The following is a 57,671-nucleotide window of genomic DNA, read 5'->3' on the forward strand; positions in this document are numbered from 1 at the left end:
TCGGGGACCTCACCGACGACGACCGCGCTACCATCTACGGCACGCTCATCTGGATCTAGACAAGCTCAAAAGCGAGCAAGGCGAACAGGCGCGCGAGCTCTGGGCCGAGAAGGGAAAGCATTTGTGGACCGACGCAAAGGAGCGAATCTCAGCGCCTCGGAAGACCGGTACGATAGGGTTTCCTGATCTGAACCCTTTTTGCAATATTCTGACCGTTATTCCGATAATTGGTGTTCAAAACTTATTATTAGAGCCCCACGGCTATACGTGCGCCGTTAGGGGTTTAAGTGGTGCTTTATTCGTCTTATGCTGTTCTCGGCCGTGCAATCCGCTTGATCTTTCTGGCCGCCGTCGTGCTCGCCTGCTCTCTGACGGTATCAAACACTGCCCAAGCGTCGCCCCAGATATATTCGGTTTCGCCGTCATCAGGTCCCGAGGCTGGCGACAACTGGATACACGTCAGGACGAACGTAGAGGCTTGGCACGATGTCGTAGCCGGCTGGCTGTTACACGTCTGTGAAACGTCTCAAGAGCTGACTATTCGTAGCTTGGTTAATAACAATGGTGTCGTAACCATGGGCGCGAAGATGGTGCCGGGGACTGGCAAAGTGCACCTTGCAATACACGATTCGCCGTGCACGTCGGATAACGAATACACCTATATCCCGCCGGCGCCAACGGCGACGTCGCTGTCGCCAACGTCCGGTCCGGAGGCCGGCGGCACGGTGGTGACGATCAGCGGCAGCAACCTGGCCAATGCCAGCGCGGTGACGTTCGGCACCAGCATGGCGCGGATCACGGCCAACTCGGCGACCTCGCTCACGGTGACCTCGCCGGCGGGGACCGGCACGGTCGATGTCACCGTGACGACGCCGGGCGGCACGGTGTCGCCGGGCCGCTTCAGCTATGTCGGGGCGCCGACGGCGGCGTCGCTGTCGCCAACGTCCGGTCCGGAGGCCGGCGGCACGGTGGTGACGATCAGCGGCAGCAACCTGGCCAATGCCAGCGCGGTGACGTTCGGCACCAGCATGGCGCGGATCACGGCCAACTCGGCGACCTCGCTCACGGTGACCTCGCCGGCGGGGACCGGCACGGTCGATGTCACCGTGACGACGCCGGGCGGCACGGTGTCGCCGGGCCGCTTCAGCTATGTCGGGGCGCCGACGGCGGCGTCGCTGTCGCCAACGTCCGGTCCGGAGGCCGGCGGCACGGTGGTGACGATCAGCGGCAGCAACCTGGCCAATGCCAGCGCGGTGACGTTCGGCACCAGCATGGCGCGGATCACGGCCAACTCGGCGACCTCGCTCACGGTGACCTCGCCGGCGGGGACCGGCACGGTCGATGTCACCGTGACGACGCCGGGCGGCACGGTGTCGCCGGGCCGCTTCAGCTATGTCGGGGCGCCGACGGCGGCGTCGCTGTCGCCAACGTCCGGTCCGGAGGCCGGCGGCACGGTGGTGACGATCAGCGGCAGCAACCTGGCCAATGCCAGCGCGGTGACGTTCGGCACCAGCATGGCGCGGATCACGGCCAACTCGGCGACCTCGCTCACGGTGACCTCGCCGGCGGGGACCGGCACGGTCGATGTCACCGTGACGACGCCGGGCGGCACGGTGTCGCCGGGCCGCTTCAGCTATGTCGGGGCGCCGACGGCGGCGTCGCTGTCGCCAACGTCCGGTCCGGAGGCCGGCGGCACGGTGGTGACGATCAGCGGCAGCAACCTGGCCAATGCCAGCGCGGTGACGTTCGGCACCAGCGCGGCGCGGATCACGGCCAACACCGCGACGTCGCTCACGGTGACCTCGCCGGCCGGCAAGGGCGCGGTGACGGTGACGATGACGACGCCGGGCGGCAACGTCTCGCCGGGCACCTTCACCTATATTCCACCGGCGCCTTCCGAGACGAAGACGACGATAATGTCGTCGCAAAATCCGAGCAGTTTTGGTCAAGCCGTCACGTTCACGGTCACCGTCACCGCAATCGGCGCCGGAACGCCCGCGGGCACGGTGACGTTCAGGGACGGTGATGTGCAGATAGGAGCCTCCTTCCTGTCTGCGGCGGGTGTCGCGACGCTGATGACAAAGACACTCTCTGTCGGTAATCACAGCATCACAGCGGCTTATGCTGGCGGCCCTGCGTTCAATGCCTCGATTTCGTCGCCCCTGACCCAGTCGGTGAACATTCCGGCCGATAGCACCAAGCTGCGTCAACTGCAGGTCGACGTTACCAAGGTCGTGGCGCAAAACTCCGGCCAGGCGATTTCGAGCGCAATAGATACCGCAATCTCCGAAGGGTTCAGTGATGGCGGACGATGCATAACACCTGGACCAACGGGTCTGCGGCTTAACCTGACCGTCCCCTGTGAGGACGAACTGCAATCCGCGCGCCCCAGCGCCAGTGCTTACGCGAGAGAGGGGGCTCCCGGCAGAGCCAGCCGCGATAATTCTAGCATCGACGACGTTTTTGCAGCGGTCGAGTCGGCGAAGGTGGCTTCGGCGAAGGTTCGGGCACAAAATAACTGGCTGTTCTGGATCGACACCCGCGGGACCAGCATCGACCGCTGGGCATCGCCGGGCAATTTCGGCGCCGGAGCGACCCAGGCAGCACTCTACGGTACCCAGTTCAATACGCTCGCCGGCCTGACCTACAAGATCGCTCCTGACTTTCTGGTGGGAGCGGTGGGCGGCTATGAGAGCTTCCAGTACACAATGGATAGCATCAGCGGAAGACTCAAAGGGGACGGCTGGACGGCCGGCTCCTATCTCGGTTGGAGGATTACGCCGGCATTGCGGTATGATGCGGCCGCTACCTTTTCCAACATCAGCTACAACGGCACCGCAGGTGCCGCGCAAGGAAGTTTCAGTGGTCAACGCTGGCTGCTGACGACCGGCCTCACCGGCTCCCATCAATGGGCCAACTTCCATCTGGAGCCGTCGACCAGGCTCTACATCCTCCGGGAGCGGGAGGGGGCCTATATCGATACGCTTGGAACCAAACAGGCCGCGTACAACTTTTTCGCAGGACGTGCCTCAGCCGGGACCAAGCTGACCTATCCGGTGTCCTGGAGCGATGGCCTGCTGCTGTCGCCCTACGTCGGGGGATATGCTGACTACTACTTCACGCGGGACAATGCTGCGGCCGTCATCATCGGCACGTCCGTGCCGCAAATTCCGATCCAGTTGCAGGGGTGGTCTGCGCGTTTCACCGGCGGCGTCGACCTCAGATCCGCCGGCGGCGCCACACTCGGCGTTGGCGCCGAGCTTGGCGGGATTGGTGGCAATACCCGGATCTGGACGTTTTCCGGACGCGCTCAAGTGCCATTTTGACGATGAGGCTAAATTCAATCTGGTAAGGCAGCGCCCGCCCAATCGGGAAGGAGATTCTGGTGGCTGAGCAAACGTTACAGTCCGAGAAGAAAACAACCCAAGGGAATGATTTTCCGAGTGTTTGGTGCGAGCGGAAATGGCTATGGCTGTCCGACGTCAGCCTGGCGACCCTGGCTTCTTTTGTTTCCCCCCTGCCACTGCGGAGACGGTCGTCCTGCGGACGGGCGCCCCCACGCGCGTCATGAGTGATGTAACGATCCACGGATCGCCTTATAAGAACGCTAATAGTGATTACGACCCTGACGGCAAAGGGGTCTATTTGGAAAAGGGTACTCGGTTCAAAGGTAGCAACCTCACCATCAACGCGGACCTGACGGGGATCCAGTTGCTCGGCGGGAATAACTCCGTCAGCCTCCAATCCTCCCTGCTGCTTCCAGCCGGAGAATTGGCCCAACGATCGGGCTTCACACCATCCGAAACTGCGCGCGATCAAATCGGAATACTGGAGGGTTCAAATAGGTCCCGCGTTAAAGATCTCGCCGCAAGTCGAGCGCGGGACCTATTTGAACCCGGATTGAACGAAGACGCGTCTTGTGGGCACGGAGCTATGGGCGCTCGATCCGAGCGTCGGCTGGCGCGGCGGAGCCGATGTTGGGCCCGCGGGCGAGCGAGGTGGCAGATTGCCGCTGATATTGGCAGCGAAGGCAGTCGCCGACAATAGCGGCAAGCCGCGCGTTGTGCGTGAGAGGCCGATTCCGGCTCGTTCGCCGGGCGTTGTGAGCGTGCTTGATTGCTCCGACGGAGAAGGTCGGCATGGCGCGATGCACCTAACGGGAGCGATTAAGTCGACGTGGTTGGTCATGATGTGTCGCAGCGAGGTGTTTGCGAGCGCGGCACAAGCCCAATCTCGGCCATGCGGCCTCCGCAGACGGGACACAAGTCGAGGCGGTGACCAGTGAGGACGGTATAGCGCTCACGATAGTCGACAGGTTCGGCACGCGGAGGCGGCTCCGGCGCCTCAAGCGCCGCTCGGATGCGCGCGAGTTTGGCCGCGCGGCAGGCGTTCGCCAGGAAGCTAAAATGACGGATGCGGCGGAACCCCTTCGGCAAAACGTGGAGCAGAAGGCGACGAATGAACTCCTCAGTGTCGAGCGTCATCACTTTGGCTTTGTTGCCGGCGCGATAATCCTTCCACCGGAAGCGGACGTGGCCCTGCTCACAGGTAAGGAGCCGGCCGTTGGCGATCGCAACGCGATGGGTGTAGCGCCCGAGATAGGCCAGAACCTGCTCTGGCCCGCCGAAGGGACGCTTGGCGTAGACGACCCATTCGACCTTGCGGAGAGCGTTCAGATAGCGGCCGAATGCGGCTGGCTCGACGAGGTGCGTGAGGTGGCCGAAGAACTGGAGCTTGGTATTATCGAACGCCGCCTGCAGGCGCTCCAGGAATAGCCGACGATACAATCGTGACAGGACGCGGACGGGAAGGAAGAAGCCAGGACGACAAGGAACCCAGCTTCCGTCAGGGGCAATCCCGCCGCCCGGCACGAGGCAACGGGCATGCGGATGATGCGTAAGGGTTTGGCCCCAGGTATGGAGAATGGCAATCATCCCGGTCTCGGCACCGAGATGCTTTGGGTCGGCACTGATGAGACGGATCGTCTCGGCTGCCGTCTTGAGCAAGATGTCGTAGACCACCGCCTTGTTCTGTAGCGCGATGGCGGCCACGGGCGCCGGCACGGTGAAGACGACGTGAAAATAGGGCACCGGCAGCAGGTCGGCCTGGCGATCGGCGAGCCATTGGGCGCGCGCGCGAGCGCTTGGCACTTTGGACAGTGCCGATCGCGACAGCTGTTATAGGCGACGCGAACCAGGCCGCAGTCGTCGCACCGCTCGACATGGCCGCCGAGCGTCGCTGTGCGGCACGCCTCGATGGCCGCCATCACACGGCGCTGGTCGGATGAAAGCCGAGAGCTCTGTGCGGCACGGAATGCGGCGCCGTGGCGGCGGAAGATGTCCGCCACCTCGAGCACGGGGCGCATCTGCGCAGCTCAGTCGGGTGGGATCACCGTGATGGAGAGCCGGTCGAATGGGCTGGTCGACCGAGGCCGTGCAACTGTTCAACTCGGCGTTGGAGCAGTGCCCGAAGTCGTCTATCGAATATGATGCGGCGGCGGCGGAACTAAATCGGATCGCGCATTAGCGAACTGCCTGACGTTTGCTTCGAATCCCTTTTGACCATGTCCGCGGCCCGTTTCCGCGATCATGATCAGCGGCGCGTTCGTGTTGCCGAAACGATAGTTGGCATGATCGAGGCCTCGATCATCTGCAACCCCTGGACTCCGTGGACACTAAATCTGTCATCGACCACGGCCATCGCGTTTGCCCCATCTTAGCCGTACCGACCGGTAATGGATCGTCCCGCCCTTGCCACGCGCAAAGTCTAGTAGCTCGTCGTCGGCCTGTTCCCGCCGGGATCAACCTCTTCCGCGATGGAGCGGGCGAGCGGCGGCGCCTCCTTTAGGGATTGCGCAACAAAAGATCGAGAATGACCTTCGCAGCCGTCTCGCTCGGCGGAGCGGGTACTTGCAGCCGCTGCCAGGTTAATCTGAAGCCTTCCATCATTGCGCGGCGCTGCAGAGTGTCTGCTGAGAGGCGTTCCGCCCAGCGGCAGAGGCTTCCCGCTCGCACAACTTCATTGATGTATTCCGGGACAATGGGATAGTCCGCGATCAGGTTCGGCAGTGCGGCCGACCAAATCTTTATCCTTTTGGACATTAACCTGATCAGCCAATCGCTTTTGTAGGCGGACACCGCCGGAATGTTTGAGAGGGCAAGCTCGAGAATGACGGTTCCAGAGGCTGCTATTGCTGCATCAGCTTCCGCAAAGGCCGTCCATTTGGCTTCCGTGTCTGAGGTGACCTCTACTGGAAACGGAAGCGTTAGTGCCTTCTCACGAACAAGGCTTTCTTGGTGCGGCACAGTAGGCAAAATGAAGCGCGTAGGACCATTGCGTGCGATGAATTCTCGAGCCGCCTCGCCAAAGACAGGCAAGAGTGTTCTTATCTCTGCGGCCCGTGAGCCAGGCAAGAGCAAAATTGTTCTCTCTTCGGGAGCCCCCAGGGGGCGGCAAGCGCGAATGTTCCGGACCTTCAAAAGTGCCGGATCGTGGGTAAGGCGATGGCCTACGTACGTTGTTTCGGGGCCACCGAGCCGGCGCATAGCCTCTTCCTCAAAAGGCAGCAAAGCAAGTACATGATCCACATAGCCACGCATTACAGTGGCGCGATGTTCCTTCCAGGCCCAAACGCTCGGGCAAACGTAGTGTACAATGAGCAGTTCGGGTAATGCTGCGCGAACCTTCTTCGCCACCCGGTGCGTGAAATCGGGGCTGTCGATTAGAATGAGCACATTCGGTTTTGCTGCGACGATCGCCGCCGCCGTCTGCCTTATGCGCCTAGCGAAATTCGGTAAACGCAAAAGAGCCTGCGTGAACCCCATAATGGACAGCTCGGTGAAATCGAAAAGCGAGCAAAGCCCGTGCGCTTGGAGCGCCTCACCTCCCACGCCCACTAGCGCTATTGGAGCATCATGGGCAGCTTTCAGAGCCGCGATCAGATCACCGCCTAGAAGATCACCGGACACTTCTCCAGCGACAACGGCTATCTTTAGACCTCTTTCATGAGCGAACATACACTGCACCACGCTTTCTTCTTTCTACTGCTTAAGCCTGGACCAAAAAGTGGCGCAGTAGTCGACAGGAGTCTCGACGCTTAGCCCCGATCTCAAAGCCGAATTGCGACGAATCGTCGATCTTGACCAGTTCCGACGTTATCCGGTTCCGCGTTTGTTGGCGACCTGCGGTCAGAACTACCGAACTCAGCCTATCCCGCGCTTTTTTGTTCGTTGTGCCGAAAGTCGGTGCTCCTCGGTCAAGCGCAGCCATTGCGCGCGGTTGTGTCGGCTCTCGGCTTGGTCTTGGCCGTGTCGGGCCTTCATCACCCGTAGCAGTCTGGCGTGCTCTTGTCGCAGTCTGCTCGGCTCGCTCCAATGCCCATGTAACTCGCGCCGAGATCTTTCACGGGCTTGTATCCGCGCGCGGTCGCCCGCAGCCGCTTGCAGCAATCCCTCTGCCGCGTGCAGAGCTTGTCCCACAACCTGACCCACCCGATATCGGCCTCCAGGTTCTGCTCGGAGTCGTCAGGTGCGCGAACCAATCGCTTTTGCTCGTTGCGCTTCGACTCAAGTCGATCGAGCCGGGTATCGATCTGTTCCAACTTGATTTGCGCAAGACGCTCTTCTTTGGCGGCGGTCGCTGCTGTTTCCTGGGCGTCAAGGCGACGACGCGTGGACCGGCCCGTCGGGCGAAATCAGCAAGTTCCCGTTCGATGACCTGCGGTGCCGCGGTAGCACGTTGGCCATCGGTCACCGTGCCGACTTCGGCCAGGATCTCTTCGAGGTTCGACGGGCACCTTGGCTGAGTGTATCAAGCACGGAGACTGGCCTTGCTCTACTCATAGCAACCCTAACGCTCCACGGCTATCCTCGTCGGCGGCGCGAGTGCCAGCGCGGGCGAACCCAAGAAGGGTTTGCAGGCGTTCTTCCGCCTCATCGCCAGTCGAGCGCCCATCGGGGCCTTCAGGATTTACCGAATCATATAGCAGGAAGCGCTTACGGAGCTTCCATACATTACCGCCAAACTCGAGGGACGGATCGATGGTGGGTGTTACATCATCGCCACGTGGTCGAAATGAGCGGACGCGATCACTTCGTGATCCATGCCGCTCGACTAGTACGGCCCACAACGCCTTCAGCACCAGTTCCTCCGCCGGTCAGAAATGCCCTTCTTCAGCAGCCTGGGAAACCGTCGATTATCGACGTCGACGCCGCACTCGATCTATTAAGAGGTAAATTACGGGAATCGTATAGAGGGTGAGTGCCTGGGATACGAAAAGACCGCCGATAACCGTGATACCAAGAGGTCGGCGCAGGTCGGTACCGACCCCCGTAGCAACGATGAGAGGAATGCTGGCAAATACAGTCGCCAAGGTCGTCATCAAGATCGGACGGAAGCGAGCTCTGCAGGCCTCTAGAATCGCATCGATCGACGACATCCCGGTCTGACGCTCTGCGTCCAGCGCAAAATCCACGATCATAATGCCGTTCTTCTTTGCGATGCCCATCACAAGAATAATCCCGACAAGCGCGATCACGCTCAACGGTGTATTGGTGAGTTGCAGGGCCAGAAGCGCACCAAGTCCGGCGGATGGCAGGGTTGAGATGATGGTCAGCGGATGAGCGAGGCTCTCGTAAAGGATTCCCAGCACGATGTACATGGCCGCTACAGCGGCCAAGAATAGGAGCGGCAGGCGGCTGCTCGCCTTACTGGAATCACCTGCGATGCCATCAAAGCTCCCGCGGATATCTTGGGGCATATGCAACTCCTCGACCGCACGCTGGATATTGGAGGCCGCGACCGGCAGCGACACACCTGGCAGAAGATTGAATGATACGGTGGTCGAGGGAAACGATTGCGAATGGTAGACCGCCAGCGGCGCCAGCCCTCGCTGCACGCGCGCCACCGCCGACAGCGGCACCTGCACGTCGTTGGTGCCCGCGACGTAGATGCGGTCGAGATTGGCGGGATCGACCTGGAATCTCGGATCGATCTCCAGCACCACCGTGTACTGGTTTCGCTGGGTATAGATGATCGAGATTTGCCGCTGCGAAAACGCGTTATTAAGCGCATTGTCGATGTCCTGCACCTGCACTCCGAGTCTTGAGGCTGCCTGACGATCAATCGAGAGCATCAACTGTAGTCCACCAGTAGCATCCTGATCGCTGGAAATGTCGGTAACGCCATCGACAGTCTCCATGCGTTTGGAGACGATCGGTGTCCATTGCTGCAGGAGATTGAGGTCCGTGCTATGAAGTGTGTATTGGTATTGGGAATCGCTCTGCCGTCCGCTGGTGGGAAGGTCCTGCACTGAAACCATGAACAGGCGGATGTTTGGTACCCTCGAGAGGTTGCGTCGTAAGCGATCAATCACGAGCTGTGTCTGAACATGCTCCCGCTCCTCGGGCGGCTTCAAGGTAATGAACATATTACCTCTGTTGACGCTCTGACCGCCGCCATTGATGATCGAGCCGATGGAGGCAACTGCTGGATCCGACAGCACTATGCCGGCGAGTTGTTGCTGCGATGATGCCATGGCTTGAAACGAAACATCGGAGGACGCCCGCGTTGCGCCGAAAATGAATCCGCTATCGTCGCTGGGAAAAAATGCCTTGGGGACTCTGACGTAGAGCACCGCCGTTGACGCAATGGTCGCCAGGAATACGATCATGATTAGAAGTGGATGCTCAAGCGTACACTTCAGAGTTCGCTGATAGAATTCCACCATGCGCACCAGCGTTTCCTCGATGAGATGGTCGAACCAAGTCACGCGATTGGGTGGGATTTCCTTGACAAAATGCGCGTAAATCATGGGTGTTGTCGTGAGCGAGACGAACAAGGAGATGAGAATGGCAAAGGTCAACGTCAGGGAGAACTCACGCAACAGCCGACCCACGAAACCATCCATGAAGATCAGCGGCGTGAAAACGGCAATGAGCGACAGGCTGATTGACAGCACGGTAAAACCGACCTGTTTAGCTCCTCGTAGCGCCGCATAATACGGTGGCATGCCAGATTCGAGATTGCGAGATATGTTTTCAATCATGACGATGGCATCGTCAACGACGAAGCCGATTGAGATCGTGAGCGCCATGAGAGAGAGGTTATTGATGGAATAACCGGTGGCCCACATGCCAACGCAGGTGCCGGCCAGTGTCAACGGCACGGTAACTCCAGCAGCAATAGTCGACGCCAATCGTCTCAGAAAGACCAGCACGAGCAGCATCATCAAGATCACTGCCGCCACTAATGTATGCTGCATATCTCGCATGCTCGCGCGTATGCTTTTGGTCAAGTCAACCAAGGTCGAGACTTCGATTGCCGTCGGAATCGACTGCTCTAGTTCGGAAATTGCAGCCTTAATGCGTTCGACTGTATCTATGATGTTGGCATCGCTTTGTTTAGCGATTTGGATTATGATGGCCGGTTGTTTATTGAACCAAGCTATAGATCGGACGTTCCGAACGGAATCTTCGATGTAGGCGACGTCAGACAACCGCACGAAATTGCCGTGCGAGCTTTTGACGAGGATGTCGCGGAACTCTTTCGCCGTGCGCATCTGCTTGTTCAGCGACAGCGTCTCGCTCTGGCGCTCGCCGTTGAAGATGCCGACCGGGCCGAGTGGATTGGCATTGACGATCGCGGTGCGCACGTCGTCGGTGGCGATGCCGGCGTTCGACAGGGCTACTGGGTTAAGCGCGATACGCACCGCCGGCTGGTCGCTGCCGGTCAGGGTCACGTTGCCAACGCCCGGCACTTGCGATAGCCGTTGCGTAAGCACGGTGTCAGCAAGGTCGTAGATCGCGCTGGTTGAAATCGTTTTGGATGTCAGCGCCAGCACATAGACCGGCATCGCCGCAGTGTTGGCCTTGCGGAAGCGCGGCAGCGCTGGCAGATCGCTCGGCAGATCGACGAGCGCGGCGTTGATCGCGGCCTGCACATCACGTGCGGCGTGATCAATGTCGCGACCCATCGAAAACTGTAACTGGATGGTGCTCGTGCCGAGTGTGCTGGTTGAGATGATCTGGTCGATGCCCGCGATCTTACCCAGTCGCCGCTCCAGCGGCGCCGCAACGGTCGCTGCCATCACCGACGGATCGGCGCCCGGCCGGCTTGCGGAGACGAAGATGGCGGGGAAATCCACGTTCGGAAGCGCGGCCACGGGCAGGAACTCGTAGGCCACGACGCCCAGCAGGAACAGCCCGATCGAGAGCAGCGTGGTGGCGACGGGCCTGCGGATGAAGAGCTCCGAGATCGATGCCATCACTGCATCCCCTCGGTCGCCCCGGCCGCGGGCGGCCCTTCAGGCTCGGGCGGCGGCACCGCTTGCTCGAGCCGGCGGTTGATGCGGTCGAGCGCGAGATAGATCACCGGCGTCGTGTAGAGCGTCAGCAACTGGCTGAGCAGCAGGCCGCCGATGATCGAGATGCCCAGCGGAAAGCGCAGCTCCGAGCCGGTGCCGCTCTCGACCGCAAGTGGCAAGGCGCCGAACAGCGCAGCCAGCGTCGTCATCATGATCGGGCGGAAGCGCAGCAGGCAGGCCTGCACGATCGCATCGGTGGCCGACATCCCCTGCCCGCGCTCGGCCTCGAGCGCGAAGTCGATCATCATGATCGCGTTCTTCTTGACGATGCCCATCAGGAGGATGATGCCGATCAGGCCGATCACCGAGAGGTCCTGACCGAACAGCATCAGGGCCAGGATCGCGCCGACGCCGGCCGACGGCAGCGTCGAGAGGATGGTGATCGGATGGATGTAGCTCTCATAGAGCACGCCGAGCACGATGTAGATGGTGATGATGGCGGCGAGCAGCAGCCAGGGCTGCCCGGCGAGCGCCTTGGCGAACTCGGCGGCATCACCGGCATAGACGCCGACGATGCTGCCGGGCATGCCGATGCGGGTCTCGATCGCTTTCACCGCCTCGACCGCGTCGCCGAGAGCGGCCCCCGGCGCGAGGTTGAAGCTGAGCGAGACCGCCGGGAATTGCGCCTGGTGCGAGATCGCCAGCGGTGCCGTCGTCCGTGTGAGCGTCGCCACGGCCGACAGCGGCACTTGGGCGTTGGGCGCGCCCACGGTGGCGCTCGCGGCACCCGGTAGATAGAGCTTCGACAGGATCGACGGATCGCGCTGATACATCGGCAGCGCCTCCAGCACCACGCGGTACTGGTTGGCCTGGCCGTAGATGGTGGAAATCTGCCGCTGCGCGAAGGCATCGTTCAGGGTGTCGGTGATGCCTTGCAGGTTGACGCCGAGCTGGCCGGCGCGGGTCCGGTCGACGTCGAGCTGGGCGCGCAAGCCGCCCTCCTGCGCCTCCGAGGACACGTCGCGGAATAGCGGATCCCGCCGCATCTCGGCGACCAGCTTGCGCGACCATTCCGAGACGGATGCCGCGTCGGTGCCGGTGAGCGTGTACTGATATTGCGAACGGCTCGACTGGGTCGAGATCTGCACGTCCTGGACTGGCTGGAAGTACACGGTCATGCCGGGGATCGCGGCAACCCTGTTCTTCAGCCTGTCGACGACCACGCTGACATCGTCGCGCCGCTCGCCACGCGGCTTGAGCGTCATGACGAGGCGCCCGACATTGGTGGTCGGATTGACGGAGCCTGCCCCGATCACCGAGACGACGCCGACCACGTCAGGATCGGCCTTGATGGCATCGGCGGCCTCGGCCTGCCGCTTCTGCATCCCGGCGAAGGAGACGTCGGGGCCGGCCTCCGTCACTGCCGTGATCGAGGCCGTGTCCTGGAGCGGCAGAAAGCCCTTGGGCGCGACGACGTAGAGAGCCAGGGTCGCGATCAGCGTGGCGAAGGTCACGACCAGGGTCGCGCGCTGGCGCTCCAGCACCCACAACAGGCTCCGGTGATAGAAGCCGACGGTCCAGTCGATAAAGCGGCTGACGGCGGCAAGTCCCGGCACCGCCAATTGCTCATGGGCGTGCTTGAGGAGGCGCGAGCACATCATCGGCGTCAGCGTCAGCGAGACCACCGCCGAGGTCACGACCGCGATCGTCAGCGTCAGCGCGAATTCGCGGAACATCCGGCCCACGAGGCCCGACATGAACAGAAGCGGGATGAAGACGGCGATCAGCGACACCGTCAGCGAGATCACGGTGAAGCCGATCTCGCTCGCGCCCCTGAGCGAGGCCTGCATCGCGCTCTCGCCATTCTCCATGTGGCGGACGATATTCTCGATCATCACGATGGCATCGTCGACCACGAAGCCTGTGCCGATGGTCAGCGCCATCAGCGACAGGTTGTCGAGGCTGAAGCCGGCGAAATACATGATGCCGAAGCTCGTGATCAGCGACAGCGGCAGCGCGACGCCGGCGATCAACGTGGCCCGCAGCGAGCGCAGGAAGAGCAGCACCACCAGCGTCACCAGCACCACGCTCAAGATCAGCGTGAACTGCACGTCGTGGACGGAGGCACGGATGGTGACGGTGCGGTCGGAGACCACGGTCAGCTTCACGCCGGCGGGAATTGCGCGCTGGACCTTCGGGATCTCCGCCCGGATCTGGCTGACCACGTCGATCACGTTGGCGCCGGGCTGACGCTGGATGTCGATGATGACGGCCGGCGTCCCCTGGTACCAGCCGCCGGTGCGGTCGTTCTCCAGGCCGTCGATGATCTGTGCGACGTCGCCGATCGTGACCGGCGAGCCGTTGCGGTAGGCCACGATGACTGGCCGGTAGGCATCGGCGGCGGCGATCTGGTCGTTGGCCGCAATCAGGTAGGACTGCTGCGCGCCGTCGAGCGAGCCCTTCGGCCCCGAGACGTTGGCGCCCGCGATCGCGCTACGCAGGTCCTCCATGGCGATACCGTAGGCAGCCAGGCGCGCCAGGTCGGCCTGGATGCGCACAGCGGGCTTCAGGCCCCCCAGCACCGTCACGCGGCCGACACCGGAAATCTGGCTCAGCCGCTGTGCCAGGATCGTATCGGCGATGTCGCTCATCGCGCGCAGCGAAATGGTCTCGGAGCGCAGCGCAAGCGTCATGACCGGCGCATCCGCCGGGTTCACCTTGGCATAGGTCGGCGGGTAAGGCAGCGTCCTCGGCAACACGCCGGCGGCCGCGTTGATCGCGGCCTGGACGTCCTGCGTCGCGCCGTCGATGTCGCGGTTGAGATCGAATTGCAGCGAGATCTGGCTGACGCCGAACGAGCTCGTCGAATTCATCGCCGACAGCGACGGGATCTGGCCAAGCTGCCGCTCCAGCGGCGCGGTAATGAGCGAGGCGATGACGTCGGGGCTCGCGCCGGGCAGTTGCGTCGTCACCTGCACGGTCGGGAAGTCGACCTGTGGCAGCGCGGAGACCGGAAGCGAGAAATAGCCGAGCGCGCCGCCGATCAGCAGCGCGATGCCGAGCAGCGAGGTCGCGATCGGCCGGCGAATGAAGGGTTCGGAGACGCCCATGACGCGATCAGTTGGTCGAAATCGGGATCATGGCTGCTTCGCTCCACTGCCCGATGAATCTGCCCCCTGCGCCGGTCCGGTCTGGCCCTTCTGGTCGCCCTCGCCGCTCTGCCGTTTGCCGCGACGCTCGCCGTCCTTGCCTTGTCTGTCCTTGCCTTGCCCGTCCTTGGCCTGACCGTCTTTCTGACCATCCTTCTGGCCGGGCTGGGGTGCGCGGGTGCGCTTGCGCGGCGCGAGATCGGCCGACGGCGTCTGGTCGTCGCGGCCGACGATCACCTTGGAGCCGTCGGAGAGATTGGCAAAGCCTGTGGTGACGACACGATCGCTCGGTGACAGGCCGCTCGCGATCACGGCGTCGTGCTCGTTCTGCTGCGTCACCGTCACGGGTTTTGCCGAAACGATATCGCCCTCGCCGATCACATAGCTGAAGGTTCCGACCGGGCCGCGCTGCACGGCTGATGTCGGCACCACCAGCGCTTTCGGTAGCGTCTCGACCTTGAGGCGGACATTGACGAATTGGCCCGGCCAGAGCTGGTAGTTGGCGTTGGGGAATTCCGCCTTGAGCTTGAGCGTGCCGGTGGTCGGATCGACCTGGTTGTCAAGCCCGGTCAGCTTGCCGGTGTCGATCACCGTGATGCCGTCATTGCCGAACACGTCGACCTGCAACGCGCTCTTCGCCGCCGCCGCGTTGACCCGCATGATCTGCTGCTGCGGCAGGCTGAACCACACCGCGATCGGCTGCAATTGCGTGATGACGACGAGGCCCGTGGTGTCGGCGGCATGGATGATGTTGCCCTGGTCGACCTGGCGAAGGCCCGCGCGGCCCGAGAGCGGCGCCACGATCTTGGTGTAGCTGAGCGTCGCCGCCGCATTGTCGATCGCAGCCTGGTCGGCCTTGACCAGCGCCTCGGTCTGCGCGACCAGCGCGCGCTGGGTATCGGCCTGTTGCTTGGAGCCGGCGTTGGAGGCGGCGAGCTGCTCGTAGCGCGTGAGGTCGATGCGCTGGTTGGCGAGCTGGGCCTGGTCCTGCGCCTTTTTGGCCACGGCCTGTTCGTATTGCGCCTGGTAGATCGCGGGATCGATCTCCGCGAGCACGTCGCCCTTCTTGACGTCCTGGCCTTCGGTATAGTTCACCGCGATCAGCTTGCCATCGACCTGCGAGCGCACGGTCACGGTGTTGAGCGCGCGGATCGCGCCGACGCCGTCGAGATAGACCGGCACGTCCTGGATGCGCGGGATCGCCGCCAGCACCGGCACCGGCAGATCGGGCCGCGCATTGCGGTCATTCGCCGGCTTCTGGTGCCATGCGATCCAGCCGAGATAGCCGAGCCCGCCGGGGATCGCGAGCGTGATCAGCGTGGCAACAAAGCGGCGGCCGCGCCGGGACCTGCCGCGCTTGCCCGCCTTGTCCTTCGCGCCTTCCTTGGTATCCGGCTTAAAGAGCATTGACCGGTTTCTCCATCCTCGGCTCCCAGCCGCCGCCCAAAGCCTGGTACAGGCTGACGATCGCCAGCAGCCGCGCAAGCTGCGCCTGCCATAGCGCGTCTTCCGCCTGAAACAGCGTTTGCTGGACGTTCAGCACGGCCACGATGTCGGCCGTGCCGGCGCGCAATTGCTGCTCGGCGAGCTCGAAGGCACGACGCGACGAGGCAAGCACATCGCGCTGCAACTGCAGCCTGATCGTGGTCTGCTTGATCGAATACAGCGCATTGTCGACATCCGCGAAGGCTTGAACGATTGTCTTGCGGTAGGCTTGGAGCAACTCGTCCTGGCGTGCCTGGGTATACTGGAAATTGCCGAGGATCCTGCCGCCGTCGAAGATCGGCTGCGTCGCGCTGCCGACGAGCTGGAAGAAGGCCGCATGCGGCTGGAACAGCGACACCAGCGCCGAGCTCTGATAGCCGCCGTTCCCGGTGAGCTGGATGGTCGGAAAGAACTGGGCGCGGGCATTGCCGATATTGGCGGTGGCGGACGCAAGCTGCGCTTCCTGCCGGCGAATATCAGGCCGCTGCGTCAACAGCTCGGACGGCAACCCCGGTGTGACGCGCGGAATCGCGATTTGGTTCAGGGAGCCGCCCGTGACGCGCACGCTCTCCCGCGGCCGCGACACCAGCACGGCCAGTGCGTTGATGTTCTGGTCGAGCGTCTGCCGGAGCGACGGCACCAGCGCCTTCTGGTTCGCCACCACGCTCTCCTGCTGCGCAACGTCGAGGTCCGTGCCCGTGCCCGCCTTGCGCCGCTCCTTGATGGCATCGAGGATCCGCTGGGCGCTGGCGATGTTGCTTTGCGAGGTGCGCAAGCGGTCCTGCGAGGCCAGCACCTGGAAATAGGCGTTGGCGACGCTGGACAGCGTCGTCAGCGCGACGACGTCGCGATCGAACCGATTGGCGGTGGCGGTCTCTTCCGCGGCCTGCAGCGCGTCGCGATTCTGGCCCCAGAAGTCGAGCTGGTAGCTCGCGCTCAGCGACACCGAATAGTTGACGACCTCGCGGCCGCCGATGGACAGGCCCGAGGCGCTCGAACCCGAGGTGCGTGAGTAGGTTTCTGAGCCGCTGCCCGATAGGCTCGGCAGCAGTGCTGCGCCCGCCTGCCGCGCCTGGGCGTCGGCCTCGACTATGCGTGAGACGGCGGCTGCAATATCTAGGTTGACGGTCTCAGCTTCCTCCATCAATTGCGTCAGCTCCGTCGAACGAAAACCGCGCCACCAGTCGAGCGGCGGTGGCGCATCGGGCTTGCCGGCGTATTTGTATTGGCTGGGCACGTCGAGCGCCGGATCGGGCAGATCCTGCGTCAGCACGCAGCCGGCCGAACTCATCGCAATGGAAACGGCCGTCAACAACCTGGCTGCAGGTAGTACCCGGGGAGCGCGGCCGCAACACCGCCTCAGGGCGGCCATGGGGACTTCCTGCATCACCTCCACCCCCTGCGGGGCAACTCTAGAGACCACGACGCGGATGAAGCAGCGGATGCGCGATGAAGTGATTTACAGACCTTCTGCGGCTGACCGACGGGAGCGATTTGCGCGGCAAGAAAGTCTACGTCTCTCCGCTTCGGCGGGCGATTTCGTCCCAGGTGCTGTCTCGGATAAATTGGAAGCCACCTACCAATCCTGGAAGCGAAGATCCAAAAATTGGTAGAAACGACAAAATGCAGGGAAACTACGCGTCGAATAAATCCGACGTTATGATCGAACCTCAAATTTGATCCCATCACTAGCTGACTCGTCCTGAGCATCTCGGTCCGCACAAGCGCTTGAGGACGGCAATTCGAACTAGCAGGCCGGCACATCATCACAATTCACGGGGGCACTGCTGCAGATCTGGTCTACGGCGGTTCAGTCGTTACAGCTTTCAACTTTGGGCGCAAGCAGTTGGGCTAGATCTGGACATCTGGCAGCCTTTAAGTGCGGTCATATGAGATTGCTAGCCCCTCTGATATCGCGCTTTGGCTGCCGAGCGGCGCAAGTCGGTGGTGATCCGCTCGAGTTGATGCTTCTGTATTCACGATGAAGTCTCGAACCTGCACGCGAGATCAAATGCGTCATTTTCGATCGATAACTGGTTCGCAGTGTCGCAGCAATTGTTCCGGTCGTTCCCGCAAAGACATCGGGCGTTGTCTGTAGAAGCACGAGCCGGACGCGCAGCGCGCGCTCATGTAATAGAGGAAGCTCGTCTACAGGCTTGAGCAACTCGAGAGCTTCGCCGCTAATGTCGGAGAGCATTCCGCTGTCATTCCTCAAATTTCTACCGGCTTCATGAGAACGTCTGCGCGCGCGATTTTTGCGACCGTGACCATTCATCGTGCGGACCTTTGATCGCCGCGAGCGATAGCGGACCTGCGGGCGAGCCACTCTCTGCGCATCCATTCGGCCTCCTCTTTAGTCGGCGAGACGCGAACGAAATAGTCTATTGAGAGATCGTGACGACATCATGAAGTAGTGTACCCGCATCTCCCACTGAAATTTACACCACATGCGTACACCTACTTCCGCTGCTATTTGACTCGATGCGCAGCAACATCAATTGACATGCGATGGAATTACCGCCATATCGGATGCACGTCAAGATTGCGTTTTGTGCGACATGGCATGGTGCAACGTTGAGTAGATCAAGGTCACAAGCTTCTTCCGACAAGATCGCTGTGGTTGGTATGGCTTGTCGCTTTCCGGGTGACTGCAATTCCCCAGAGGAGTTCTGGCGCTTTCTTGCTGAAGAGCGAAGTGCGGTGTCGCGCATTCCGGAGACTCGATTCGATCCGGAAAAATATCGGGATCAAGATGCTTCGCGAAGCAGTCTAATCTACACGGATAGAGGGGCGTTTCTGAATGGTATCGAATTTTTCGATGCGTCCTTCTTTAATATATCCCCCCGAGAGGCCCACGGCATAGATCCGCAGCAACGTCTGTTGCTCGAGGTTGCGTGGGAGGCGTTGCAGCGAGCTAATCAAGTCGTTACTAGCGGCGCGAACAGCTGCGGGCTGTTTGTCGGACTGAGTAACGATGACTACTCACATCTAAATTTGAGCAGCGATGCGTTGGACCACATCACGGTTTACAATGCGCTCGGCACTGCACGCAGTATCGCTGCAGGTCGCGTTGCCTACCATCTCGGCTTTCGCGGGCCGGTAATTCAACTCGATACCGCATGTTCGTCGGCATTGTCGGCAATACATTTGGCGTGCCAGAGCCTCGCACTTTTTGAGTGCGACGTGGCATTGGCGGCCGGTGTGAATGCGATTATTTCACCCCATAAGTACGTGGCTCTCTGCAGGCTTAATGCCCTCTCTGCGCGAGGGGTGCAAAGCGCTTTCGACGATGGCGCGGACGGTTACGTTCGCGGTGAAGGATGTGGCGTCATCGTGTTGAAGCGTCTGAAAGACGCGGAGCTGGCGAATGACAATATTATAGCGACGATTGTCTCGTCCGCGATGAACCATGATGGTGCAAGCAATGGGCTCACAGCACCAAACGGGCGCGCTCAAGTTGGCTTACTTAATGCGGCACTGAGCCGAAGTGGCGTGGATCCAGGCGAGGTGGGATACATCGAAGCGCATGGTTCTGGCACGCAGCTTGGAGATCCGATTGAAATACGCGCGCTCGGGGAAGCTTTTAGTCGTCGTTCTCTTCCCTTGATGGTTGGTTCGGTTAAGAACAATATTGGTCATCTTGAGGCGGCAGCTGGCGTCGCCGGCTTTCAGAAGCTCGTAATGTGTTTGGTCAACGGAGCGGTTCCGGCGCATATCAACTGCCCTAATCCAAACAAACTCGTCGACTGGCAGGCGCTTAAGTTGAACCTGCCTCAAACTATGAGTGGCTGGGAGCCGAGGGGTGGTCGGTTGTGTGGTGGGGTGAGCTCCTTTGGCCTGAGCGGCACCAACGTGCACATTCTCGTCGAGCGATACACTCCGCCGATGCGTCAGAGTTCAAGCGCGAAGCATCAGCTTCACATGGAACGACCGCTCCATCTATGGGCATTTTCCGATCGTTCTCTTGATCGACTACAGCGGCGCATCGAGCGCTTCGCGGCGGAATCCAGCACGGAAGATTGTGCTGATATCGGTTACACGTTGAATACGAGACGTGAACACGGCCGGGTAAGAACAATCGTTGCCGCCGCCACGACGGCGGACGGCTTGAAGATGATGGAACAGAAGCGTTTTGAGTTTAGGGATTCTTCGAAAGAAGCGCGAAGGCCGAGGATTGTCTTCTTGTTCACTGGCCAAGGTGCGCAGTATCGGGGAATGGGAAAGGAGCTCTATCAAAGTAGCCCATACTTTAAGGACCTGATCGATGAATGTGCGGAGCTCTTGAAGCCGCACATGTCTCGCCCGGTTCTAAGCGTTTTGTTTGAGGGTGAATCAGATTCCTTAATAAATCAAACAGAATACTCTCAACCTTGCCTATTCGTTCTTGAATACTGTCTCGCGAAGCTTTGGGAACGATGGGGCATTTCGCCAGATGTCGTTCTAGGCCACAGCGTGGGGGAGCTAGTGGCGGCGACTGTTGCGGGGGTCATGTCACTATCAGATGGCCTTAAGCTAGTGGCGGCTCGTGGCAGGCTCATGCAATCAACGAGCGCCGAAGGCGGAATGCTGGTCGTGGAGGGCCCCGTCGATCAGGTGTTGGCTGAGATTCGTCAGATGGACCGGGGTATTGATGTGGCAGCGATCAACAGTCCTGCGCAGATCGTGGTCTCGGGCCGCAAATCTGAACTTGTAGCTTATCAGGCCTCGCTGCAGAGAAAGGGTGTCGGCACGAGCTTCCTTGAAGTCTCGCATGCCTTTCATTCTCGCTTGCTGGATCCGATGATCGATCCATTCCGCGCGGTGGCCGAGGGAATTTCCTTCCGCAAGCCGAAAATTCCGTTGGTGTCGAATGTCACTGGTTCGTTCACGGATGGCATTATGGATGCGCGGTATTGGGCCCGTCATGTCAGAGCATCTGTACGCTTTTCTGATTCAATTCGCCTGCTGCTCTCAGAGGAGGCTAACGCTTTCATCGAGATCGGGCCACAACCAATTCTCACCAATCTCGGGTCGCAGCAAGATGAGGTGCGAAGGAATGAGTGGCTCCTTTCGATGCGTCGAACGCAAAGCCCTTGGAAAACGCTGCTCGGGAGTCTCGCCAACCTCTACCTCGCGGGTGTCAAGGTCGATTGGCTCGGCTTCGACATAGACTATGTCCGCAATCTGGTCGTGCTGCCGACCTATCCCCTGGCCAAGCAAAAATTCTGGACTGAGATCGGCTTGCCTTTCGGTGCCGAACGAAACCTCTAGTACTCGGATTGTGACCACGCCATGTCCAATGAACGCTTTGTAACGATCGCTTCGCTAGTCCGAAAGCATTTGGCAGACATCCTGTTTGTCGAACCGGAACAGCTTGATGACGACACGAACTTTTTTGAGTTTGGCCTAGATTCTCTGATGGGCGTTGAGATGATCAAGCGACTAAAGCATGATCTAGGATCGACGCTTGAACTCACCAGCACCTCAGTCTTCGAGAACCCCAGCATCAAGGCTCTCACGCTTCATCTTGCCAATCAGGTAGGCGCACAAGCTGACGCGAAGCCGAGTTCAGCTGTCAGTTCCAGCGCGCCACTCGAAGATCAACGCCCAGCGCTAGAATCGGAACAATCCGAAGTAGCCAATGACAACGTCGTGTCAATTCTTGCCGTAGTCAGAAGACATCTCGCCGAGATATGCGGACTAACCCCGTCTGATGTCGATGACGACTTCATTACGTTCAACGAACTCGGCATGGACGCTGCGATGCGAGTCGATCTCATTCGACGACTCAACTCTGAAGGGTTGACGGATAGATCTCTGTCGAGTGGCGATACCTACCAGTATGTCTCGGTAGTCGAATTCTGCCGATATATTTCGAGGCATGGTCGGTCATTCGATGATGCAGACGGTGTGCGCGAACTTGACTCCGAACGTTCCACCGAAGTCAACGGTCAAGACTTCGGTCAGATCGTTCCTGTACCCGCTCTCCCGAGTTCGATTACGGTCACCGTCGATCGAACTCTCGGACGCAGTGCAATCGAGATGGAATTGCGGAACGTAGCTGTGGCAGCCGCTCGCCAAGTGATGTCGCTCGCCGACAGCGTTCTGAACGAGTTCAGCTATTTTCCAAGGGTCCTCGAGAGCAGCTGCTCTGACGAAATCACACTTTCTACCCATGTGGTTTGCCGAACCAATGGAGAGTGGCAGGTCAACATAGTGGAAGCGACAGAAGAAGCTCAACAGACTGGCTTGGTGCCACTGCTGGTCGCGGTAGCAACACTGAGAAAGTCGTCGTCGCTCAAAGCTATTGCCTAGGGACAAACCAGTGAAATTTGGATTGATGTTTTTTGGCGGCAATGCAGATACCGCCGTGGACCGATACGAGCTAGTGCACCATTGTGCACGCTATGCCGACGACAATGGGCTCGCCGCGGTATGGCTTCCTGAGCGCCACTTCTCGCGCCTTGGTGGATTGTTTTCCAATCCGTCTGTCGTGCTAGCTTCGCTTGCTGCAATCACCAAGCGTGTTTCTTTGAGGACAGGGTCGATCGTGCTTCCTCTTCACGACCCGGCACACGTGGTCGAGACGTTCTCCGCGATAGACAATCTTTCGAATGGACGAGTTGGCCTTGGGTTCGCATCTGGATGGAATCCGGACGACTTTGCGTTCAAGCGCGATCGGTTTGCTGGACGTGCCGATCTCTTGTTTACATCGCTTGAAACTGTTCGGCAGATCTGGGCGACGGGTGCAGCCGCCGTCATCAATGGCTTAGGCAGTGCCACCAAAGTGAACGTGTACCCACCGCCTGTACAATCGATGCCGCCAATGTGGATTGCGGTCGGTCGCTCGCCCTCAACGTTCCAACGTGCTGGAGCGGCAGGAGTCAATCTGCTTACGCATATGCTTGACGTCGATATCGATCAACTTGGTGAAAGGATAGCGCTTTATCGGGACGCGCGCCGCAGTGCCGGACTGGACCCTAAGGGGGGCACCGTCACTGTTATGTTGCATACGTATATTGCGGAAAGCGAAGCCGCAGCGATTTCCGCTGCGAAAGGCCCGTATTGTGAATTTCTCAAATCTAATATTGATCTTTTCGGGAGGCTTGCTGAAAGCCGCGGGATCGCGCGTGGTGTAAATGCTCGCGAGACTATCCACGCAAGCGTTGACGAATTCGCGGAGATTCTTTTCGATCGGTTTTACGCAAGCCGTTCCCTGATTGGCACTCTAGATAGTTGCCAGGCATTTGTTCGAAGACTGGAGTCCGCTGGCGTTGACGAGATTGCCTGTCTTCTGGACTTTGGTCCTAGCAGTGACCTGGTCAAAGAAGGCCTGCTGCGTATTTCTTTGCTGCAGGGTCGCCTTGACGGGGGTGCAACGTGTGAACCCGGGATCGCGGTCCAAACCCCGTACAATCGGCTTGAAAGCGACTCAACTAATACCGGCGAAGAGCCGCATGCCTTAGTTGAAGCGGTCGATGGACGTCCGCTCGCGAAGGTAAACGACTCTCCATCCATAAGCGGGGGCCCGCGCGCTGGAATCTATTTTGATGTCGAGTGGCTTCCGGTTGCCTCTCCGTTATTGGAGGTTCGGCACGCGCGATGCGATGACGTGGCCATATTGTTCGCGGTCGATCGACCCTTAGCTGACGCGGTGGCTCAAAAGTTACGTGAGGGAGGCGGTACGGTTTACGTCGTTCAATTTGGAACGGAATTCAGGCAGACGAACGACGACTTCGTGATCGATCGCACGCGAGAAGATCATTACAACTGGGTCCTCGGCCTCGTTTTCGATCGACACGAGCGTGAAACGATCCGCGTGCTGAACCTCATACCGTTGGGCGTGGGACCGGCGGTCGGAATAGATGAGGCGGCTTCGCGGCTAGCAATAGATCTTTGCTACGACTGTTCAATATTGATCGCTAAGGTCTGTTCCGTATTTAATAAGCGAAAGGCGCACACGTTACATATCGCTACGGAAAACGCCGTAAATATCCCTGACGTGGATCAATCGATTAATGTCTACAACTCGCTCGCACTCGGTATTGGTCGGGTTCTCGAATACGAAGCTAACTCACCTGAGACGAGAGTAATCGATTTCGGCCAAAATATTGCAATGCCGGGGGTGGCAGCAAAGCTTGCTGCCCTGGTAATGAGGGAAACCACTGCGAACGCTCCGAGACAGGTCGCGCTCCGGGGAGAACAAATATTCGCACCGGTGTTAGTCGAGCAGTCGCGGCGTCTGCGAGAGCAGCCCAAGAGAAATGTCGTTGTAAGACCAGGCGCCAGCTATCTCATTTCCGGCGGACTCGGGGCGCTGGGATTGCTCTTCGCAGCTCGGCTCGTCGAACAGGGTGCCAAGACGTTGATCCTGTGCCATCGCCGCGAGTTACCGCCGAGGCAAGCCTGGCCCGACGAAGTAAAGCGAAAAACCCCTCATGCAGATTGCATCCGCCAGCTGCTGAAGCTTGAGGCGAGCGGAGCGGTCGTGCACGCGGTGCGAGTGGACGTGACAGATTTCGCGGAGGTGTCGACCAAGATCAACGAGTTGTATCGCCAGGGTGTCCCGCGAGTTGCAGGTGTGTTGCATGCGGCGGGAGTTGCTCCTGATTTCGGGCCCTTCGAGGAGATCAGCTTGGAGCGATCCAGGGCTGTGATGGATCCGAAGATCCGCGGGGCCCTGAATCTCCATCGATTGTTTCTTGATACCACGCTTGATTTTTTCACTCTGTTCTCTTCGTGGGCGGGCCTGCTGGGGGCGCTTGGGAAGAATTTGCTTCCGTACTCGGTCGCCAATGGATTTCTCGACGCGCTTTCTCGACACCGTCGCCAGGCTGGACTTGCTTCACTCAGTATCGCGTGGGGTGATTGGACAGGGATAGGAATGAGAGCGGCCGCGGAGGCCCGCGGTGGATCGGGGCTACTGCCGCTTGACTGGGCAATTTCGCCGTCGACCGGGATTAGCGCGTTTGGCGATTTGGTGGGATCGCCGATTGCAGTTGCCTCCGTCACCCCGGTTAACTGGCGCGATTTTGGGGTGCTGTTTCCAGATGCGACAGCAAGAGGACTTCTGAGAAGAGTTGTTGCCGCAGAGCACAAATCTCTCGAAGCGCCGAGAGCAATGGCCCAACTAACCTTGCCTGGGGAAGGGGACGTCGAACGCTGGCTGCTCGGTACGTTGTCTGAGGGACGGCAGGCTATTGGCGATCTGGATTACGATAAGACACTCGCTGGCCTTGGCCTGGATTCTCTCGAAATCTTGGAACTTAGACGGCGGATAATGGGCGCGTTTGGCTGCAGCTTGCCGCTCAAGCTGCTGATGGGCGCGGGTACTTCACTACGCGATATCGTAAAACGAATCGCAACAGAAGGCGATCGGACGATCTCACAAGAGCCGGATCAAGCAGCTCTCAACGCCGCTCCAGCGGAGAGAACTGTCCTGCCATTGTCGTCTTCGCAGGAGCGCATGTGGGTTCTGAACCAGATGGATCCTTCCGGGACGGCCTACAACATGTCGGCGGTGTTCCATGTTAGAGGACAGCTGGATGTATCCGCCTTAACGTCTGCAGCTCGGGCGATTGTGGCCCGACATGAAGCGCTGCGGACGTCCTTCGGGAACGATGACGGTATCCCCTACCAGTGTATTGAACCAGAGATCCCGTTTGAAATCATCCAGATCGAGTGCGCGAGTATGGACAAGGCGGCGATCGAGGATCTGATCGATGCGCAGCTCAGCAAACCGTTTGATCTGGGTCGTGCACCTCTAATGAGAATTCATGTCTATAGGTGTAATCCCGAAGAACGCTATGTCGCTCTTGAGATGCACCACATTATCGCTGACGGATGGTCGAACGGAATATTGCTTGCCGAGTTCGAGGCTCTTTATGCTCATCATGCATTTCGTGAACCGCTGACATTGCCGAATGCAAAGGCTCAGTACCGCGAGTTCGCTACAGCGCAACTTGATAATGGTACCGCCGAAAAAATCGCCGCAGGACTAGAGTATTGGAAGCATGAGCTTGCGGGCGCGGGAGAGTTCTGTGTTCCGACCGATTATCACCTCGGCCACAGTCGCGCGGTTGGCGTGCACCGCATTCCCTTGGCTCTATCGAGTCTAGATTGCGCAGCTCTCTCGCAACTGGCCCGTGATCGCGGGACTACGGGATACACTCTTCTTCTCGCTCTATTCATGCTTATGCTGCACGAGTTTTCTGACAGTAGCGATATTGTTGTGGGGATGCCCGTGGCAAACCGGGATGACTCACGCTTTCGAAATACAATTGGTCTGTTTGCGAACACAATGCCGATCAAAATGCGGATACCTGACGATGTGGACCTGACGGCATTTCTGAGCCAACTTCATGCCAAAGTCGTCAATGGCATGGAGCACTCGCACGCACCATTTGAGAAGATTGTATCCGCTGTGGCGGTTACGCGTAATGCAGACCGGAATCCTCTGTACCAAGTTTTGTTCGCGCCTCAAATCGTCCTCAACGACAATCTTCGACTGCGCGGACTAGACGTCAGTCCGGTGCACTATACTCCAAAGCATAGCGTTGTAGATATCACTGCGTCGGTTACCTTGAGTGAGGAAGGGACGTCCGGCTACATCGAGTTCGACAAGAGATTGTTCGCCCAGGAGACGGCAGCCAGCATGGTCCAGTGCTTCCACGAGCTGGCAGGGCGGGCCGCTCGCGGCTCCTTGTCATGATGCTAGACCTGTAAGGTGCAGGCGATGCCGCGATACAGGCTGCTCGGTGGTTGTGAGACCTTTTGCGCTGATGATGGAGAGATGCGAGCCCTCTGCAGGGAGACCTTCGGGCGGCGATACGACTTGCAGCAAGGGATCGATCTAGACTGGGTTCGCTGCATCGTCCGCATGGGTAACATCAGATCGGTTGGTCTTTCCTTCTATTGGCGCCAACTGGGAGTTCGATCGCTTGCATCGGCGTCGATCCCCGAAGCGCGCGAGATCTTGCGTGCAATATTGTCTTACGCGATGGGGAGGGTCAGGCTCGCCAATGTTGGCTTGTCGAGCATGCCCGGTTTGGCGAGCTTTGCGTTCTATCCAAGCAACAGAGCTTTGTCCGATCAGAAGGCGGATCAGGCAAAAGGTGCGGCTCTTGCGAGCGTGTGTCTCAGAAATCGTCAATGAGCGCGCGCGACATCTGCGTGTTGCTCGAGTCAAAGTTCGTGAGCCGGCAAGTCAGGTGTGGGACGTCGTGCAGAGGAATGAGCTCTCAAGACTAGAAAGTGGGACAGATTTCGGCAGAAGCCGCGAGGATGCTCTTCGGTCTTTCTGTCAATGGCCTCTATGACGCCAAGGTAAGGGACGATTCGCGTGATAACGCCGAGTTATGGGCGGTCGACGATCGACGCTAACGCAAGAAAGAATGGTACGGAGATTTGTGAGATGAACAAATTGGTAGATGTTCTCCGACCTGCGGCTGCTACAGAACAAAGTGGTCGCGGCGATCTTAAAGGCTGGCTCGATTGTTGTGCGCAACAGGTGCCGGAAGCCATCGCATTACGTTTGGTGTCGTCTGGCTCGAAGCGTCAGATATCGTATGCCGATCTCCGGCGTGACGCTCGTCAACGAACCGCTCACCTCAACGAGGTGAACCACGATGTGCGTGCGATAAGTGTTGGCGCATGCGCCGAGATCGAAACTCTCCTCGAAATTGTCGCCTGCTTTTACGCTAACATAGAGGTTCGCATTACCAATCTCGCGGAAGGCGAGGCGCGTAACTGCGTTCTGCGGTCCTGGGTGAATGGATATACGTCGGACACTGTGTGCCAGCTAAGTGACCAGCTTGCCGAAATCTTGCAGCTGCATCGCGGATCCGAGATTCTCTTCGTCGGCACACTGGATGATCCGTTCTTGATAAAGTGTCTTTTGGCAACCATCCGGAACGGAGGCACTTTGACGGTTGTCGACGATATTGATGGGGCTCGCGCCGCATCATTGGGCGCAAATGTAGAGGAGCGAATTCTGTGCGTTCCGACGCTCCGAGATCTATTGAAAGCCGCTTCGCTCATGCCTGGCGTGGCTCAAGTGCTTTCCAATTGGAGAGCGTTGGCCGTAGCGCCGCGTGAAGCTTTCACACACTTGCGAAAGGCGTGTATCGCATTCGCTGGTGTCAACGGCGACGGACAGACGCAGTTCAGTCGCTGGGAGGAGGCTCCAGATGAGAAGTACGTTCGTATTCCAAGAGGCAACCAGCCATATCAGGTGCTACGCCGAAATGGCGCCGAAGCATGGGTAGGCGCTGTCGGAGAATTGCACGCCTTTAATCCTGGATCGCCGCCGATTAGCCTTTCAATGCGAGGTAAGCGCTTGAAAGACGGTTCGGTAGCAGTGTTGAAAGAGGACCTTGCGAATCAAACGTTCGCCGATGGCTTAACAGCTTCGTCCTTACTACGGGGCGCTCTCTCCATGCCGGAGGTGCGTGATGCGGCCGTGGTGAAAAGCAGACCAAACCACGATCCCGTTCTTTTCGTCGTGCCGGCCGATGATCGCATCGATACTAAACGCTTCCAACGCGCACTCGCTCGCCTTCTCTTCAGGCAGCATTCTGTTTCAGTCTGCTTTGTTGAGCGGTTTGTCCACGATTCCACCGGTAAGCTCGATGAGCTTTGTCTCTTGGAGGCAGACAGGGCACCATTAGCGCCAGCATCTGAAACGATACCCTCGCTCGCCGTCGACAGACCTACTGAGGCTAAAACAGCGCGCAAACCATCCTTGCTGACCGGGGAGCCGTTCGAGCTTGATCGTAGAATGCCAACGACTTTGGTGGAGGCTCTGCGGGTTGCGTCGAAGCTTCCAGATCATCGAGGGCTTTGGCTCATTGATGCTGACGGTGATGCAAGCTTCCTTAGTTATTCGCAACTGTATTCGGAGGCAAAAGGGAAGGCAGCTTTATTGCAATCATTGGGCCTTAACAAAGGCGATGTCGCTATATTTCAGATCGAGGATCAGCGCGTATTCTTTATCAATTGGTGGGGATGCATACTAAGCGGAATTCGCCCGATTGTGGTTGATGTATCGGCGACCTACAGCGGCAATAGTCGTGGTAGCGAAAAGTTAATGAGCGTTTGCCGCTTATTTCCCGGCGCCGCTGTCGTCGCATCGACCAGCTTAGCTCCGAAGCTCGCGACCTTACTCGGTGAAAACAAACTTCAGAACCGGATGCATAACGCAGAAGTAAGGGCAGATCTGGATGATCCAAGCCTTCCACAACTGGCGCCCACAGATGTCGCATTCGTACAATTGACTTCGGGTAGCACTGGAACACCAAAATGCGTTATCGAAACACACCAGAATATCATCTGCCACATCCAATCAACAACGGTGTTCAATAAATATGGACCTGACGATGTTACGCTAAATTGGCTGCCACTGGATCATGTGGCGCCACTATTGATGTGTCACCTGAAGGACCTCTACAACGGTTGTGTACAGATACACGTCGATACGGCCAGAATCACCGCAGAGCCTCTGGCTTGGTGCGATTATATTGAGCGATTTAAGGTGACGCATACTTGGTCACCAAATTTCGGATACCGATTATTAGCAGAGCACTTGAAGAATAGCCTGGATCGGACTTGGGATCTTAGGTCCGTGCGGCATTTTGTGAATGCCGGGGAGCAGGCAACACACTCGACTATCGAAGATTTCATTGCGTCTGCTGGCCGTTTCGGGGTTACAGCGGCGGCAATCCGGCCAGCATATGGGATGGCAGAGCTAAGCACAGCCATCACCTATGGAAGCGATTGCGAGAATGTGCATTTCGTGAACGAGCGTAGTTCGCGATCGCACCTTGAGCTCGTTAGTCGCTCCGAGAGTACGGCCACCTTCGTACCGGTTGGATCCCCAATTCCGGGGGTCAGTGTGAGAATCGCAAACGACGCAGATGAAATTGTGCCTGAATGGTCGGTTGGGCAGGTTCAGGTGTCAGGGGAGGTCGTTGTTCCAGGCTATTGGAGTAACGGAGCGGTCGACCGGTCGGCTTTCACCCCTGATGGTTGGTTTCGCACCGGTGACCTCGGTTACGTGGGGCGCGGTGAGTTGGTGATCACGGGAAGACAGAAAGAAATCATCATCATACGCGGCGTGCACTATCATTGTTATGAGATGGAGGAAGCGGTCGGTAAACTGGAGTCGGTGAAGGCTGGCTTTGTCTGTTGCACGGCCGCAACGGATTCGGTTCGCGGTACAGAGGGGGTGGCTGTATTCTTCGTGCCGGAAGGGCCGCGCGAGGAGGACGAAAGAAGGGGGCGGGCGGACGTCCAGCGACTCCTTGCGAAACGGTATCATCTGAATGCTTGTCGTGTTGTAGCGCTTAGAGAACAAGACTTTCCGAAGACGACCAGTGGCAAGGTTCAGCGAGAGAGGCTGCGCAGTTCGCTAGACGTGAGCACGTTTGCAAATGCGCAAGAAGAATTACAGAGCGCGGAGAAAGCGGCTGCGTCGGCGCGCGATGTCTATGCACCTGTACTTGTACCCAAGCAGCGCACGTCATTGCCCTTTGAAATGCAATCCGTTAACGCCCTTGTTGTTGGACCTCAGGGGCTGCTCTGTCACCAGCTTATCGAGAGCTTAAGATATACAAACGCGGATGTATCGTTTGTCGAGATTCCGGATCGGCCAAAATCGCTGTCAATTCACGACTTCGAATCGCAGTTGGTCGAATTAAGTGCGACCGGACGCAAGTATTCAACAGTCTATTTCGTGGCGCCGACGCAGGCATTTTGTAGCAAGGAGCATGAAGCGAACCTATCTGCGAATTTTGCAGAAGTGTTCTCGACTCTCCTATCATTGTTTCAAGCGCTTTCCAGTCGGTCGGGCCGTGAGCTTTTTCAAAGCATTGCGACTTTGATAATTTGCTCCCACGTTCCAACTGACGATAGGGGCACTCAATTTGAGTCGCATACCGAGTGGATGTCAGGTTTCCTTCGGACCCTCACGGCTGAACTCGGCTGGTTGCAAGTCAGATCGGTCGAGGTTCGCGGGACGACAGTCGATGATGCTGCAAAGTTGAGCATCGCAGAGGCTTATGCACTTAGCAAGGACGAGCTCGTCGTCTACCGTGGGCGGCAGCGGCTCGTCCCGCTCTTGAAGCCAGTTGACCTCGACATGGAGAGTGCGACAACGCCTCTTCGAACCGGAGGAAACTATCTAATAACGGGCGGATGCTCAGGTATTGCGCGAGTCCTTGCTCGGCATCTCGCACAATCTTATCGCATCAACGTTGTTTTTGTGGGGCGGCGGCCTTTGAACGCGGCCATCACCACGGAACTGGAGTGGCTAAAGCGCATCGGCGTTCGCGCTTGTTACGCCGCGGCCGATGTCGGTAACCGCGCGTCGCTGGAAAGCGCCTTAGAAAGTGCAAAGCAGGCAGGAATTGCCTCGTTAGACGGTGCGTTTCACCTTGCTAGCGTATTCGAGCAAAAGTCATTTCAGGAGGAATCATGGGACGCGGCTCAAGGAGCGTATGCTTCGAAGGTGCTGGGAACTGTGACCATTGCGCAATTCTTGCGCTCGAAGAATCCGCAGGCGCTATTGGTGCTTTTCTCCTCAGTTAACAGTTACTTTGGAGGCCTTGATGCAGCGGTCTACTCTGCGGTTTGCGGGTTCCAGGCAGAATATGCCCGAAAGCGGTCGCAACATGGGAGCCTTGATGTTCGGTGTTTGGCATGGACGCCATGGCACGGCATCGGATCGGCGAAGGGGTTCACTGCAGATCAACTGTCACTGATTGAAGGTAAGGGATTTGATGTCCTAGGCGCTGCTGAGGCGCTGGTTTCGCTCGAAGAAGCTCTTTGCGGCTCCGCGCCGACGCTATTCGTCGGGTTAAACAAATCCAAACAGACCATCGCACAGCATGTGTATGGTACGGATACGGTTCTCCTGGATGCGGCTAGCGCGCCTGCAATTGAGATCGTACGCAGCGAAGCTGCTCAGAGCCAGGACGAGATGCAAACGGGCATTGGTCCCGATGCCGCTATCTTACGAACCCTGCGCGACACTTGGGAGAGCATTTTAGGGGCGACGGACCTCGCGGCTGAGGACAATTTTTTCGAACGAGGGGGCAATTCGCTCCTAGCGAGCAGGCTCGTCGCCGAGGTGAGCAAGCAGTTTGGTGTAAAGGTGCCGCTGAGGCAGCTTTTCGCGACGCCGACTATAACCTCTCTGGCCGCACATTTGACCGAGTGTACTCGATCCACCGATCGGGAAAGTGCCGCGGAAACAGGTCAAGCTTGGCCGAGCATAATCCATGAGCCAGGAAAGCGCTTTGAACCGTTTGCGCTCAACGAAATTCAACAAATCTATTGGATCGGTCGGGATAGTGCGTTCGAACTGGGCAATACGAGTGCCCATGTGTACCTGGAGTTAGCTGTCGGGCAACTAGACGTAGGGCGCCTATCGCGCGCCATTGCTCAAATAGTAGAACGGCACGACATGTTGCGTGCTGTCGTTCTTGAGACAGGCCAACAGCAGGTGCTCCGTGACGTTCCCCCGTTCCGAGTGTCCGAAAGAGATCTTCGGTGGATGTCACCTTCGCAAGTTGAGAGCGCACTCGGCGCGGTGCGAAGGGAAATGTCACATCATGTCTTTGATACGGGGAAATGGCCCCTTTTTGATGTTCGCTTGAGTATTTGCAGCGCATCGCGCGGTATTCTGCATTTTGGCTTTGACGTGATCATCGCAGATGCAGCCAGTCTGCTAATTTTTGCGCGGGAGCTTGTGACGCTCTATGCCACGCCCGAAGCGAAATTGCCGACTATTGGTTTGTCCTTCAAGGACTACCTGTCGACGCTTGACGCTTTCCGACGCGGCCAGCAGTATGCAAAGGCCTGGGAATACTGGAGCAATCGTCTTCCGAATTTACCAACCGCTCCACAATTGCCGCTCGCCAAAGATCCGCAAAATATTGGCGCTCCGAAGTTCACTCGACTGACCGAGTCGTTGACGGAGAAGGAGACCGAGAACTGGCAGGAATGGTGCGGTCGCCGGAACCTTACGCTGTCGGCCGGCTTTCTAACGGCTTTTGCAGAAGTCCTTCAGCTTTGGTGTAAAAGTGAGTCGTTCTGCCTGAACTTGACCACCTTCAATCGTCTTCCGCTTCACCCGGACGTCGATAAGCTCGTAGGTGACTTCACCACGTTGACGCCAACGCAGATTGCTCCGAGAGGTGACCGCACTTTTAGCGACCATGCATCCGAAGTTCAGGCGCAACTGTGGAGTGACCTGGACAACTCAATTGTTGGCACGCGTGTGCTGAGAGAGATAGCTGCGAAGCGTGCGAATAAAACATCGGCTCCGTTGCCCGTGGTGTTTACGAGCACATTACCGATGACCACAAATGCGCAGGGCATTTTGGGTGAATTCGGTGCCATCGAATATATGATCACCCAGACGCCCCAAGTGTGGCTCGATCACCAGGTATTTTGGGACGAGAAGCGGATTGGCTTTAATTGGGACTTCGTCGAGGAGTTGTTCCCAATCGGGATGATTGAGACGATCTTTAGCGCATATCTCGAGTATGTTCGATCACTCGCCGCGGACGAAGGATCGTGGTCCAAGGCCAAGCCGTTTGAGGCCCTCTCATGCATAAGACAGCGCGATAATTTGCTAAGGGGCACTTGTTTGCCTTCGTCGCCGCCAAAAGAGTGTTTGCACTCGCGTTTCCTACAGTGGGCAGCCTCTAGGCCCGATCGGGAAGCGGTTGTCACCTCCAGCCATACCATTTCCTACGGCGTGCTTGAGTACGCCTCGCGCATCTTGAGTCGCAGGCTACAGGCAATCGGGATCGGTTCTGGAGGTCTCGTTGCAATAGCGATGGAGAAGGGATGGGAGCAGGTTGTTGCAGCACTCGCGGTACTGCGAGCGGGCGCCGCATACGTTCCGATAGACGCCGCTGCTCCCGTGAAACGCGCACGTAAAATGCTAGAGATCTCCGGCGCGAGCTGTGTGCTGAAGACCGCAACTGATATGGGGATCGGTGATGTTATGATCCCCACTCTCGCGGTGACGGAAGAGTTACTAAACCTGTCCGAGGCCGGTACTCTGGTTCATGCGCACGAAACGCTGAACGGTTCAACGAATTTGGCCTATGTCATCTTCACATCGGGCTCAACGGGGGAGCCAAAAGGCGTAGCGATTACCCATGGTGCGGCGCTTAACACTATAGACGACATCAATCGACGGTTCGGAGTGAACTGCGACGACGCTCTATTTGGATTGTCATCACTGACGTTCGACCTATCAGTGTACGACATCTTTGGTGCTCTGTCGGCGGGAGCCAAGCTCGTGCTGCCAGACGCTCAAGGGCTCATGGACCCAGGGCATTGGATGTCCATGATGAAAACGCACAGCGTAACCGTATGGAACTCCGTACCAGCCCTGATGCATTTGATGGTCGACTTTAGCGAGCGCACAGGCGTTGGCAGAGGCGACTTTCATACACTTCGGTTGGCGCTCATCAGTGGCGACTGGATCCCGCTCAATCTTGCGGAACGTATCCGGCGCCAGTACGGCCAACGAACGAGAGTTATCGGCCTGGGCGGAGCCACAGAAGCGTCAATTTGGTCTAATTTTCACGAAATCGAAGAAGTAGATCCAAGATGGGCGAGCATCCCATACGGCAAGGCATTAGCGAACCAAAGTATCTTCGTGCTTGATGAAGCTCTTCAGCCCGGCCTTATTGGACAGCAAGGAAACATCTACATCGGCGGAGTCGGGCTGGCGGACGGGTATTGGAAGGATCCACAGCGCACCGCAGCCAGTTTTACTGAACACCCAAGCACTGGAGCTCGTCTCTACGCAACCGGTGACCTTGGGAGATTCATGCCGGACGGGAGCATCGAGTTTCTCGGTCGTCAAGACAACCAGGTGAAGATCCGCGGATACCGCGTGGAGCTCGGAGAGATCGAAGCAGCCATCGTAAGCGTCTCAGGTGCTGCGGCGGCCGTCGTAAACTTGGCGGAGTACAATGGTAAGACGGCGCTAGCCGGTTACCTTACTACTCCGTCAAAAATGACCGATAAAGCGAAGATACTGGAAGGGCTCAGGGCGCTACTGCCGGCGTACATGGTGCCGGACGTATTGATATGGATTGAGAGCGTGCCACTTACTGCAAACGGAAAAGTGGACCGTCGAGCGTTGCCCGTGATCGATATGGAGAGAGACGCTCGATCTGTGAGCGGGCTGCCTTCGATCGATTCGTTCTCACAAGAGGTTACTCACCTCGTCTCCCAGGCAATCGGCGTAGCTAATCTTGCAGCGCGCGATAATCTTCTAGAGGTTGGAGCAAACTCAATAGACTTGGTTCGAGCGCTTACAGCACTTCAGGCTCGCTTTGGTTTTCGAATTTCGACAGGCGAGGTTTATCGTAACCCAACTATCGACCACATCGTTGCGCTCATCAGGACCCGCGCTGTCGCAACGAAGGCCGGTAGCATGAGCTCCCGCGGCGGAGATCTTCAGTTGGTCTCACGTGAATCGCTGATGCCGCTTTCATTTGGGCAGGAGCGGATCTGGTACATGCAACACAAAGCGCCGGATATCGTCGCTTACAACGAGGCGGGAGGCGTAAGACTCAAAGGCCACATCGATCCTACACTGCTTCGTGACTCGCTCAGCTACGTGTTTCAACGACATGAAGCGTTTCGTACTCTGTTCGTAGTCGATGGCGATGATGTCTATCAGAAAATTCTATTGGCCGCGCGAGTGGACCTCAGTATTACCGATCTTTCGCATGTCGAAGCAACGCAGCGCTCCTTGCATCTTCGTGAGTTCGTAAGGTCTGCCGTCCGACAAAAGTTCGACTTAACAAAGAGCCCGCCAATAAAGGTTCACCTTATAAAGGTGCAATCGAATGAGCATATTCTATTGGCGGTGATCCATCATATCATCGCGGACGGGTGGTCAGTTGGAATACTAGTGAAAGACTTGGTTCACGTTTACACCAAGTATGCTCGAAATGAGCAACCAACACTCACTGTCCTGCCGTTACAGTATTGCGACTACGCGACCTGGCAACGGAAGTATTTTGGGGAAAATGCCCATCAAGAGTCGCTTTCCCATTGGGAGCGGACGCTGAGAGGAATGCCGATCCTCAAGCTGCCGCTGGATTCGCCGCGTCCGCGAACTCGTAGCTACAACGGGGACAAAATCGACTTTGCGATTGATGAGGAGACGACTGCGCTTTTGCGTAAAGCCTCCGCCAGGCACGGAGTGTCTCTATTCGTCAGCTTGATCACAGTCTATGCAACGCTGCTAGCAAGGTTCTCTGGTCAAGAAGACTTCGGCATTGGAACCATCGTCGCCGGAAGGGATCGTCCAGAATTCATGGACGTAGTTGGCTGCTTTGTTAACGCTTTGACATTGCGCGCGGACTTCGCTGGCGCGCCTACGCTTGGGCAGATGCTCTCGCGAATGAAGCAAGTCTGCGTCGATGCGTTTGCAAATCAGGAAGTGCCTTTTGAAAAGGTCGTTGAAGTGTGTGCCGGTAATCGCGACGCCGGTATTGATCCGCTTTGGCAAGCGATGTTCATATTGCATGTGCCGCAGGAGACGTTGTCCCTGCCCGGTCTAGAGGTCGAGCCATTCGATCTGGAGGTGGTGAATGCGAAGTTCGACCTCAAACTAGACATATATGAGGACGGTAAGGCGTTACGCGGATCGTTCATATCGAATAAGGATATTTTGCGCCGCGAGAGCCTCGAGCAGTTCGTCGAGGCCTGGCTTGCTCTCATAAACCACTGGCCTCATACATCGGATGATGCGCCCGTGGCCCAGATTCCACTTGTCTCGGTCAAAAGCCCGGCCAGTGCCGACCCGGCGACTGATACCGAGACGGTCGTTGATAACGTCTATAGCCGGTTCGAGTCGTGCGCACGCAAGTACCCTGAACGTATAGCGGTTTTGACCGGTGCCACCCGTTGGAAATATTCTCAATTGAACCGGCGCGTGGATGCTATTGCCGGTGCATTGGCGCGCTTAGCCGTGACGGACGGCGACATTGTCGCGATTTGTATGGAGAACCCAGTCGAATTCGTCGCTACTATACTCGCTGCAATGAAGCTCGGATGTGCCTATCTGCCGCTCGATGCCAAATGCCCACCCGTCAGAGTTTTGGATCAATTGAAGAGATCGCGTGCCGCCTTACTCGTCGGGGACAGTCGCATAATCTCCAGCTTGGTCGATGTCCCGGTTCGCACGGTTGCACTTGAGGATGTGGAACGTGGCGCAACGACAGCCAATGACAAGGTGCATCTGCCCCGCCTGACCGCTGACGCAACAGCTTATGTCGTATTCACGTCTGGCTCCACAGGAAACCCAAAGGGCGTCGCAATTAGTCATGCGCAGCTTCTAAACTACGTCGATGGCGTGATGCCGCGGCTCGGGTTGCCGGATGGAGCTTCGATGGCTCTGGCGTCAACTTTGGCCGCGGACTTGGGGCATACTTGCACATTTGGTGCATTAACGACCGGCCGCTGCCTTAACATTGTACCCGCTCACACCGCACTCGATCCGAATGCTATGGCGGCATACATGCGGCACACGCAGCCTGAGTTTTTCAAGGTAGTACCGTCGCACCTGGCGATGCTACTGGAGGCTGAGGTTTCAGCGGACGTTCTGCCGACGTCCTGCCTCATGCTCGCGGGCGAGCAGCTTACAACGTCGTTAGCCCAACGAGTGCACGAACTCTCAGCAGGACTACGAATTATCAATTCTTACGGTCCGTCAGAAACGACCTGCGGGCCCTTCATCCATGAATTCGATCCAAGCCGTGCATACTCCGCTGCTTCTGTGCCTATCGGTCTGCCGCTCCCCAACATGGACGGGGTGGTCTGCGACGAGGACGGTCGCCGCGTGCCAGACAACGTTGTGGGTGAATTGCACATTGGCGGCGTTGGAGTGTGTAGCGGATATCTTGAGGACGAAGAAGCTACATCGGCTGCTTTTATTCGTCATGCGGTTCGAGGATTTGTATACCGAACTGGAGATCGAGTCCGGCGTCGAACGAATGGTGAGCTCGAGTTCATTGGCCGTGTCGATAATCAGATTAAAGTCAGGGGTTATCGAGTCGAACTCGAAGAAATCGAGCGGGTGGCCGCCACCTATTTGCGCGATCGGCCTTGCGCGGCGTGCTACGACCACGAAAGAAGCGAGCTGGGAATTTTCATCGCGTGCAGTCCTGAGGATCTTAATACTGCCGAGTTCGCTGAATACTTGGAGCGATCTCTTCCAAGCTATATGCAGCCATCCCTGCTGGGTTATACGTCTCGGCTACCCGCGACGCTGGGAGGGAAGTTGGATCGCCAAGCATTGAGCCGGTCTATGGGTCGGCTTTCGTCGTGGCGAAATGATATTGCATCGACGGAAGCCCGTCCCCAATCTGCATTGCAGCGAACAGTGCACGACGTCTTCTGCGAAGTTCTAAAGGTCCCTCAGGTTGATGTGAACGCGACGTTCTTCTCTCTCGGGGGGCACTCGCTGCTTGCCGTAAAGGTCGTTAACGCTCTTAGGGAGCGTCTCCGTGTACAGCTTCCCCTTAGTGAACTCTTCGAACATCCGACAGTTCTCGGACTGTCCACTGCTTTGGAGCGTCAACAGGCGGATCAAGAAGCAAGCCGCGGTTTAGAACTTAGATCGATACCAAGGAACGGGAATATTCCGCTGTCGTTGGCGCAAGAAAGGTTGTGGCGCATCAATCAGTCCCCACATCAAGCAGCCATCCTAAACACTGCTGGAGGGCTGCGAATTCGAGGGGCGCTGAATGTCGATGCCCTACAAGAGAGTTTCCGCCTTCTGATCGACCGACATGAGGCGTTTCGCACATCGTTTGTTCGAGCCGACAAGGCGCCCGTTGCAAATCTTGTGACGCGTGTCGCTTGGTCGATGATATCGCGCGACCTGTCGCAGCTAAGCAAACTAGAGCAGGCGTCAGAGGTCGAAAAGACGTGGTTGGAGCAGGTGAATTTCTCCTTCGATCTACGGCAGGCGCCTCTACTACGAGCCGTGCTTCTAAGGGCTGCAGCAACCGAGCACGTCTTAATCTTATCGATGAATCACATCATAACAGATGCCGTATCGATGGACATTTTTCTGCGCGAGTTGGCCGTAGTCTATAGTGCTTTGCGCGACAAGCGCTCACCGAGCCTGCCGACCTTGCGTTTTCAGTATGCAGACTTCGCTGCGGCGCAGCGCAGCGAGACTGCGCAGCAGCGGCTAGCGAAACAGCGCGCGTACTGGCTGAGAGAGCTCAAGGGTTGGGAGTACATCGATCTCTTTGCCGACCGAAAGCAACCTGATCGCCTGAATCATGCAGGCGCGCATGTTAGGAGTTTCATTGATGGCTCGACGACGGCCTTGATTAGGATGTTTGCCCAAAATGAAGGATTGACGGAGGCTATGGTACTGCTGGCAGCTTTCGTTGTACTGTTGTATCGGCACAGCGGGCAGGCGGATATCGTCACCGGCGTGCCGTACAGCGTGCGAGGCAGCGACGAGCTCGATAATATCGTCGGCTATTTTATTAATCCGCTGTCAATTCGCATCGCGCTGGGGGAGACGCTGACGTGTGGCGAGCTTCTCCATCAGGTGAAGCGAAAAGTCTTGGCGGCGCAGGCGCACGCGGAGCTACCCTTCGACAGCGTTGTCGAGGCGGTGACAGAACAGAGGCTTCCAGACAGGCAGCCGGTCTTCCAAGTTGTGTTTAACTATCTGAAACGTCATCGCCTATTGGAGTTGCCGGACCTGGAGATCGAGCTTCTCGATTTCCAGCGCGGTGTATCGCCGTACGAGCTAACTCTGCATCTGGTAAGCGGCGCTAGTGAGATCGATTGTCGCTTGGAGTACAGCGCCGAGTTGTTTTTTGGTACCACAGCTGAGGCGATGATGACCGACTATGTCGACGGACTTCGACGTATCATGTCAAATCCGGAGGCGGAGCTGATGGACGTAATTTCGCCGAGCGATCGGCTGTTACGTGGCGAGCTAGCCGGTATCGAGCAGGCTGCTGTTTGAGGGCTGGATGGTGACATCGTGTCGGTCGACGATACGATGTCACCATTGGCAAGTGCTGGGTTGCGTACGTATAGCTGGGGAGAATTCACTATGTCGATCGAGACCCTTTCAGTGCGGGAAAGGAACAACCTTGTTCGACGCTTGCGGAGACAATCCACTGTACCAGCTGGCGATTCCGGGCAACGCACCGCGTCGGTGAATGGTAATATCACCCGCGCTCAATCTGACATATGGCTTGCCAGCAAGATCAATCCCGATGTGCCCTTGTGGTGGCTTCCGACGATTTGCAATATATTCGTCCCGATAGACGTGGGGATGTTTCGGATCTGTCTCCGGACGCTTGCGCAGTCGCGGGAAGCGCTACGTAGTCACGTGCAAGAGAAGCACGGCGCAACGCGACTGGAGTGCTCAGACACGTTGGCGCCCGAAATCGATTTCATAGATTTTTCTACCGCTGCCGATGCAACTCGCGAATTCCAAGCGTGGTTGCAGGCCCGCAAAAGCGGGCCGCCAGAGCCAACGGTACGTTTGTTCGACACTGCGCTGCTTAAGCTCAGTGATGCGCACTACGTGTGGTTTCTCAACGTGCACCACCTCGTGGCGGATGGATGGTCATTGCAGCTATTGATCGCGGACATGGCGGATGCGTATGGCCAGGCAGCTGGAGGTGTAGAGCAGATCGTTGTGCGTCCTCGCCCACGTTATGATGATCTCGCCGGTTTGACCAAATCCGATTCAGAACGTCGCAACATGGCATATTGGGAGCGAGTGGGTCGGGACGAATATACGGCGTTCAACTTCTTCGGCGGCGAATCTCCGACTTTCTCTCGAGCTGCTGCTGTTCGGCGTGTCAGCCAAGACCTTCCTCATGACGTAGTGCAACTCGCGCGGCGTTGGATCGACGATCGTTCGACTGAGTGTCGTGTTCGATTCTCCATTCTTGACGCCGCTTTGAGTGCGTTGGGCATTTATCTAAGCAAAGCTGGAGGATGCGAGAGAGTATCCGTCGGAGTGCCCTTGCACAACCGAACAGCGCGCGGGATGCGTGAGGTAATCGGTCCTTTTGCGGACGTCTATCCAGTTCGATTCTCTTTGACGCCAGATGATAATGCAGAGGCAGTACTGCAACGCGTGCGCCTAGCTCTCGAAGAAACCTATGCTCACGTGCCATCTCCAATCCCCCGCACGCCTGACAGTCGCCTATACGATTGTGAGCTGAACTACATCTCGTACGAGCCTGTCTCGTTTTGCGGCAAACCGGCGCAACTCGAGACCGTTCATCCCGGTCATTCAGTTCAGCCGCTGGTAATCCAAATAATTGCGCATCGGAGTATCGGGCAGTTCACGCTAAATCTTGATTGTCGTGTGGATTATTTTAGCGAAAGCCAGCAAATGGAGACACTTCAGTGTCTCACCCGCATTGTCGCTTCGTTACTAGAGAGTCCTAAGGCACCTATTGGATCTTACGACATCGTCAGCTCCTCTCAGCAAGCGCAAATTCGCGCCTGGAACGATACTCAGCGTTCTTCTGAATCGTATCGCCCAGTGACGGCCGATATCGATGTTTGGTCGGAGACCTCTCCGCAGAACGTCGCGCTGCAGACCGATGGCGAGGCGGTCACCTATTTTGAGCTGCGCCGCCGGAGTGACGCGATTGTGGAGGCGCTAAAACGAGAAGGCGTAGCACCCCAGGAGATCGTTGGGGTGTGTTTCGAACGATCCGTCGAAATGGTGATTAGCATCGTTGCGGTTCTTAAGGCCGGTGCCGCCTATCTGCCACTGGATCCGAGCCTGCCGACTGACCGCCTCAAGTACATGGTGGAGGATGCTGGCGCGCGAATTGTGCTAACGACGCGAACGCTGCGCGAGGCTGTAGGGGAAATTGCGCCAGAGCAGATCCGGGTGGTGGATCATTGGTGGGCGGGAGAGGAATGCTCGACGCCGTCGCAGGCGATTGATCCGAAGCAGGGTGCTTATCTTATCTACACGTCAGGCTCCACGGGACAGCCCAAAGGCGTGCTCGTAGAACATGCAGGACTCTTCAACCGGCTGGACTGGATGCGAAGACAATATTCGCTGGGGCCCGAGGATTGCTTTCTGCAAAAGACGCCGTTTGGGTTCGATGTCTCGGTGTGGGAGCTGCTACTGCCGTTAATGTGCGGCGCCCGGATGGTGATTGCGAAGCCAGGTGGGCACCGCGATCCCCAGTATCTCGCGCAGACGATTGAACAGTATGGTGTCACGGCCCTGCATTTTGTGCCTCCAATGCTGCGTGAGTTCCTCAAGTCGAATGGCGTCCATGCATTTCCGGCGCTTAGGCACGTGTTCTGCAGCGGAGATGTGCTCGCAGCAGAGACGATGGCGCATTTTCAAGCCGCGTTCGGCTCTTCGGTTCGCTTACATAACCTCTATGGCCCGACAGAGGCGAGCATTGATGTAACGGCTTGGGAGTGCACTCCTTTAGGCGGCGGAACCTCCGTTCCCATCGGAAGGCCAATTGACAACACGTGCACGTACATTCTCGATCAATCGATGAGCCTACTCCCGGTCGGTATTATCGGGGAGCTTTATCTGGGGGGGATCGGTTTGGCGCGTGGTTACCTTAGGAAACCCGCGCTCACCGCTGCCAGTTTTCTGCCGAACCCGTTTAGTGGCAACGGTGATCGGCTCTATCGCACCGGGGATCTAGCGCGCTACCTTCCGGACGGAAACATCGAATTTGTCGGTAGGAGAGATCATCAAGTTAAGGTGCGTGGCAATCGCATCGAACTAAGTGAAATCGAGCAAGCGCTTGTTGCACATCCGTCGGTCCGGCAGGTCGTTGTTCTAGCGCGCCGGGACGAAGTGCAGGATCAATGCATCTGGGCCTATGTCGTCAAGGATGAGGGTAACGATACGTCCGCTGCGACACTCAAGCACTACATACGGACGAGGCTGCCAGACTACATGTTGCCGGCACAATATGCATTTCTATCTGAGATTCCTTTGACGCATAATGGGAAAGTCGACAGGAAGGCGCTACTTGGTCTTTCCGCATCGGGCACACCTGAGGAAAAGGCAGCCTATGAAGCGCCCGTAACGGCGACAGAGACCTTTCTATGTTATGCATGGGAGCAGGTTCTCGGCCGTCGGCCAATTGGGATAACAGAGAACTTCTTCGACATTGGAGGGCATTCTCTACTAGTTAATGATGTGTTTGCGCGAATCCAGGACAGGTATGGATCGGCGCTTTCATTCGCAGAATTGTTTCAGAATCCAAGGATTGCGCAACTTGCGGCGCTCATTGAACAGCGATCAGGTCCATCTGATCCAAGCGAAGCGTTCGAGATTCGGCCTGTCTCCAGACAGCTGCCGATGCCGCTTTCCCAAACGCAGGAGCGCTTCTGGTATCTGAGCCAATTTGAAGACGTGCGTGCGCTCTACAACATGACCAGCACGATTCTGCTGCGCGGAAAGGTAGACGCGAGCGCATTGCGCGAGGCCGTTCGCTTTATTCAAGTTAAGCACGAGATTCTTCGGGCCAATTTTCTTATGGAGGATGGTCGCCAAAGAGTCGCTATTAGCGAGAAGCCGCGCTGCGACCTGGAAGTGATCGCACGTTCTCTAGAAAATAATGAGGCGCTGGAGGAAAACGCTGCGAGGAACCTTGCGCAAAGCTTATCCGAACGAGCGTTCGATCTGGCGACGGATCCGCTCCTTCGCTGCGTCTTGATCCATACCATCGACGGAAAGTCGCTCCTGGTGATTTCCACCCATCACATCGTCGCGGATGGCTGGTCGATGATGATACTCTTTCGAGATTTGGTGGAGGCCTACAACTCAATCGTCCGACAAAGCGTACCAACCGCACCCGCAAAGCCGTCTTTGCAGTACCTCGACTTCGCTCACTGGCAGGCTCGTTGGATGGGCTCATCAGAGGCGGTTGCCGAGCGAGACTACTGGAAGAAGCGGCTCGCCGGTGTCGAGATCGCCGAGTTCCCGCGTGATAAACCGCGGCCGCCGATTCAGACGCATCGTGGGGCGATCCTCGAGTTTTCGATCCCGGCAGACGTTATCGACGGACTACGGCAGACTGCGGAAATCTGCGGAGCCAGCCTTTTCACTGTCTTCGTGACGGCGCTAATCGTTCTGCTGTCAAAATATACCGGAAAGCGGGACGTAACCCTCGGAACGGTTGTTTCGGGCAGGCACTCTAAGACCTTAGAGTCAATGGTTGGCCCCCTTGTTAACACCCTGGTTGTTCGCAGCACGTGGAGTTTCGGCACCAATGTTGGCGAACTAGTGCGTTCAGTTAAACGGGATGTGCTCGAAGCCTTTGCCAGTCAGTCATTGCCATTTGAGAAAGTAGTTGAGGCGTGTGGGATACGGCCGGACAGCGCACGCACTCCGCTTTTCCAGACCATGTTTGCTTATCAGGACATACAAAATGAACTGATACAGGTCGACAATGTAAGCGCTGAGTTCTTGCACCCCGAGCAGCGAATTGCATTATTCGACATGACTTTCCAAATATTCCCGGACGAGCGGCACTTCTCGGGAAACATGATCTACAATTCCGATTTATTTGATGAGGCTACAGCTCTCCAAATAAGGAATAGCTGGCTGAATATTCTGGACGCGCTGGGAGCGTCGAGCGAATCAAGCGTTGATCAAATAGAAATTGTTGAGAAGCCATTCGTCGAGGCTGCCACCATTAATGGCAGCAATGTAGAGCAGGGCCGGGCGGATTATCGCGATCCTGTAGCTATGTTCCGTGAGGCGACAGCCCTCTATCCGCGTGCGCTTTCAATTGTGCACGGTGAGGAGAAGCTTACATATTCAGATCTGAATGAGCGCTCGGACCGATTAGCGTCACATCTGTTGGCAGTGCTGGGTACTCGCCCCGGTGACAGGGTCGCAATATGTTGCGAGCGATCCATCGGATTCATGGTGGCTGTTCTAGGTGTTCTCAAAGCGGGCGCTGTGTATGTGCCTGTCGATCCGTCTCTTCCCGAAGAGCGCATTAGCTATATCTTGTCTGATTCAAGCTCGGCCGCTGTGATTGCTGTCTCCAAATACGAACAAAGAGTGAGCAGCGGAGGAGTGCCTATCGTAAATTTGGATGCACTTGATTTGGAGTCGTCAATTGTCGATTGTAAGATGCTGCCATTGCCAGCTTCACCCGACGACCTTTGCTATATCGTTTACACGTCTGGATCGACGGGGTATCCGAAGGGAGTGATGGTCTCGCATGGTGGACTCGCGAATCTTATCGCGTGGTTTCAAGGTGCGTTCGACATTACGCAGGCTGACATTGCAACCCAGGTTCTCTCGGCTTCGTTTGATGGCTTCGTTTTGGAGACATGGCCGTACCTCACAAAGGGAGGTTGCATTCACATCGTTGGTCGTGAAGTTCTTCTCGATCGGGAAAACTTTAGGGACTATTTGTCGGCCAATCGAGTATCTATCGCGTTCCTGCCGACAGCACTCGTTAGCCATTTTATGGCGCTTCCATGGAAGCAGCCGCATTTCCTGCGTGCGATTCTCACGGGAGGAGACCGACTCATCCTTACAGGTGCGGAGAGAGCCGATATCCCGCTCTTTAATCTCTATGGTCCCACCGAAGGTACAGTTGTTGCCACCTACGGGCGTGTTGCGCCCGGCCGAGGGTCGCCTTCGATAGGCCGCCCGATTGCCAACACTGAAATCTATATTCTCGACGAAGAGCTAAGGCGAGTTCCTGCCGGGGCTCTCGGAGAGATTTATATCGGCGGTGCAGGCGTAGCTAGAGGTTACGCTGGTAGAGCCGCATTGACTGCCGCGTCGTTCATTCCAAATCCCTTTGTTACAACTCCCGGAGCAAGGATTTACAGAACTGGAGATATTGCTCGACACGCTGAGGATGGTTCGATCGCCTTCGTCTCTCGGCGAGACGACCAGATCAGCATTAACGGATACAGGGTCGAGATTCAGGAAATTGAGAGTCGCATAGCGATGTTGCGCGAGGTGCGACAGATCCTGGTGTTGTACCGCCACGCGGGTTCCTCCCAGGGGCAATTGGTCGGATTCTATAGTTGCCACGATGGCGAGCAAATAGCTCCGTCGTCCGTCATATCCTTTGCTGCTGAATTCCTTCCCGACTACATGGTACCACGTAAGCTCGTTTGCCTGCCTGAGTTGCCGCTTACTGCGAGCGGCAAGTACGACGTAACCTCGCTTATGAAGCAATTGGACGAAATTCGAAACGAATCGAGTTCAGTGCAACCTCCGTTCACCGATGACGAGCTGTTACTCGCGACAATGTGGGAAGAGGTACTTAGTGTCAGCCATGTCGGCGTTCATGACGACTTCTACCTCCTTGGCGGAACGTCGATGTCGCTCATCGCTTTGCAGAACAAAGTCAAGAGCCGTACGGGGCTGCACCTGCCCCTTCCGGCTTTGATGAGAGCAACCACGATTAGGCAGCAAGCGCTGTTGTGGAAGGATTCTAGAGCGAAAAGCAGCGCGGCCTCATCTCTCGTTCTTCTCAGTGATGAAGGTGACCGTGGAACGCCAATCGTCCTCGTACATCCACCCGGGGGTGACGTTGCCTGCTATCGGGAATTAGCCGCGCTGTTAGGTGTGGACCGGAAAATCTGGGCAATCCAGGACGTTAGGCAATACAGCACAAACATCGTCGCGCTCCGAACTGAGGAGTGGATCGATATGTACGCGTCCGAAGTTGCGCGTCAGTTTAATGGCCCGATCGTACTTGCGGGTTGGTCGGGCGGAGGTCTGCTGTGCTGTGAATTAGCGTCAAAGCTAAGAGCGATGGGGCGAATCGTTCGCGCCATAGTCCTGCTGGATAGCCGCATCCCCATCGGACTCGCTACCGGTGACAAGATTGAAGCAGAGATTCATTATGGGACGGCATTGGCTCTCAGCATTCTCTCTGGACGCGAAGTCGAAGTGCGCTCGAAAGATGTTGTCGCCGCGATGTCAGCTTCCAAAAGACTTGAGTACGTCGCGATGCAACTGCAAAAGGCGAAGCTCACAGTAGCCGACAGCGCCGATGATATGGCAAGAAAACTGATCGACCTTTTGCGAGAGCATGTTGTCGCGATTTATGGGTTGTCCCACGGGCCGATCGAGGGGCCTGTTATTCACCTCAAAACGCTCGATCTATTGGACCCGGATATCAGCGATGACGGCCAGCAAGAGCTTTGGATACGTCGAGTGTCGGGTAACTATCGTGAAATACCAGTTTCCGGCAACCATCTGACGATGTTGCGACGGCCGAATGTAGGTCAGGTAGCGGAGAGCATCTTAACGGCGCTCGCCACCGCGGAAAATCAACCGTGAGTCAGCTTTGTCAATGCCGAGTATCATTGCGTGAACGATCCACAACAGCGGCCGTATTTAATTGGGCTTTGATGAGAGTTAGAACAATGACGTGCAAGGTTACAGAGAAGGTTTCTGAAAGGGGCGAGTTCGACTCCAGCGAACATCCGTCAGCGGACGTCCAATCAGTGGTGGCCCATGCGATATGATGATGAACAGGCTGATGCGCGCATTTACACTGTTGTGGTCAACGGGGAGGACCAGTATTCGATCTGGACATCGGATAGGCCGATCCCTGCGGGTTGGAAGGAAGTCGGACGGCAAGGTACAAAAAAGGCCTGTCTTGAGTTTATCGAGCAAGTGTGGACCGATATGCGACCGCTCAGCTTGCGCCGCTCCTCAGAAATGTCCCTAGCTTCAAAGAGCTCTGGTTAGCTGTGTCGAGCAAAAGCGTTTCACCGCGGGGCGACTTCTCAGTGTTGGACCGACGCAAGTCAGAGTCGAGCGCTCACCTCGCGCGACTGCACCTGTCCTGAGATAATGGAGAAGCAAACCTAATGCCTGTTGGTATCGAAGCAATAAGCTCGTACGCGGGGTGCGCTTACGTTGACATTGAAGAACTGTTTGTTCATCGCGGGTTAAATGTCGCCCGAATGCAAAACCTGATGATGAGCCGGAAGTCGATCCAGCTTCCGTTCGAAGACGCAATAACCAACGGTGTTAATGCGGCATGGCCGATACTCGAACAGCTTAGCCCCACTGAGCGGTCGTCAATAAACTTGGTAATTGCCGCAACCGAGTCGGGAGTGGATTTCGGCAAGTCCATCAGCAGTTATATCCATGCTGCTTTGGAGTTGAGTTCTGAGTGCCGCTACTTTGAGGTGAAGCAGGCATGTTATGGCGGTACCGCAGGTCTTCAAATGGCGATAAATGCGATCGCAGCAGATCCGTCTCCTACTTCGAAGGCGCTCGTAATTGCAACGGACGCGGCGCGCCCTCAGGAGAAAGCGAGCTACGCAGAGCCAACACAGGGGACCGGCGCGGTCGCCCTGCTCGTGAGCCGGTCGCCAAAGGTCATGACGTTTGATTGCGGCGCCAGTGGATACTGCAGCTATGAGGTAATGGATGCGTTTCGACCTACGGCTGAAATTGAGACTGGCGACCCTGATCTGTCGCTAATGTCCTATATGGACTGTTTAACCCGCTCATTTTCCAGCTATGGACGAAAGGTTCCAGACTGCGATTATCGTAGGTCCTTCGATAGCCTCGTGTTTCACACGCCCTATGCTGGAATGGTGGCTGCATGTCACAGAACTCTGATGAGAGCTTTATACCGCTGCGAGATGAACACTATAGCGGATGACTTTGGGCGACGAGTTAGGCCGTCGGTTGAATACGCTATACAGGTCGGAAATACATATTCCGCTTCGTTGTACATGGCACTGCTAAGCTTGCTCGAAAACTCTCCCACAAGCGGTCCCCATCGCGTCGGCATGTTCTCCTATGGCTCTGGTTGTTCTTCTGAATTTTTTAGCGGTACCCTCACGATTCCTGATCGAGACTCTTCACGTCCCAGATTAGGTGCACTCATCGAAAGTCGTCACAAGTTTTCGATGCAACAATACGATGAAGTCTTGAAAGACTGCCGGGGTCTGCGCTTTGGTTCAGAGAACGTCGACGTACCAGACAAGGGGTACATCGACATGTTTCGTTCGGGCACTCCACGGCCGCGGCGTTTGCGACTGGCATCTGTGCGCAATTTCCATCGCAAGTATACCTGGGACTAGTTGGCTGGACGAAGACGGCGTACGTGGGAGGTTGGGATGCTCGGAAGCGGATCGTGGATTCAGTCAGTCGGGCGTAGCGGGACGCCCGACATGAGACTTGTTTGTTTTCCGTATGCGGGCGGCAGTTCGGGTGCATTTAAAGGATGGGCTGCGCACTTAGACAATGTCGAAGTGCTTGCAGTGCAGCTCCCTGGACGAAGTGAGCGGATCGGTGAGCCAGCGTGCACTCGCATGGACGTCGTGCTCCAGCAACTCAAGTCGGAACTAGCGTACTCACACAGCTTACCTACTGTATACTATGGTCATAGTATGGGGGCCGTCATCGCATTCGAACTCGCGCTGATCGTTGATGCTAGCGTGCGACCGACTGCACTTGTCCTTTCTGGACGTACGGCGCCGTCGTCCAAGCGCCCCCGACAGATGCATGATCTACCGCAACACGAGCTTTTCAGCTCGGTAAGAACGTTTGGAGGCATGCCGGACGCTGTGTTCGAGTCAGCCGATCTTATGCAGATGTTAGAGACGGTTTTGCGAGCTGACTTCAAACTACTGGAGACGTGGAAGGAGTCAGCAGGGCGACGTATTGATATCCCGCTCCTTTGCGCAGCCGGATCAGCGGATTTGGTCGCGTGTGTCAATGATGTAGGCCGCTGGCGGCAGCATGCAGCGGCGGACTTTCAGTTGCGTGTCTTCGACGGCGATCACTTCTTTATCCAAAAATCAGAAATCGAGTTCGTACGTCACTTGAATCGCGACCTTCAATACCTACGAGAGCGTCGCCAGCGCGAAATGAAAGCAGGCGAACAGCGTCACGTCGCCATCCAAGCGAACCATATCTACCAGGGGAGCTGAGATCGTGAGTGACGGCTGGAAGGACTTAGACCGGACAAGGCAGACTGTTCAACTTCTGGGAAAGGACGGTCGTACGAAGCGTTATCGACTCTAATGCAACATCAGCTGAACTCCCTGTATTGGGGCAACCGATTAACGCGCACGGAGCACCCTTGTTTTGCGGTCTCGACCTCCTCGACGGATCTTCCTTACGCAACGCGTTCGCGGCGCGGGTAGCTTGGCTTGATCACTTGGCACTCTTCCATCCATCGAGCCTTGAGCTAGATGTGTACGAATTGCCTGCCCAAGCATTAGGGGCGGAAATCGTTTCTCACACTACGTTCCACGCGGATGGAGCGTCTTTAGCGCGAACCGTCGGGCGCGCCCTTGCGAACGGCGTTTTGTGGCCTGCGACGAAAATGCCGCCGCGCGTCACGCAGAGCCTCGCTGACCACCTGTCCTGACGAGCTACAAAGGAGCACACCAATCATGTACGAAAATTCTGGCGCAACAACCGCATTTTCAAACTTCATTGAAGTAGTTGCGCATCAGGCCTCAAAAAATCCCGACAAAGTCGCGTTCCGCTTTTTGAGCGAGAGATTGGAAGTTGCCGGCGGCCTCACCTTTGCCGAGTTAGATGCGCGGGCTCGAGCGATCGCCGCTTCGTTGCAACAGCAGTTCATGCCGGGTGATCGGGTGCTTATCGCGTTTCCTTCCAGCCTAGAGTTCCTGTGCGCCTTGTGCGGCTGCTTCTATGCCGGGATGATCGGCGTGCCGATCAACTTACCTGGCAAACGACAGAGTCGAGCCAGCCAAGCGGCGCGCGTCGTCGAAGATTCGGAATGCGTCTGCGTATTGACTCGAAGCGACAAGCTCCAACTGCTTAAAGAGTGGTGTCTCTCGATAAGTGTCAGGCCAATGCCGCTCATTGCCACGGATTTGATTGAGGCGGCTGCGTGCGCAGAGTTCAACTCATACTACGCGAGCCCGGATACGGTGGCGTTCCTGCAATACACGTCCGGGTCGACCGGTACACCGAGGGGTGTTGTAATCAGCCATAATAACTTAGTTCACAATCAAGAACTAATGCGGAAGGCGTTTGCACATGACGAGACAACTCGAATCGCATCGTGGTTGCCCGTTTACCACGACATGGGACTAGTCGCGTCGTTGCTTCACACGGTATATATCGGTGGGGATCTTATCCTGATGGCTCCGCCGACGTTCCTGCAGAAGCCATTAACCTGGTTGCAGTCGATCTCAACGTTTAAGGCGACTACTACGTTCGCGCCAAACTTTGCCTACGAGCTATGTTGTGATCGGATCTCTCCCGAGCAGGTTCGTACGCTCGATCTAAGCAGCCTTACCCTTGCTGTTAACGGCGCGGAGCCAGTGAGACCCAGTACACTGGCAAGGTTTACGCGCCACTTTGAACAGGCGGGGTTCAGATCAAAAGCGCATTGTCCAGCCTATGGTTTGGCCGAATCTACGGTTTGGGTTTCGTCCGCGGTTAGCGGGCAGGAACCAAAAATGGCCTGCGTCAATGCGGCCGCCCTCAAGAATCATCGCGTTCAAGTTGAGGACAACCGCACGGTTGCCACCGATATTGTGAGTGTAGGGCCGTTGAACACCGATCAATGTGTCCGCATTGTTGATCCGCAGACGCAGCGCACGTGCGCACACGATCGCGTCGGCGAGATCTGGATCAGAGGCGGGAGCGTTACAAAAGGGTATTGGAAAGCATCGCCTGCGTCGGAGAAGGAGGGTGACTTTCTTCGAACAGGCGATTTAGGATTTGTGCTCGATAACGAGCTCTATATTACCGGCCGTATAAAAGACGTCATCATCATCAATGGGCTCAATTACTACCCCCAAGATATCGAACGGACCGTACAGGACGCACACCCGGCTCTGAGCCTAGGTCGAGGTGCGGCATTCACCATTGAAACCGGCGCCGGCGAGCGACTTGTGGTCGCTCAGGAGGTTAAGCGCTCGTCGATGGCAAGCCTAGATTTTGCAGAGATACGCCGTGCGGTATCCCTGGCTGTGGCCGAGAATGAACAACCACCGATATTCGGGTTCTTTCTCCTTGAGCCGCTCACGCTTCCAGTCACGACCAGCGGAAAAATCAGGCGTCGAAATACGCGCGACGCCTTGTTGAGTGGGTCTCTGACGTCTCTGTTCAGCTGGTGCTTGCCTGCGCTAGAAGCCGCTTTTGCGAGGCCGGACGCGACCGATCTCTCTCAGCCAACTCGCCCACTGCCAAACCGGACCATTGAAGCGGCGCCGGTAGCCGAATGGATCATTGGTTGGATCACTGAGAATCTACAAGTTCGCGCAGAAGAGGTCGATACGCACACCGCATTTGCCGAGCTGGGAATGGACTCTGTGAGGACGATCGAATTCGTGACGGCGATGAGCGAACATTTTGGCGTTAAATTTGAACCCACACTGCCCTGGAGCGCGCCAACCATCGAACAACTCGCTTCCGAGGCCTGCAAATATTCTCTCCTCGAGCGCTTGTCCGGAACATGACCCTATCGCATAGCATGGAGTTCGGAAGTCCTAGTCAATCTGCGATCCGCGCCGAGGCGCTTGGAAGCGCGCAGTTTCGTGCAGACTATGGCCTCAAGTACGCGTACCTCGCGGGGGCGATGTACAAGGGGATCGCGTCCGTCGATCTCGTGGTTGCGTTGGGACGTGCTGGCTTTATGGGCTATCTAGGAACCGGAGGCTTATCGTTAGTCGAGGTCGAGGCGGCTCTTCGGAACATACAATCCATACTTAAGGTTGGAGAGCCCTACGGCGCAAACCTGCTATTCAATCCGGACGTCCCCGCCTTGTTAGAGCGCACGGTAGATCTATATCTGGACTGTCAGGTGCGCCACATTGAGGCGGCAGCTTTCGTCGAAATTGTGCCTGCACTAGTCCGTTATCGTTTGCATGAAATTTCGCGGGAGCGGGATGGCGCGGTTCGCACGCCTAATCGCGTACTGGCCAAGGTCTCGCGCCCAGAAGTTGCCGCTCAGTTTATGAAACCAGCACCAGAACCGTTCGTACGTCAATTGCTAGAAGCGGGCATACTCAACACCACGCAGGCTGAACTCAGCCAACGTGTCCCGATGGCGGACGACGTCTGCGTCGAAGCGGATTCTGGTGGCCACACGGATCAAGGGATGGCGTACGCACTACTGCCCGCCATCTTGTTTCTCCGCGATAAGATCATGCAAGGCACAAACTACGAAAGGATGGTCCGTGTGGGGGCTGCTGGGGGCATTGGTACGCCGCACGCGGCCGCCGCGGCCTTTGCGATGGGTGCAGATTTTGTCCTCACAGGCTCGATAAATCAATGCACGGTCGAAGCCCGCACGAGCGAGGTCGTGAAGCAACTGCTGCAAGGGATGAACGTGCAGGATACAACCTATGCTCCTGCCGGAGACATGTTTGAAGCTGGATCAAAGGTACAAGTTCTGCGTAAGGGCCGCTTCTTTGCGGCACGCGCCAACAAGCTATATGAGCTTTATCAGCGCTACGATTGTCTTGAGGATATTGATGCTGAAATGCGGCAACACATCGAGACGAAAATATTTGGTCGATCATTCGACGCCGTCTGGTGCGAGACCGCTGCCTATTATGCAACGGCTAATCCCGCGAAGCTTCTAGACGCGGAGCGCCATCCGAAACGGAAGATGGCATTGATTTTCAAATGGTATTTCATACACAGCATGCGCTTGGCATTGCGCGGCGCGACGGAGCAGTCGGCGGACTTTCAAATTCACTGTAGTCCCGCACTCGGTGCATTCAATCAATGGGTTAAGGGGACGCACTTGGAAAGTTGGCGCAATCGTTATGTCGCGGAAGTCGCGGCTGTCCTTATGAACGAAGCGGCTGCATTGCTCACTCATCGTCTGTGCAACTGGGTAGGGCGATAATGTGCAAAGCGTCCGCAGCAAACGTGAAACCCCACACCCGCGTCAGAGCCGTGGCTACCGAGAATAGCGACGACTCTATATCGAGCATACATGGAGAGGAGCTAATCTGTGACAAGTGAAGAGATCTTCAATATCATCACACGTAGCACCTATGAAGTTCTTCCAGAGTTGCGCAGTCATACGTTGTCGCGCAACGACAGTTTTGCAAATCTCGGCGCCAATTCGATGGATCGCGCCGAAATCATTGCAATTGTACTTGAAGAATTGGCCTTGCGCATCCAGCGATCTGAACTGTTTGGGCCACAGAATATTGGCGAACTCGCGGATTTGCTGAATGCAAAACTTGGTCAATCCTGAGTTCATAATCAGCGGCGTTGGTGTTTTGACGCCAATCGGCGTAGGACGAACGCAATTCGCTGATGGCTTAATCAGTGGTCGTAGTTCCTTCGGTGTGATGCGGAGGTCCGGACGGCAACGAGGCACGGAATTTCTAGGAGCCGAGCTTCCCGATCTAGCTTGCCCTAAAGTTTTGCCGGAGAAGCTTTGGAGGAGCGCCACGCTCTCGGCTCAAGCCGCGCTGGTGGCGCTATGCGAGGCTTGGCAGGATGCTAATTTAGCTGCGGTAGATAGCCAGCGAATAGGACTAGTTGTCGGAGGTTCAAACTTCCAACAACGTCAGATCGTACAACTTCAAGATGCGTATCGAGAGCGTTTTGATTTTGTCAGGCCAAACTATGCCCTGAATTTCATGGATACCGACTTATGTGGAGTCTGCACCGAAGGGCTCAACATTCGAGGGCTTGCTTATACCATCGGCGGCGCGTCGGCGAGCGGCCATCTTGCGATTATACAAGCACTGCAGGCAGTGCAAACCGGTCAGGTAGACGTCTGCATTGCGGTCGGCGCGCTTATGGATCTCTCATACTGGGAGCTCCAGGCGCTTCGCTTCAGTGGCGCCATGGGCTCGGATCGCTTTGCAAAGAATCCGTCGCTGGCTTGCCGACCGTTCGACAGCGAACGTGATGGTTTCATCTTCAGTGAGTGCTGTGCGGCCGTTGTGGTCGAACGCGCCGACGGCATCAAGCGAGAGAATGTAAATCCTTATGCTGCGTTTCGCGCTTGGGCTACAGCATTCGACGGAAATCGCAACCCGGATCCTTCGTTGGATGGTGAGATCGCAGCGCTTCAGCGAGTGCTCGCGGATGGCGGCTTGACACCAAGGGACATAGACTATGTCAATCCGCACGGCAGCGGATCGATAGTTGGCGACGCGATCGAACTTGACGCCATCCGCGCATGTGGGCTCGACCATGCGTACATCAACACGACCAAATCGCTTACGGGGCATGGATTAAGCGCCGCCGGGGCGACCGAAATCGTTGCCACAGTGCTGCAAATGCGGGCGGGTATGCTGCACCCATCGCGCAATCTCTCGCAGCCGATTGACCCAACCTTGAACTGGGTCGGTGAAAATGCGGTTCCTCATCCTATAAATCGCGCCGTGAACATTAGTCTTGGCTTCGGCGGCATAAACACAGCGATATGTCTACAGCGTTGCAGTTCCAAGAATGAGCAATAACTACAAAAACGCAAGTGTAGCGCAGAGTATTGGGTATCGGCGTCTGGATGGCATATCTGGCTGGAGCAACTGGAGCATCTTCGCCAGCTCACCCGCTTACCCCGGTACGTGAAAAAGAGAGCCAGGTGTAGAATGAACTTCGAAAGCGTGCGCATCCGTTTGGACGACAATGTCTGCTTTATTCAACTTGACCGCCCTCAGGCGAACAACGCGATTAATCGCCAGCTTATCGAAGAGTGCCATCGAGCACTCGATGAGCTCCAGGGGGCGGCAGTTGTTGTTGTGTTGGAGGGGTTGCCGCACGTGTTTTGCTTTGGTGCAGACCTTCGTGAGTTAAGCGCTGGAGGCGCTTACGAGAAGTCGTCGCCGCCGGATCTTGCAGCCCTATATGACTTGTGGCTTCGGCTCGCATCTGGGCCTTTCGTAAGTGTCGCACATGTACGTGGCCGGGCTATTGCCGGCGGAATCGGCTTCGTTGCCGCTTGCGACATCGTAATCGCCGACTGTACAGCTACGTTTAGTCTTTCTGAGATGCAGTTCGGGATCATACCGTCGTGCGCGTCGCAATTCTTGATTCGGAGAATTGGTCAGCAGAGGGCGCGCTATATGACGCTCTCAACACATCCTATCGATGCAAAGCAAGCGTTCGCTTGGGGGCTAGTGGATGCGCTTGAAACTGACAGCAAGCCCCTTCTTGGCCGTCATTTGCTGCGCCTCAGCCGATTATCGAAATCAGCCATCCGGCGCTATAAAGATCACGTCAAGATTACGAATGATGCCCTCTGGCAGAACCGGGACGCCGCGCTTGGCGCCAGCGCCGAGTCGTTCGCAGACGCAGAGGTTCAGAGTTTGATCAGAGGCTTCGTCGAAAATAGCCGACACCCCTGGGAGCGATAAACGTGACGAACCAAACAACAGTGGACCTGAGAGAGATAGAACCAGGCATCATGCTGCTCAGAATGCAAGAGCGCGACGGAAAAAACACGTTTACTAGTACCTTCATTGACGGTCTTTTGAGCGCATTCGACGAGATCGACAAGAATATGTCGTGCAAGGCCGTTATCCTCACTGGGTATGATACGTACTTCGCTTGTGGGGCAACAAAGGAGTTGTTGCTGGCCCTACACAAGGGGGCTGCCAAATTTTCCGATGTTAATCTTTACAGTCGGCCGCTTGAATGTGCAGTTCCCGTTATCGCAGCAATGCAAGGTCACGGTATCGGGGGGGGCTTCGTTTTCGGATTGTTCGCCGACATCATAATTCTCGGCAAAGAAAGCCTCTACACGGCGAACTTTATGAAATACGGCTTTACCCCAGGTATGGGCGCAAGTTGTGTAGTGCCAGCCAAACTTGGAACTGCCCTGAGCGCGGAATTACTTCTCGGCGCGGGTACTTACTCTGGAGCCGAGCTTGCCCGCCGTGGTGTTCCTTTCGCCGTTCTTCCTCGATCGGAAGTAGTTGATCACGCCATAAAGATCGCCCGCGAGCTTGCTTTGATGCCACGGACGTCGCTTATGCTCCTCAAGAAGCATCTTGCTGCACCTCTTCGCGCAGAACTGCCGCGCTTCATAGCAATAGAGGAGAGTCTGCACAAGGAAACGATTTGCGAGCCTGAAGTCAGGGATAGGATTGAAGCTTTGTTTGAAGGATTGCAAAGGTAACGAGCAGAAGCGATGTTCATTGCAAGCGCAGGACCCAGTCGCTCAGTCGTTTGTTCGCGGCGAATGTTCAAGAAGCCCGTATTCCGTACTCAAGGAAGGCTTCCGTGCACTAAAGTCACCCCAATGAAACCAAGGTTGTCCTTTCCACGAACTTATCGGGCTTGAGGGCTCTAATGTCGAGTGTGGGGCAATGTGCTCTTGACTTCGGACAGGTTGACGTATGGCTGACATCGCTGTCTGACATCGGCGGAAAGGAACAACTCACCTACCAGCGATTATTGAGTGACTCTGAGCGTGTGAGGTGGCAGCGATTTGCGGTGCCGGGCGCGAAACTGCAGTTTCTGGTTGCTCGCATACTTCTTCGCTCGATACTTTCTCAGTATACGGGTGTGCCCTTCGAATCTTGGGAATTTGAAGTTAATGAATATGGGCGGCCCCGCGTGTTGCACCCGAGCGAGTTTCGCGACATTCAGTTCAATTTGTCTCATACGGAGGGGCTTGTCGTTTGCGCAGTGGCTAGAGAATGCGAAATTGGGATTGATGTCGAGTGTACCCGGCGAGCTTTAGATGTCATGTCGTTGGCGCAAACGATTTTGTCGCCGCGAGAACTTTCGGCGTTGACCGGCGCAC

The 57,671-nt window shown here is 57.0% G+C and carries 24 protein-coding genes and 1 pseudogene (2 of these 25 only partly in view); 17 read left to right on the forward strand and 8 right to left on the reverse strand.

The genetic code is table 11. From position 1 onward, the window contains the following. Together J2R78_RS43720 and J2R78_RS43725 are read left to right on the forward strand one after the other, a co-directional pair. Positions 1-59, forward strand: partial view of a conjugal transfer protein TraD gene (locus J2R78_RS43720; protein WP_309145064.1) — the 3' end only. The gene continues 79 nt to the left of window position 1, outside the view; only the last 59 of its 138 coding nucleotides appear in the window; the start codon falls outside the window, past its left edge; its stop codon occupies positions 57-59. A 549-nt stretch (positions 60-608) separates the two neighbouring features. Next, positions 609-3,326 carry an IPT/TIG domain-containing protein gene (locus tag J2R78_RS43725; RefSeq protein WP_253610497.1) on the forward strand — a complete coding sequence of 906 codons (2,718 nt, stop codon included), beginning with the start codon at positions 609-611 and terminating at the stop codon, positions 3,324-3,326. An 858-nt stretch (positions 3,327-4,184) separates the two neighbouring features. On the opposite strand, the pseudogene J2R78_RS43730 reads toward J2R78_RS43725, so the two are convergent. The 8 genes and pseudogenes from J2R78_RS43730 to J2R78_RS43765 form a co-directional block, all read right to left on the reverse strand. Then, positions 4,185-5,365: pseudogene (locus J2R78_RS43730) on the reverse strand (IS91 family transposase). A 227-nt stretch (positions 5,366-5,592) separates the two neighbouring features. After that, on the reverse strand, positions 5,593-5,700 hold the full coding sequence (locus tag J2R78_RS43735) for a GMC oxidoreductase (RefSeq protein WP_253610496.1): 108 nt from the start codon (positions 5,698-5,700) through the stop codon (positions 5,593-5,595). Between the two features lie 143 nt (positions 5,701-5,843). Continuing rightward, positions 5,844-7,016 (reverse strand): lipid-A-disaccharide synthase, encoded by a 1,173-nt coding sequence (lpxB, locus tag J2R78_RS43740; RefSeq protein ID WP_253610495.1) that lies wholly within the window; start codon positions 7,014-7,016, stop codon positions 5,844-5,846. Between the two features lie 305 nt (positions 7,017-7,321). Continuing rightward, positions 7,322-7,600, reverse strand: a complete 279-nt coding sequence (locus J2R78_RS43745; protein WP_253610494.1) for a hypothetical protein — start codon at positions 7,598-7,600, stop codon at positions 7,322-7,324. 594 nt (positions 7,601-8,194) lie between these two features. Then, entirely contained in the window at positions 8,195-11,263 is a 3,069-nt protein-coding gene (locus J2R78_RS43750) for an efflux RND transporter permease subunit (protein ID WP_253610493.1), read from the reverse strand. Next, a complete protein-coding gene (locus J2R78_RS43755; protein ID WP_253610492.1) occupies positions 11,263-14,412 on the reverse strand; it encodes an efflux RND transporter permease subunit in 3,150 nt (1,049 codons plus the stop codon). Before J2R78_RS43755 ends, J2R78_RS43750 begins: the two co-directional genes overlap by 1 nt. A 27-nt stretch (positions 14,413-14,439) precedes the next feature. Further along, positions 14,440-15,858: an efflux RND transporter periplasmic adaptor subunit gene (locus tag J2R78_RS43760; protein ID WP_253610491.1), complete on the reverse strand. Its 1,419-nt coding sequence runs from the start codon at positions 15,856-15,858 to the stop codon at positions 14,440-14,442. Continuing rightward, a complete protein-coding gene (locus J2R78_RS43765; protein ID WP_375167171.1) occupies positions 15,848-17,323 on the reverse strand; it encodes an efflux transporter outer membrane subunit in 1,476 nt (491 codons plus the stop codon). The genes J2R78_RS43760 and J2R78_RS43765 overlap by 11 nt, the downstream gene beginning before the upstream one ends. 1,121 nt (positions 17,324-18,444) lie before the next feature. Here J2R78_RS43765 and J2R78_RS43770 point away from each other — a divergent pair. The 15 genes from J2R78_RS43770 to J2R78_RS43840 form a co-directional block, all read left to right on the forward strand. After that, the gene (locus tag J2R78_RS43770; protein WP_253610489.1) at positions 18,445-21,186 is read left to right on the forward strand and encodes a type I polyketide synthase; all 2,742 of its coding nucleotides are present in this window, start codon (positions 18,445-18,447) and stop codon (positions 21,184-21,186) included. A gap of 21 nt (positions 21,187-21,207) precedes the next feature. After that, positions 21,208-22,230 (forward strand): acyl carrier protein, encoded by a 1,023-nt coding sequence (locus J2R78_RS43775; protein ID WP_253610488.1) that lies wholly within the window; start codon positions 21,208-21,210, stop codon positions 22,228-22,230. Between the two features lie 10 nt (positions 22,231-22,240). Further along, positions 22,241-26,626 (forward strand): MupA/Atu3671 family FMN-dependent luciferase-like monooxygenase, encoded by a 4,386-nt coding sequence (locus J2R78_RS43780; RefSeq protein WP_253610487.1) that lies wholly within the window; start codon positions 22,241-22,243, stop codon positions 26,624-26,626. A 702-nt stretch (positions 26,627-27,328) separates the two neighbouring features. Continuing rightward, a complete protein-coding gene (locus J2R78_RS43785; RefSeq protein WP_253610486.1) occupies positions 27,329-39,952 on the forward strand; it encodes a non-ribosomal peptide synthetase in 12,624 nt (4,207 codons plus the stop codon). 90 nt (positions 39,953-40,042) lie between these two features. Further along, entirely contained in the window at positions 40,043-47,272 is a 7,230-nt protein-coding gene (locus J2R78_RS43790) for a non-ribosomal peptide synthetase (protein ID WP_253610649.1), read from the forward strand. A 177-nt stretch (positions 47,273-47,449) separates the two neighbouring features. After that, positions 47,450-47,686, forward strand: a complete 237-nt coding sequence (locus tag J2R78_RS43795) for an MbtH family NRPS accessory protein (protein WP_253610485.1) — start codon at positions 47,450-47,452, stop codon at positions 47,684-47,686. Between the two features lie 122 nt (positions 47,687-47,808). Further along, positions 47,809-49,038 (forward strand): hydroxymethylglutaryl-CoA synthase family protein, encoded by a 1,230-nt coding sequence (locus J2R78_RS43800; protein WP_253610484.1) that lies wholly within the window; start codon positions 47,809-47,811, stop codon positions 49,036-49,038. Between the two features lie 90 nt (positions 49,039-49,128). Further along, positions 49,129-49,890 (forward strand): thioesterase II family protein, encoded by a 762-nt coding sequence (locus J2R78_RS43805; RefSeq protein ID WP_253610483.1) that lies wholly within the window; start codon positions 49,129-49,131, stop codon positions 49,888-49,890. Between the two features lie 468 nt (positions 49,891-50,358). After that, positions 50,359-52,404, forward strand: coding sequence for an AMP-binding protein (locus J2R78_RS43810; protein WP_253610482.1), 2,046 nt, complete (start codon positions 50,359-50,361; stop codon positions 52,402-52,404). After that, on the forward strand, positions 52,401-53,801 hold the full coding sequence (locus tag J2R78_RS43815; protein WP_253610481.1) for a PfaD family polyunsaturated fatty acid/polyketide biosynthesis protein: 1,401 nt from the start codon (positions 52,401-52,403) through the stop codon (positions 53,799-53,801). Before J2R78_RS43810 ends, J2R78_RS43815 begins: the two co-directional genes overlap by 4 nt. A gap of 108 nt (positions 53,802-53,909) precedes the next feature. Beyond that, a complete protein-coding gene (locus tag J2R78_RS43820; RefSeq protein WP_253610480.1) occupies positions 53,910-54,158 on the forward strand; it encodes an acyl carrier protein in 249 nt (82 codons plus the stop codon). After that, a complete protein-coding gene (locus tag J2R78_RS43825) occupies positions 54,136-55,380 on the forward strand; it encodes a beta-ketoacyl synthase N-terminal-like domain-containing protein (protein WP_253610479.1) in 1,245 nt (414 codons plus the stop codon). Before J2R78_RS43820 ends, J2R78_RS43825 begins: the two co-directional genes overlap by 23 nt. Positions 55,381-55,512: 132 nt before the next feature. After that, the gene (locus J2R78_RS43830; RefSeq protein WP_253610478.1) at positions 55,513-56,277 is read left to right on the forward strand and encodes an enoyl-CoA hydratase/isomerase; all 765 of its coding nucleotides are present in this window, start codon (positions 55,513-55,515) and stop codon (positions 56,275-56,277) included. Between the two features lie 2 nt (positions 56,278-56,279). Continuing rightward, complete coding sequence (locus J2R78_RS43835) at positions 56,280-57,041, forward strand: polyketide synthase (protein WP_253610477.1); 762 nt, start codon at positions 56,280-56,282, stop codon at positions 57,039-57,041. Positions 57,042-57,214: 173 nt separating this feature from the next. Next, positions 57,215-57,671, forward strand: the 5' portion of a protein-coding gene (locus J2R78_RS43840) for a 4'-phosphopantetheinyl transferase superfamily protein (protein ID WP_253610476.1). 287 nt of this gene lie beyond the right edge of the window; the window shows 457 of its 744 coding nt (coding positions 1-457); it begins with the start codon at positions 57,215-57,217; its stop codon lies off the right edge, out of view.

It is taken from the genome of Bradyrhizobium sp. USDA 4538 (genome assembly GCF_024171045.1).
In the GTDB taxonomy this organism is placed as follows: Bacteria; Pseudomonadota; Alphaproteobacteria; order Rhizobiales; family Xanthobacteraceae; genus Bradyrhizobium; species Bradyrhizobium australafricanum.

Excerpts from the sequence above, each read along its gene's own strand:
- J2R78_RS43735 (WP_253610496.1), bottom strand. The coding sequence starts at position 5,700 with ATGGCCGTGGTCGATGACAGATTTAGTGTCCACGGAGTCCAGGGGTTG.
- lpxB (WP_253610495.1), bottom strand. The coding sequence starts at position 7,016 with ATGTTCGCTCATGAAAGAGGTCTAAAGATAGCCGTTGTCGCTGGAGAA.
- J2R78_RS43750 (WP_253610493.1), bottom strand. The coding sequence starts at position 11,263 with ATGGCATCGATCTCGGAGCTCTTCATCCGCAGGCCCGTCGCCACCACG.
- J2R78_RS43755 (WP_253610492.1), bottom strand. The coding sequence starts at position 14,412 with ATGGGCGTCTCCGAACCCTTCATTCGCCGGCCGATCGCGACCTCGCTG.
- J2R78_RS43760 (WP_253610491.1), bottom strand. The coding sequence starts at position 15,858 with ATGCTCTTTAAGCCGGATACCAAGGAAGGCGCGAAGGACAAGGCGGGC.
- J2R78_RS43765 (WP_375167171.1), bottom strand. The coding sequence starts at position 17,323 with ATGCAGGAAGTCCCCATGGCCGCCCTGAGGCGGTGTTGCGGCCGCGCT.
- J2R78_RS43770 (WP_253610489.1), top strand. The coding sequence starts at position 18,445 with ATGGAATTACCGCCATATCGGATGCACGTCAAGATTGCGTTTTGTGCG.
- J2R78_RS43775 (WP_253610488.1), top strand. The coding sequence starts at position 21,208 with ATGTCCAATGAACGCTTTGTAACGATCGCTTCGCTAGTCCGAAAGCAT.
- J2R78_RS43785 (WP_253610486.1), top strand. The coding sequence starts at position 27,329 with ATGAACAAATTGGTAGATGTTCTCCGACCTGCGGCTGCTACAGAACAA.
- J2R78_RS43790 (WP_253610649.1), top strand. The coding sequence starts at position 40,043 with ATGTCGATCGAGACCCTTTCAGTGCGGGAAAGGAACAACCTTGTTCGA.
- J2R78_RS43795 (WP_253610485.1), top strand. The coding sequence starts at position 47,450 with ATGCGATATGATGATGAACAGGCTGATGCGCGCATTTACACTGTTGTG.
- J2R78_RS43800 (WP_253610484.1), top strand. The coding sequence starts at position 47,809 with ATGCCTGTTGGTATCGAAGCAATAAGCTCGTACGCGGGGTGCGCTTAC.
- J2R78_RS43805 (WP_253610483.1), top strand. The coding sequence starts at position 49,129 with ATGAGACTTGTTTGTTTTCCGTATGCGGGCGGCAGTTCGGGTGCATTT.
- J2R78_RS43810 (WP_253610482.1), top strand. The coding sequence starts at position 50,359 with ATGTACGAAAATTCTGGCGCAACAACCGCATTTTCAAACTTCATTGAA.
- J2R78_RS43815 (WP_253610481.1), top strand. The coding sequence starts at position 52,401 with ATGACCCTATCGCATAGCATGGAGTTCGGAAGTCCTAGTCAATCTGCG.
- J2R78_RS43825 (WP_253610479.1), top strand. The coding sequence starts at position 54,136 with ATGCAAAACTTGGTCAATCCTGAGTTCATAATCAGCGGCGTTGGTGTT.
- J2R78_RS43830 (WP_253610478.1), top strand. The coding sequence starts at position 55,513 with ATGAACTTCGAAAGCGTGCGCATCCGTTTGGACGACAATGTCTGCTTT.